At 37.9% G+C, this 54,534-nt stretch carries 53 protein-coding genes, 1 tRNA gene, 1 pseudogene and 1 riboswitch (1 of these 56 cut by a window edge); of the genes and pseudogenes, 30 read left to right on the top strand and 25 right to left on the bottom strand.

Annotated elements, in window-relative coordinates:
- Nucleotides 1-127: 127 nt before the first annotated feature.
- Nucleotides 128-2,218: a phosphate acetyltransferase gene (gene pta / locus CFPU101_RS14055; protein ID WP_206815971.1), complete on the bottom strand. Its 2,091-nt coding sequence runs from the start codon at nt 2,216-2,218 to the stop codon at nt 128-130.
- A gap of 313 nt (nt 2,219-2,531) precedes the next feature.
- Between pta and pyk the strand changes: the two genes are divergently transcribed.
- Nucleotides 2,532-3,953: a pyruvate kinase gene (gene pyk, locus CFPU101_RS14050; RefSeq protein WP_206815970.1), complete on the top strand. Its 1,422-nt coding sequence runs from the start codon at nt 2,532-2,534 to the stop codon at nt 3,951-3,953.
- A 20-nt stretch (nt 3,954-3,973) separates the two neighbouring features.
- The gene (locus tag CFPU101_RS14045) at nt 3,974-4,675 is read left to right on the top strand and encodes a 2,3-bisphosphoglycerate-dependent phosphoglycerate mutase (protein ID WP_206815969.1); all 702 of its coding nucleotides are present in this window, start codon (nt 3,974-3,976) and stop codon (nt 4,673-4,675) included.
- 59 nt (nt 4,676-4,734) lie between these two features.
- Here CFPU101_RS14045 and CFPU101_RS14040 read toward each other — a convergent pair whose 3' ends face one another.
- Complete coding sequence (locus CFPU101_RS14040) at nt 4,735-5,064, bottom strand: hypothetical protein (RefSeq protein ID WP_206815968.1); 330 nt, start codon at nt 5,062-5,064, stop codon at nt 4,735-4,737.
- Nucleotides 5,065-5,527: 463 nt separating this feature from the next.
- On the opposite strand from CFPU101_RS14040, the gene CFPU101_RS14035 reads away from it, so the two are divergent.
- From CFPU101_RS14035 to CFPU101_RS14025, 3 genes are read left to right on the top strand one after another with little or no spacing between them, the layout of a single operon-like run.
- Nucleotides 5,528-5,872, top strand: a complete 345-nt coding sequence (locus CFPU101_RS14035) for an NfeD family protein (protein ID WP_206815967.1) — start codon at nt 5,528-5,530, stop codon at nt 5,870-5,872.
- 18 nt (nt 5,873-5,890) lie between these two features.
- Complete coding sequence (locus tag CFPU101_RS14030; protein ID WP_242577972.1) at nt 5,891-7,279, top strand: flotillin family protein; 1,389 nt, start codon at nt 5,891-5,893, stop codon at nt 7,277-7,279.
- A gap of 14 nt (nt 7,280-7,293) precedes the next feature.
- Nucleotides 7,294-8,580, top strand: coding sequence for a flotillin family protein (locus CFPU101_RS14025; protein ID WP_206815966.1), 1,287 nt, complete (start codon nt 7,294-7,296; stop codon nt 8,578-8,580).
- A gap of 96 nt (nt 8,581-8,676) precedes the next feature.
- On the opposite strand, the gene CFPU101_RS14020 is transcribed toward CFPU101_RS14025, so the two are convergent.
- Nucleotides 8,677-9,222, bottom strand: coding sequence for a hypothetical protein (locus CFPU101_RS14020; protein ID WP_206815965.1), 546 nt, complete (start codon nt 9,220-9,222; stop codon nt 8,677-8,679).
- Between the two features lie 195 nt (nt 9,223-9,417).
- Between CFPU101_RS14020 and CFPU101_RS14015 the strand changes: the two genes are divergently transcribed.
- The gene (locus CFPU101_RS14015) at nt 9,418-11,004 is read left to right on the top strand and encodes a glucose-6-phosphate isomerase (RefSeq protein WP_206815964.1); all 1,587 of its coding nucleotides are present in this window, start codon (nt 9,418-9,420) and stop codon (nt 11,002-11,004) included.
- A gap of 82 nt (nt 11,005-11,086) precedes the next feature.
- Nucleotides 11,087-11,344, top strand: coding sequence for a DUF4926 domain-containing protein (locus tag CFPU101_RS14010; protein ID WP_206815963.1), 258 nt, complete (start codon nt 11,087-11,089; stop codon nt 11,342-11,344).
- 36 nt (nt 11,345-11,380) lie between these two features.
- Here the strand turns inward: CFPU101_RS14010 and CFPU101_RS14005 are convergent, their stop codons facing one another.
- The 3 genes from CFPU101_RS14005 to CFPU101_RS13995 are packed head-to-tail and all read right to left on the bottom strand — an operon-like array spanning nt 11,381 to nt 12,763.
- The gene (locus CFPU101_RS14005) at nt 11,381-11,605 is read right to left on the bottom strand and encodes a type II toxin-antitoxin system HicB family antitoxin (protein ID WP_206815962.1); all 225 of its coding nucleotides are present in this window, start codon (nt 11,603-11,605) and stop codon (nt 11,381-11,383) included.
- Nucleotides 11,592-11,810, bottom strand: coding sequence for a type II toxin-antitoxin system HicA family toxin (locus tag CFPU101_RS14000; RefSeq protein ID WP_206815961.1), 219 nt, complete (start codon nt 11,808-11,810; stop codon nt 11,592-11,594). Before CFPU101_RS14000 ends, CFPU101_RS14005 begins: the two co-directional genes overlap by 14 nt.
- Before the next feature lie 41 nt (nt 11,811-11,851).
- Nucleotides 11,852-12,763 (bottom strand): hypothetical protein, encoded by a 912-nt coding sequence (locus CFPU101_RS13995; protein WP_206815960.1) that lies wholly within the window; start codon nt 12,761-12,763, stop codon nt 11,852-11,854.
- A gap of 318 nt (nt 12,764-13,081) precedes the next feature.
- Here CFPU101_RS13995 and CFPU101_RS13990 point away from each other — a divergent pair, with 318 nt between their 5' ends.
- Nucleotides 13,082-13,960, top strand: coding sequence for a hypothetical protein (locus CFPU101_RS13990; RefSeq protein ID WP_206815959.1), 879 nt, complete (start codon nt 13,082-13,084; stop codon nt 13,958-13,960).
- A 104-nt stretch (nt 13,961-14,064) separates the two neighbouring features.
- Nucleotides 14,065-14,283 carry a hypothetical protein gene (locus CFPU101_RS13985; protein ID WP_206815958.1) on the top strand — a complete coding sequence of 73 codons (219 nt, stop codon included), beginning with the start codon at nt 14,065-14,067 and terminating at the stop codon, nt 14,281-14,283.
- On the opposite strand, the gene CFPU101_RS13980 is transcribed toward CFPU101_RS13985, so the two are convergent.
- A complete protein-coding gene (locus CFPU101_RS13980; RefSeq protein ID WP_206815957.1) occupies nt 14,270-14,620 on the bottom strand; it encodes a translation initiation factor in 351 nt (116 codons plus the stop codon). The two genes, CFPU101_RS13985 and CFPU101_RS13980, sit on opposite strands and share 14 nt — an antisense overlap.
- A gap of 74 nt (nt 14,621-14,694) precedes the next feature.
- Here CFPU101_RS13980 and trpB point away from each other — a divergent pair, with 74 nt between their 5' ends.
- Nucleotides 14,695-15,939 (top strand): tryptophan synthase subunit beta, encoded by a 1,245-nt coding sequence (trpB, locus tag CFPU101_RS13975; protein ID WP_206815956.1) that lies wholly within the window; start codon nt 14,695-14,697, stop codon nt 15,937-15,939.
- Between the two features lie 188 nt (nt 15,940-16,127).
- On the opposite strand, the gene aroF is transcribed toward trpB, so the two are convergent.
- Together aroF and CFPU101_RS13965 are read right to left on the bottom strand one after the other, a co-directional pair.
- A complete protein-coding gene (aroF, locus tag CFPU101_RS13970) occupies nt 16,128-16,970 on the bottom strand; it encodes a 3-deoxy-7-phosphoheptulonate synthase (protein WP_206815955.1) in 843 nt (280 codons plus the stop codon).
- 382 nt (nt 16,971-17,352) lie between these two features.
- Nucleotides 17,353-18,240: a sugar phosphate nucleotidyltransferase gene (locus CFPU101_RS13965; protein ID WP_206815954.1), complete on the bottom strand. Its 888-nt coding sequence runs from the start codon at nt 18,238-18,240 to the stop codon at nt 17,353-17,355.
- A gap of 346 nt (nt 18,241-18,586) precedes the next feature.
- On the opposite strand from CFPU101_RS13965, the gene CFPU101_RS13960 reads away from it, so the two are divergent.
- The 5 genes from CFPU101_RS13960 to CFPU101_RS13940 all read left to right on the top strand — a co-directional run bounded on the left by CFPU101_RS13960 (nt 18,587) and on the right by CFPU101_RS13940 (nt 22,169).
- Nucleotides 18,587-19,786: an RNA-guided endonuclease TnpB family protein gene (locus CFPU101_RS13960; RefSeq protein WP_206815953.1), complete on the top strand. Its 1,200-nt coding sequence runs from the start codon at nt 18,587-18,589 to the stop codon at nt 19,784-19,786.
- A 159-nt stretch (nt 19,787-19,945) separates the two neighbouring features.
- On the top strand, nt 19,946-20,179 hold the full coding sequence (locus CFPU101_RS13955) for an antibiotic biosynthesis monooxygenase (RefSeq protein WP_206815952.1): 234 nt from the start codon (nt 19,946-19,948) through the stop codon (nt 20,177-20,179).
- A gap of 147 nt (nt 20,180-20,326) precedes the next feature.
- A complete protein-coding gene (locus tag CFPU101_RS13950; RefSeq protein ID WP_206815951.1) occupies nt 20,327-21,145 on the top strand; it encodes an SDR family oxidoreductase in 819 nt (272 codons plus the stop codon).
- A gap of 52 nt (nt 21,146-21,197) precedes the next feature.
- Nucleotides 21,198-21,515 carry a thioredoxin gene (gene trxA, locus CFPU101_RS13945; protein WP_206815950.1) on the top strand — a complete coding sequence of 106 codons (318 nt, stop codon included), beginning with the start codon at nt 21,198-21,200 and terminating at the stop codon, nt 21,513-21,515.
- Nucleotides 21,516-21,527: 12 nt separating this feature from the next.
- On the top strand, nt 21,528-22,169 hold the full coding sequence (locus CFPU101_RS13940; RefSeq protein ID WP_374191953.1) for a Uma2 family endonuclease: 642 nt from the start codon (nt 21,528-21,530) through the stop codon (nt 22,167-22,169).
- 31 nt (nt 22,170-22,200) lie between these two features.
- On the opposite strand, the gene CFPU101_RS13935 is transcribed toward CFPU101_RS13940, so the two are convergent.
- The 4 genes from CFPU101_RS13935 to CFPU101_RS13920 all read right to left on the bottom strand — a co-directional run bounded on the left by CFPU101_RS13935 (nt 22,201) and on the right by CFPU101_RS13920 (nt 28,121).
- Nucleotides 22,201-23,712: an ATP-binding protein gene (locus CFPU101_RS13935; protein WP_206815949.1), complete on the bottom strand. Its 1,512-nt coding sequence runs from the start codon at nt 23,710-23,712 to the stop codon at nt 22,201-22,203.
- 104 nt (nt 23,713-23,816) lie between these two features.
- Nucleotides 23,817-24,266 (bottom strand): response regulator, encoded by a 450-nt coding sequence (locus CFPU101_RS13930; RefSeq protein ID WP_206815948.1) that lies wholly within the window; start codon nt 24,264-24,266, stop codon nt 23,817-23,819.
- Nucleotides 24,263-25,762: an ATP-binding protein gene (locus tag CFPU101_RS13925; RefSeq protein WP_206815947.1), complete on the bottom strand. Its 1,500-nt coding sequence runs from the start codon at nt 25,760-25,762 to the stop codon at nt 24,263-24,265. Before CFPU101_RS13925 ends, CFPU101_RS13930 begins: the two co-directional genes overlap by 4 nt.
- A gap of 16 nt (nt 25,763-25,778) precedes the next feature.
- Nucleotides 25,779-28,121 (bottom strand): CHASE3 domain-containing protein, encoded by a 2,343-nt coding sequence (locus tag CFPU101_RS13920; RefSeq protein WP_242577970.1) that lies wholly within the window; start codon nt 28,119-28,121, stop codon nt 25,779-25,781.
- Nucleotides 28,122-28,637: 516 nt separating this feature from the next.
- On the opposite strand from CFPU101_RS13920, the gene CFPU101_RS13915 reads away from it, so the two are divergent.
- Nucleotides 28,638-30,467, top strand: a complete 1,830-nt coding sequence (locus CFPU101_RS13915; RefSeq protein ID WP_206815945.1) for a CARDB domain-containing protein — start codon at nt 28,638-28,640, stop codon at nt 30,465-30,467.
- 2 nt (nt 30,468-30,469) lie between these two features.
- Here the strand turns inward: CFPU101_RS13915 and hisA are convergent, their stop codons facing one another.
- The 4 genes from hisA to CFPU101_RS13895 form a co-directional block, all read right to left on the bottom strand.
- A complete protein-coding gene (gene hisA / locus CFPU101_RS13910; RefSeq protein ID WP_206815944.1) occupies nt 30,470-31,243 on the bottom strand; it encodes a 1-(5-phosphoribosyl)-5-[(5-phosphoribosylamino)methylideneamino]imidazole-4-carboxamide isomerase in 774 nt (257 codons plus the stop codon).
- A gap of 3 nt (nt 31,244-31,246) precedes the next feature.
- Nucleotides 31,247-31,855, bottom strand: a complete 609-nt coding sequence (locus CFPU101_RS13905) for an exopolysaccharide biosynthesis protein (protein ID WP_206815943.1) — start codon at nt 31,853-31,855, stop codon at nt 31,247-31,249.
- Between the two features lie 15 nt (nt 31,856-31,870).
- Nucleotides 31,871-33,214, bottom strand: a complete 1,344-nt coding sequence (locus CFPU101_RS13900; protein ID WP_206815942.1) for an ArsB/NhaD family transporter — start codon at nt 33,212-33,214, stop codon at nt 31,871-31,873.
- A 200-nt stretch (nt 33,215-33,414) separates the two neighbouring features.
- Nucleotides 33,415-33,562, bottom strand: a riboswitch (cyclic di-AMP (ydaO/yuaA leader).
- Between the two features lie 102 nt (nt 33,563-33,664).
- The gene (locus tag CFPU101_RS13895; protein ID WP_206815941.1) at nt 33,665-35,470 is read right to left on the bottom strand and encodes an SLC13 family permease; all 1,806 of its coding nucleotides are present in this window, start codon (nt 35,468-35,470) and stop codon (nt 33,665-33,667) included.
- 170 nt (nt 35,471-35,640) lie between these two features.
- Here CFPU101_RS13895 and CFPU101_RS13890 point away from each other — a divergent pair, with 170 nt between their 5' ends.
- The 4 genes from CFPU101_RS13890 (at nt 35,641) to CFPU101_RS13875 (ending at nt 39,727) form a co-directional block, all read left to right on the top strand.
- Complete coding sequence (locus CFPU101_RS13890) at nt 35,641-36,174, top strand: DUF3172 domain-containing protein (RefSeq protein ID WP_206815940.1); 534 nt, start codon at nt 35,641-35,643, stop codon at nt 36,172-36,174.
- A 41-nt stretch (nt 36,175-36,215) separates the two neighbouring features.
- On the top strand, nt 36,216-38,096 hold the full coding sequence (glmS, locus tag CFPU101_RS13885) for a glutamine--fructose-6-phosphate transaminase (isomerizing) (RefSeq protein WP_206815939.1): 1,881 nt from the start codon (nt 36,216-36,218) through the stop codon (nt 38,094-38,096).
- 98 nt (nt 38,097-38,194) lie between these two features.
- On the top strand, nt 38,195-39,205 hold the full coding sequence (locus CFPU101_RS13880) for a DnaJ C-terminal domain-containing protein (protein ID WP_206815938.1): 1,011 nt from the start codon (nt 38,195-38,197) through the stop codon (nt 39,203-39,205).
- Between the two features lie 45 nt (nt 39,206-39,250).
- Nucleotides 39,251-39,727, top strand: coding sequence for a DUF29 domain-containing protein (locus CFPU101_RS13875; RefSeq protein WP_206815937.1), 477 nt, complete (start codon nt 39,251-39,253; stop codon nt 39,725-39,727).
- Nucleotides 39,728-39,764: 37 nt separating this feature from the next.
- On the opposite strand, the gene gatC is transcribed toward CFPU101_RS13875, so the two are convergent.
- The 3 genes from gatC to CFPU101_RS13860 all read right to left on the bottom strand — a co-directional run bounded on the left by gatC (nt 39,765) and on the right by CFPU101_RS13860 (nt 42,192).
- Nucleotides 39,765-40,061 carry an Asp-tRNA(Asn)/Glu-tRNA(Gln) amidotransferase subunit GatC gene (gene gatC, locus CFPU101_RS13870; protein ID WP_206815936.1) on the bottom strand — a complete coding sequence of 99 codons (297 nt, stop codon included), beginning with the start codon at nt 40,059-40,061 and terminating at the stop codon, nt 39,765-39,767.
- A gap of 122 nt (nt 40,062-40,183) precedes the next feature.
- A complete protein-coding gene (locus tag CFPU101_RS13865) occupies nt 40,184-40,705 on the bottom strand; it encodes a photosystem I assembly protein Ycf3 (RefSeq protein WP_206815935.1) in 522 nt (173 codons plus the stop codon).
- 56 nt (nt 40,706-40,761) lie between these two features.
- Nucleotides 40,762-42,192 (bottom strand): glycosyltransferase family 2 protein, encoded by a 1,431-nt coding sequence (locus CFPU101_RS13860; protein WP_206815934.1) that lies wholly within the window; start codon nt 42,190-42,192, stop codon nt 40,762-40,764.
- Nucleotides 42,193-42,382: 190 nt separating this feature from the next.
- Between CFPU101_RS13860 and CFPU101_RS13855 the strand changes: the two genes are divergently transcribed.
- Together CFPU101_RS13855 and CFPU101_RS13850 are read left to right on the top strand one after the other, a co-directional pair.
- Nucleotides 42,383-43,606, top strand: a complete 1,224-nt coding sequence (locus tag CFPU101_RS13855) for a bifunctional sterol desaturase/short chain dehydrogenase (protein ID WP_206815933.1) — start codon at nt 42,383-42,385, stop codon at nt 43,604-43,606.
- A 134-nt stretch (nt 43,607-43,740) separates the two neighbouring features.
- Nucleotides 43,741-44,289, top strand: a complete 549-nt coding sequence (locus CFPU101_RS13850; protein WP_206815932.1) for a type II CAAX prenyl endopeptidase Rce1 family protein — start codon at nt 43,741-43,743, stop codon at nt 44,287-44,289.
- A 95-nt stretch (nt 44,290-44,384) separates the two neighbouring features.
- Here the strand turns inward: CFPU101_RS13850 and CFPU101_RS13845 are convergent, their stop codons facing one another.
- Nucleotides 44,385-44,582: a hypothetical protein gene (locus CFPU101_RS13845; RefSeq protein WP_206815931.1), complete on the bottom strand. Its 198-nt coding sequence runs from the start codon at nt 44,580-44,582 to the stop codon at nt 44,385-44,387.
- A 532-nt stretch (nt 44,583-45,114) separates the two neighbouring features.
- On the opposite strand from CFPU101_RS13845, the pseudogene CFPU101_RS13840 reads away from it, so the two are divergent.
- Nucleotides 45,115-47,771 (top strand): annotated as a pseudogene (locus CFPU101_RS13840) (DNA polymerase III subunit alpha).
- A 76-nt stretch (nt 47,772-47,847) separates the two neighbouring features.
- On the opposite strand, the gene CFPU101_RS13835 reads toward CFPU101_RS13840, so the two are convergent.
- Nucleotides 47,848-47,934, bottom strand: a tRNA-Ser gene (locus CFPU101_RS13835).
- Nucleotides 47,935-48,090: 156 nt separating this feature from the next.
- Between CFPU101_RS13835 and psaK (CFPU101_RS13830) the strand changes: the two genes are divergently transcribed.
- Nucleotides 48,091-48,357 carry a photosystem I reaction center subunit PsaK gene (psaK, locus tag CFPU101_RS13830; protein ID WP_206815930.1) on the top strand — a complete coding sequence of 89 codons (267 nt, stop codon included), beginning with the start codon at nt 48,091-48,093 and terminating at the stop codon, nt 48,355-48,357.
- Nucleotides 48,358-48,386: 29 nt separating this feature from the next.
- Here the strand turns inward: psaK (CFPU101_RS13830) and CFPU101_RS13825 are convergent, their stop codons facing one another.
- On the bottom strand, nt 48,387-49,013 hold the full coding sequence (locus CFPU101_RS13825; RefSeq protein WP_206815929.1) for a phosphoribosylanthranilate isomerase: 627 nt from the start codon (nt 49,011-49,013) through the stop codon (nt 48,387-48,389).
- Nucleotides 49,014-49,151: 138 nt separating this feature from the next.
- Between CFPU101_RS13825 and psaK (CFPU101_RS13820) the strand changes: the two genes are divergently transcribed.
- The 5 genes from psaK (CFPU101_RS13820) (at nt 49,152) to obgE (ending at nt 52,604) form a co-directional block, all read left to right on the top strand.
- Nucleotides 49,152-49,430, top strand: coding sequence for a photosystem I reaction center subunit PsaK (gene psaK, locus CFPU101_RS13820; protein WP_206815928.1), 279 nt, complete (start codon nt 49,152-49,154; stop codon nt 49,428-49,430).
- A 70-nt stretch (nt 49,431-49,500) separates the two neighbouring features.
- Nucleotides 49,501-50,142 (top strand): ComF family protein, encoded by a 642-nt coding sequence (locus tag CFPU101_RS13815; protein WP_206815927.1) that lies wholly within the window; start codon nt 49,501-49,503, stop codon nt 50,140-50,142.
- A 53-nt stretch (nt 50,143-50,195) separates the two neighbouring features.
- A complete protein-coding gene (locus CFPU101_RS13810; protein WP_206815926.1) occupies nt 50,196-50,780 on the top strand; it encodes a L,D-transpeptidase in 585 nt (194 codons plus the stop codon).
- Nucleotides 50,781-50,861: 81 nt separating this feature from the next.
- A complete protein-coding gene (locus CFPU101_RS13805) occupies nt 50,862-51,551 on the top strand; it encodes a Mo-dependent nitrogenase C-terminal domain-containing protein (RefSeq protein WP_206815925.1) in 690 nt (229 codons plus the stop codon).
- Between the two features lie 9 nt (nt 51,552-51,560).
- A complete protein-coding gene (gene obgE / locus CFPU101_RS13800; RefSeq protein WP_206815924.1) occupies nt 51,561-52,604 on the top strand; it encodes a GTPase ObgE in 1,044 nt (347 codons plus the stop codon).
- Nucleotides 52,605-52,653: 49 nt separating this feature from the next.
- Here the strand turns inward: obgE and CFPU101_RS13795 are convergent, their stop codons facing one another.
- Nucleotides 52,654-53,037: a hypothetical protein gene (locus tag CFPU101_RS13795; protein WP_206815923.1), complete on the bottom strand. Its 384-nt coding sequence runs from the start codon at nt 53,035-53,037 to the stop codon at nt 52,654-52,656.
- A gap of 68 nt (nt 53,038-53,105) precedes the next feature.
- Nucleotides 53,106-53,762, bottom strand: coding sequence for a WGxxGxxG-CTERM domain-containing protein (locus tag CFPU101_RS25615; RefSeq protein ID WP_242577967.1), 657 nt, complete (start codon nt 53,760-53,762; stop codon nt 53,106-53,108).
- Between the two features lie 401 nt (nt 53,763-54,163).
- Between CFPU101_RS25615 and CFPU101_RS13785 the strand changes: the two genes are divergently transcribed.
- Nucleotides 54,164-54,534: the beginning of a CHAD domain-containing protein gene (locus CFPU101_RS13785; protein ID WP_206815922.1), read on the top strand. 634 nt of this gene lie beyond the right edge of the window; the window shows 371 of its 1,005 coding nt (coding positions 1-371); its start codon is at nt 54,164-54,166; its stop codon lies beyond the right edge, outside the window.

Below are 54,534 nucleotides of genomic sequence, written 5' to 3'. Positions count from 1 at the left end.
TTTTTCAATAATTGGTATTATTGCTACTTGTTAACGTGTAGTGTTTAGTCCGAGTGGAGAGGGATTGTATTATATTTACCTCTGTGAAAGATGAATCTTTCCTAGCAGTAGCTTAATCGAAAATTTTTTAATCTTGTGCTTGAATGGCTGTAATTACAACAGTATTCACAATATCAGGCACCGTACAGCCACGACTTAAATCATTGACGGGTTTTTTTAGACCCTGTAAAATGGGGCCGATCGCAATTGCTCCTGTTTCTCTTTGAACGGCTTTATAAGTATTATTTCCTGTGTTTAAATCGGGGAAAATAAAAACAGTTGCTTGTCCTGCGACTTGAGATCCTGGCATTTTTTGAGCGGCTACTTCTGGATCAACGGCTGCGTCATATTGAATGGGGCCTTCTATTTTTAAATCTGGTCTTCTTTCTTTGGCAATTTGCGTCGCTTTTCGGACTTTTTCGACTTCTTCACCTTTTCCTGAAGCACCCGAAGAATAGGATAATAAAGCAATTTTTGGTTCAATTCCAAAACGAATCGCTGTTTCGGCTGAAGTAATCGCAATTTCGGCTAATTGTTCGGCTGTCGGATTAGGATTAACCGCACAATCTCCATACACTAAAACCCGATCTTCTAAACACATTAAGAATACCGAAGAAACGATAGAAAATCCAGGTAATGTTTTGACAATTTGTAACGCAGGTCTAATCGTATGTTGTGTAGTATGAACGGCACCTGAAACCATCCCATCAGCATCACCATGATAGACCATTAATGTACCAAAATAGGAAACATCTTGCGCGTAATCTCTGGCTAGTTCTAGAGTTAATCCTTTGCCTTTCCGAAGTTCATAAAGGGTATTAACATACTGCTCAAATTTTTCTGATTCAACGGGATTGATAATATTTAATGTATCGATATCTAACGGAATCCCTTCTCGATTAATAACTTGTGCAATCTCTTCTTTTTTCCCGATTAAAGTAACGTGAACAATATCTTGTGCTAATAGAATAGCTGTTGCTTGTAAAATTCGAGGTTCAGTACCTTCGGGAAGTACAATATGCTTTTTCTGTAATTTGGCTTGTTGAACTAAATTATAAGTAAACCGCTTCGGGGTCATTCCTGTAAATTGAATATCCCGAATTTGTGTTTCTAATTTTTCTAAATCAACAGCTTGAGAAAACATTTGGATACACAAGGCTATTTTTTCATCATTTTCTGTTGTAATTGTTGAGTAAACATCGTGAATTAAAGACGCAGTCGTATAAGTATCTTCAGCTACTGATATAATCGGAAACACGTCACGTAAACCATCGATTAAAGATGCAATTGCGGCTTCTGGTTTATAACCTGTTGATAGGACAATTCCCGCTAAATTTGGGTAATTGGTCGATTGATGTGCTTGTAACATACCAATAATCATATCACCGCGATCGCCTGGCGTAATGACTAATGTATTTTCTTGAATTCTAGTAATAGCGTGTTGCATTTGCATCGCTGCAACTAAATAGTGAGTTGCTAAATTATTCAAGCGTTGATGACCATATAAAACTTCGGCTCCGAGTTGTTCTACAATATCTTTAACACTAGGACTACTTAAAGTATTATTCTGAGGAATGACGGCTAAAATCGGTGCGTTTTTTTGTAATTCTTGAATCAGTTTTTCTTTTAAAACGTCTACCACTTCGAGTGAGGCTTTATTTAGAATAATACCCATCACTTGACAATCTTCATTTTGATAGGCATCATATGAAATCCTGACTAAATGTATTGCTTCTTCGATACTTTTTCCTTCAGCACTTCCTAAAATCAAAATCGGACAACCTAAATTTTTAGCAATTTTTGTATTAAGTTCAAATTCAAAAGCAGAACTGCCACCTAAATAATCAGCATCCTCACACAGAATAAAATCACATTTCGTTTCTAATTGTTTATACTTACTAATAATTTTTTCTAAAATAGCATCGAGACTTTGATAGGCTAGGAGTTCATTGACTTGTTTAGAGGTTAAACCAAAAGATTCATCGTAGTTTTGTTTTAACCCAAAATAATTAATAATCAAATCGATATCATCATCTCTTTTTCCATTGCCAGAAGGAATGATGGGACGAAAAAAACCTACTTTAGTCGTTTTTCTTAAAATTAATTCTAAAATTCCTAAAGCGACTAGGGATTTACCGCAATTATCTTCGGTTGTACTAATAAAAAGAGATTGAGCCATTTGTAGTACTAAATAGAATCCGTTTAATTTAAAAATAAGCTGAAGAAATCTAAAATTTAATTGAATTTGAGTTTTTCTCGTGTTAAAGTTCAAAAAAATAGAGATAGCAACGATTTAACTTAAATTTTAATCTTCTCAAAACCTGCCATAACATAAAGAAATGCTTAAATTTTGAATCTAAGAAATCTTAAATAATTACTGAACTGGTTTAAAAAATTGTAACAATCTATTCACTTTATCCTGATTTAACCTGAAATCATTATGATGACACTAACAATAAAAACCTGATTAGGAATTCTTTTCTACTTGTCTTATGAAACCCTTAACTAAACGGACAAAAATCGTTGCGACCATTGGCCCTGCTAGTCGTTCTCCAGAAGTGATAAAAAAAATGGTCGAAGCGGGAATGAATGTAGCGCGGCTCAATTTCTCGCATGGTAGCTATGATGATCATGCTCAGACGATCGCCATATTACGTCAAGTATCTCATGAACTTGATATACCTATTACACTACTTCAAGATCTCCAAGGGCCTAAAATTCGAGTCGGTCAACTCAACGACGGACAAATTACCCTCACAGAAGGGGATTATCTAACTCTCGTTCCCATTGAAGACGATCACAATCAACCGAATACCGTATCCATTGATTATCCTTTTTTAGCCGAAGAGGCAACGGTAGGTACACAAATCTTATTAGATGATGGTTTATTAGAATTATGTGTTGAAGATATCCAAGGAACCGCAGTTAAATGCAAAATCATTGATGGTGGCATTCTCAAAAGTCGTAAAGGGGTTAACCTACCGAGTCTAAATCTACGTTTACCCTCAATGACCGAAAAAGATATCCAAGACCTTGAATTTGGCTTATCTCAAGGTATTGACTGGGTTTCTTTAAGTTTTGTTCGTAAAGCAGAAGATATTCGGATACTGAAAGCCATGCTCACCGAAAAAGGACATACAGATATCGGTGTCATTGCCAAAATTGAAAAACCGCAAGCGATAGAACATCTCGAAGAAATTGTTTCAGAATGCGATGGGTTAATGGTCGCACGAGGAGACTTAGGGGTTGAAATTAGTCCCGAAAGAGTTCCTTTATTGCAAAAGCGAATTATCAAACTTTGCAATATGAAATGTATTCCCGTCATTACTGCGACACAAATGCTCGAAAGCATGATTAAAAATCCTCGCCCAACTCGTGCAGAAGCGAGTGATGTCGCTAATGCCATTATTGATGGTACCGATGCAGTCATGTTATCGGGTGAATCTGCGGTTGGGGATTATCCCATCAAAGCAGTAGAGATGCTGGCGAAAATTGCGATGGATATTGAGAAAGAAGTTGTCTTTGAAAATAATCCCCCCGAAGAATCTGACGAAACTCATGCTATCTCAGAAGCACTTAACGCCATTGATGAAACGCTAGATTTACGCTGTATTGCGACTTTTACCACAAGCGGTTACAGTGCTGTTCTCGTTTCCAAAGAGCGTCCCAGTGCGCCAGTTTTTGCCATTACACCATCTCAAAGAGTCTATCATCGACTTAATTTGGTTTGGGGAGTGATTCCAGTTTTGTTAGATGTTGAGATTCAGTCATTTGAAGAAATTGTCAAGCTAGTTGATAATTCATTAAAAGAGCGTAATTTAGTTAAATTTGGCGATAAAGTTTTGATTACAGGCGGAATTCCTTTCGGAAAAGTTAAAAGTACGAATTTTCTCAAAATACACACGATTAATTAACGATTTGAGGAACCAACTTTATGTCAAAACTAATCCTGACACGTCATGGCTATAGTCTGTGGAATGCAGCAAATAAGTTTACAGGATGGGTGGATGTACCACTGAGTGAACGGGGACGCGCCGAAGCAATGATCGCAGCTTGTAAAATTGATGATGAGCAAATTAAGATCGATGTTTGTTTTACAAGTCTTTTAATTCGTGCGCTCGAAACCGCCATTATCTGTTTAACTGAATGTGAGGGTGTTCGTAATGGTAAGATCCCCATTATTCAACATGATATTAATGATCCAGACTGGCACGGTTGGAATAAATATCAAGGAAATCCTGACGAAGAACTCCCAATTTTTCCGAGTGCAGCCCTAGATGAACGCTATTACGGCGATTTACAAGGGTTAAACAAAGCAGAAACCATTGAAAAATTTGGTGCAGCACAAGTCCAAGAGTGGCGACGTTCTTACTATACTCGTCCCCCTGGTGGCGAAAGTCTAGAAGATACCGTAAAAAGAGTTTCTGTCTTTTATGAAAGTAAAATTCTACCTTATATTGAACAGGGCAATCATATCCTAATCGCCGCACATGGTAACTCTTTGCGCTCATTAATGATGCAATTAGAAAATTTAACCCCTGAACAGGTTCCAAGTTTAGAACTGGTTACGGGTGTTCCAATTGTCTATAACTTAGATGAAAAAGGAACGGTAACAAGTAAAAAAATTCTGATTTAATAAAAGTAAGAGGTGTCAGATCCTAAGTCATCGAACCCTGACACCTGCTACTGAGGGATTTAAGCTGTATAGAGATTTGATAAAAGTTCCCGTTGTGCAATTCGTTCGGCGTATTCCCAAAGATTAAATTTACGGACTTTTTCTCCTTGTTTTAAAAGACCCGCGTTATTAAAGGCATTTGAGAGCAATTTCCACAATTCATAACCCACATACTGTGCCAGATAACTTACGGCATAGCCACGCGCTGACACTTCTTGTTCTTTAATCTGTTGATATGTCCATCCTTGTAAGGCTCCCCGTAGAATCGCTTTTTGCAGATTATTGAGAGATGCACCAGTTTGTTGACAGACGACACGGTCAAACAAATATAAGGCTGTTTCTATATCCATATGTAATCCAACTTTCTCTCTGATTTGAAGTCTCCTGTATATCTATCACCTCTTTGTCGAAAGATTATGAAAGTTTTTCCATTTTTTGTCTAATCCTAGATTCGCCATGAAGTACAAATGTGTTGTGGCAGAGACGCGCCATGGCAGGTCTTTACAAATGTGACCTGAGTTTTCGATAAGGCTTTGTCCTATTATCTACTGAAATCTGAGGCTACGATTCAAAGTAAGAGGTCTTTGTACTTAGAACAGTCATCCATTAAAGTATGTAGACAATAACCTAAAACTCATATTACTCATTTTTAAAGATGAAAAATGTTTAAAGAATTAAAATATTTTTAAAAAGCCGTTAATTTTTGTTAAATGTCTCCACAATTTATAATTAAATTAATATAATAATAAATAAATTATTAGATTTTTAAATAAATGATTAACGGATTTTCTACTATTTTTAAATTAATCCTCAATGACACAACAAGAATTATTGAAAATTGCGGCTATTTGTATCGGTTTGGGCATACTTTTAGGAACGTTGATCGTTTTACTGATTCAAATGAATCGCAGTAATAGCCTAATCAGTCCAGAACAACTGATCGGTTTAAGTGGAGTCGTTGAAATTCCCTTTGATCATAATACTAAAGGAAAAATTAGAGTTAAGGTTAAAGGTGCATTAGTTGATATTGTCGCTTTATCCAGCCTAGAGCATCATTTTAAAGTATGTGAAGAAGTAATTATTATTGAAGCCAATGAAAATAAAGTGCAAGTCGTTCCACTAAGTTATTTAACTGATGAATTGATGAATAATCATTAATTGAAGGTAGACTAATCAATGACCACTAAACTAACTGTCTTAAATCAAAAAAATTATACAGAGCAATCTAATATTACACAAATAACGCCGCCTGACTATCATTTGCTTTTAATCCCACAAGCAATGAAAAGCGGTTCCTTTACGATAGCATTAATCATATTTTTTTCTATATTAGTGGCTTGGTTTTTTAAATCATTTTTATGTATTTGTAAACCAAATGAAGTTGTGATTCTAGCAGGACGAAAACACAAAACTAAAAAAGGTCAAGAAGTAGGATATCGAGTTGTTACTGGTGGGAGAGCGATCAGAATTCCTATCTTAGAAACAATTAAAAGAATGAATGTCACAACAATGCCTATTCGCATTGAAATTAGGAACGCATATGCTAGAGGAGGAACACCTTTAAATATTCATGCGATCGCTAATGTAAAAATATCAAGTAATCCCGAAATAGTGGGTAATGCAATTGAAAGATTTTTAGACCGCGATCGTTCTGAGATTAGTCGAGTTGCTAGAGAAACATTAGAAGGAAATCTTAGAGGTGTTGTCGCTACACTAACTCCTGAACAAGTGAATGAAGATCGGCTACAATTTGCTGAACGAATTACCTCAGATGTTCGACGTGACTTAATGAAATTAGGCTTAGAAATTGACACTTTAAAAATACAAAATGTCTCCGATGATGTGGGTTATTTAAACTCCTTAAGTCGAGAACAAATCGCTTTAGTCATTAAAGATGCAGAAATTGCCGAATCTGATGCAAGAAATAAAGCCGAACAAATTGAAGCCGAATGCGAGGAACTTTCAGAAGTCGCAAAAACACAAGATAAAATTATTGTTTTAGAGCAAGAAAACGACCTAAGAAAAATTAAAGCACAACTCGAACAACAAGCAAAATCTGAAGAAGAAATCACCATAGCAGCAGCCAAAGAAAAACGAGCAAAATTAGAACAACAATTGCAAGCCATTCGCGCCGAATTAGAACGGTTAAGATTAGAAGCCGAACAAGTTTTACCCGCCAATGCTCAACGGCAAGCTCAAACTTTAAAAGCACAAGGAGAAGCTGCAATTTTAGCCGAAAATGCCAAAGCCGAAGCTTTAGTAAATGAAATTCTCTCACAAGTTTGGCAAGAAACGGGTAATAGTGCCTCTGAAATATTCTTGATTCAACAATTAGAAACAATACTTAAAGAAGCCGTTCAAGTTCCTAAAAATTTGTATCTTAATGAAATACAAGTTATTGATAATGGCGATGGCAAATCGATTTCAAGTCTTGTCAAAGTTTATCCTGAAATCGTTAATCAATTTTTGAATAGTGTTAAAAATACATTGGGTGTTGATGTTGTAGGAATTCTCACACAACAAAACAATAATGCGAATAATAACGGTCATAAAACTAATATTTAATTAAGGTAAAAAATATGGATGTTATAGCAATTTTATTAGGGATTTTTGGCTTAGGAACAGGTGCAGCCGCCCTAATTATTAAGAATTACTATCATATTTGTCAACCGAGTGAAGTATTGATTTTTGCAGGAAGTAGACAAAAAACATCAGATAAACGTACCGTCGGCTATCGATTAGTCAAAGGTGGTAGTAGTATTAAAGTTCCTTTAATCGAAGAAGTTTTTAAGATGGATTTGACGAATATAATCATTGAATTAAAAGTCGTCAATGCTTATACAAAAGGGGGAGTACCGCTAACGGTTGAAGGAGTTGCTAATATCAAGATTGCTGGCGAAGAACCCACAATACACAACGCGATTGAGAGATTATTAGGGAAAAAAAGAAAAGAAATTGAAGACTTAGCAAAAGAAACATTAGAAGGCAATTTAAGAGGAGTTTTAGCGAGTTTAACTCCAGAACAAGCAAACGAAGATAAAATCGCTTTCGCTCAACATTTATTAGAAGAAGCCGAAGATGATTTAGAAAAATTAGGATTAGTGTTAGACGGATTACAAATTCAAAAAATTTATGATGATGTCAAGTATTTAGATTCAATTGGACGAAAGCAGCAATCAGAATTATTTAGAGATGCGAGAATAGCTGAAGCTAAAGCTAAATCTACATCAGTGATTAAAGACTCAGCCAATAAAAGAATAACCTCTTTGAGAAGAATACAAAAAGATTTAGAAATCACAAAAGCTGATGCTACAAAACGAGTTCGAGACGCTCAAACCAAACGAGTTGCAATGGTCGCAGAAGTCGAATCTTTAGTCATGGTAGAACTAACAAAAGTGCAGGCAGATGTAGGAGTACAACGCGAACGAATTAAACAAGTTGAACAACAATTACAAGCTGATGTGATTGCTCCTGCTGAAGCAAATTGTAAACAAGCAATTGCTCAAGCACAAGGGGATGCGGCTAAAATTATTGAAGAAGGAAAAGCACGAGCAGAAGGCGCGAAAAAATTAGCCGAATCTTGGAAAGCTGCGGGAAATAATGCTAAAGAGATCTTTCTTTTCCAAAAATTAGAAATTCTCTTAAAACTAATGGCTGAAAGTGTTCCCGAAGTAGAAATACAAAATGTTACTGTAGTTGATGGCAGTAATGGTAATAATATTGCTAAAATAGCTTCTTTTATGGAACAACTCAAACAAACCACAGGAGTTGATTTAGAAAAAATTGCCAATCAATTAGCAGCAAGTGAAAATTCAAACAGCATTGATGTCAAAAAACTTAATTCTAATCAATCTAAGCAAGCATAGAATCAAAAATTATAACTCAATTATCTTCTAAAAAAATTGTTCGTAGAGGTCGAATTTTTCTCGAAATTCAATGGACACCAGAGCAAAAGGCTTGACTTATGAACAACCCTCAACCCATGCTACTTCAGGCAGTTTACCCGAACGATATCGCGTAACCCGTTTGCCATCAGTTTCAAAAATAACACGATAATTTTTGTCGGCTGCATCTTTTGGGATAAAGGTTAGATAATGACCATTTGGCACATATTTATGTGGTGTTACTTCAATTTGTCCTGGATAAAGAGACTTAATTCTCGCTTCAGTATCTCCAATTTTGGCACCACTTCGTGTCGTAATTTGAGAATTTCTAATATCTATTCTTGAAATCGTTCCATTATTTACCATAAACCCAATATCTTTCGGTTGTTCCTTGGGTTGATAGTAAACACATTGAGGATCTTTCCCCAAAGGAACGATCGCAATACCACTCGCTTGAGATGCTTTTTGCGGTGTCATTCCGACTTGAATTGAACCAATACCATTAATGGTAACTTTAAATTGTTCAGTTAATTTGTCTTGAGCGACAGCCATCATTATAGCGAAAGAAAAATTAAAAGATGTCAGAAAAAGAAATAATCGTTTTCTTGAACGATTTTTTAACATTTTTTAAGATTTTTTTAGATGATTTTCTAATTAAATTTTAACTCAAACTCAATAAAATGAACTAAATCAGTCTTCTGTCTATATCATTAATAAGTAGTGAGGGTGGCTTAGAACGATAGCTATTCTGACGCTGTAAAGTCCCTCTTGGCTCAGAAATCCTTTCATCGTTAACACATTAAAAAGTAAATTATTGTTATGGACAATTTACAACTTTGGCAAAGATATCAAGATTGGCTTTATTACCATGAAGGACTCGGAATGTACCTTGATATCAGTCGGATGCGGTTTGATAATAGCCTAAGCGAAACCCTAAAACCCAAATTTGAGAAAGCATTTGACAGTATTCAAGCACTAGAAGATGGTGCGATCGCAAACCCTGACGAGGAGCGCATGGTAGGGCATTACTGGCTACGAAACCCAGACATTGCACCCACAGAAGAGATTAAAAACGAAATCATCGACACTCTAAAAGATATCGATACTTTTGTTCAAAAAGTTCATACTGGAGCGATCAAACCCCCACAAGCCTTTAAATTTACCGATATCCTCTCAGTTGGGATCGGGGGGTCTGCTTTGGGGCCGCAGTTTGTTGTCGAGGCTCTATCGCCCGATACTGCCCCAATGAACATCCATTTTATCGACAATACCGACCCTGCAGGAATTGATCGTGTTTTGTCTCGTTTGAAAGATCGTCTTAAAAGTACCCTTGTCATCGTCATTAGTAAATCAGGTGGTACTCCCGAAGCGCGTAACGGAATGCTAGAAGTCAAAGCAGCCTATGAAAATAAAGGTTTAGACTTTGCTCAACACGCCGTAGCTATTACCATGCCAGGTAGTAAAATGTACGATGTTGCTAAGTCTGGGGGTTGGTTAGCCATTTTCCCGATGTTTGACTGGGTGGGAGGTAGAACATCTGTACTCTCTGCAGTCGGCTTATTACCCGCCGCTTTACAGGGTGTAGACATTCACGGGATGTTAGAAGGTGCGAAAATCATGGATGAAGCCACCCGTATTCGTGATCTCAAGACTAACCCTGCTGTCTTACTGGCGATGAGTTGGTACTATTCTGGGAATGGCAAAGGCGAAAAAGACATGGTGATGCTGCCTTATAAAGATAGCCTGTTGCTGTTTAGTCGCTATCTACAACAGTTAATCATGGAATCTTTAGGGAAAGAAAAAGATTTAAATGGTAATACTGTGTATCAGGGAATTGCCGTTTATGGGAACAAAGGTTCTACTGATCAACACGCTTATGTGCAACAACTTCGAGAAGGTGTACCCAATTTCTTTGTTACATTTGTCGAAGTATTAGAAGATCGTCAGGGAACCTCTTTAGAAGTTGAACCGGGTGTGACATCTGGCGACTATTTATCAGGGTTAATACAGGGAACTCGTCAAGCTTTGTATGAAAATCATCGGGACTCGGTGACGATAACTATTCCCCAAGTTAACGCGGTTACGATTGGTGCTTTAATTGCCTTGTATGAGCGTACTGTCAGTTTATATGCTTGTTTAGTCAATATTAACGCTTATCATCAACCTGGTGTAGAAGCTGGGAAAAAAGCAGCAGCATCGATCCTAGAATTACAAAATAAAGTAGTAGAAACAATCAAGAGTGCAGGACAACCTTTAGATATTACTACTTTAGCCGATCGTTCTGGTGCGTCCGATCAAGTTGAAGCCGTGTATAAAATTGTCCGTCATTTATCGGCTAACAAACGAAGCGTTAAATTAGAAGGTGATTTCAGCCAACCTGCTAGTTTAAAAGTCTCAGCAGTTTAAATATTGATTAAAAGGTGGGTATAAAGCTCACCTTTTTTATAATGAAATTGTCAAGATTTAGACAGAATTTATCAATATAAATATGACTCAAGCAAAACTACATGATACTGTTGCTTTAGTAGAAGATACAAAAACTTATCAGTTTATGACCGATAAAGAAGTAATCTTACGTCGAGGACAAGTCGGTACAGTAGTTGAAGTCTACAATAATGGAGAAGCATTTGAAGTAGAATTCTCCGACACTCAAGGACAAGCTTATGCTCTTTTAACAGTAAAATCCGAGAAATTAATGCTTTTATTATATAACTTAACCGAGCTTGATTTAGTTAGCAATTGTTAATATATTCCGCAGATTCTAGAGTAAAGTTACAAAAGTCTAAGCCACTTTTGAGGATAAAACAGTAGGAATAGGAAGAGTTTCGCCCGCTAATTGATAATCTTTGATCAACAACTCCAAAACTTCTACCCCATTCGCTACAGCTTCAGCATAGGTATCACCGTGAGTTCTCCATTGCTGTCCAGGAAAGTCGGGTAGTTCCACCAAATAGCAATTATCTTCTTCCGACCATTGAATATTCATTGGATATTTAAGCTTGTCCATTGCTACCTTTCCTCTCTACTTCTTCAATTGCTTTTAAAATTTGTTTTTCCAAATATTCTTTAGCGTCTGAGCTATCCTTACCAGAAATTGTAATCCTTCCAGAATACAAGGGATGAAACCAGTTTGTATGACTTCCTTTTCCTGTACGGGACGTAAAACCGACTTTTAGAAGCATCTGTTTGAGTTCTCGAATTTTTTTAGGCATTATCAAGTAAGTAAGGTGGGACTTACCCACCTTTTTAAAAATCAACTAGCTAAAAGATTAGCTTCAAGTAAAGGAATAATTTCTGTCAAAAATTCGTCTAAAACTTCACGTTTCTTAAATTTAAGTGCTGTTAAGTTTTTAAAATTGATATCCTCTTCTACCTCAATTATGGCAGAATTAACTAGAGAAATTTTAGCTTTTAATTCTTCCTCGTCCACTGTCTCTTTCTCTTCTAATGCCCAGCTTTCTAAAGCGGCTACTATTGCAGACTTAAGATCAAAGTTTTTAGGTGGTACTGTTTGAGGAATATCGATTAAATTTTGATCTTCTTTAAAGTAAGAAGAAGGATAATAGCTTAAGAGTGCTGTGCCGAACCGCCATCCTTTTTGGCTCTCGAAGAAGTCAAAAAGCTGAGCAATATTAATATCTTTTTGGCAATAACGAACTATTTGAACGAATTCTTCTCGCAGCGAAGGAACACAATAAATTTTAGAAATAATGATTTCTTCCGTCTCGCGATCTTCAGGCTCACAATTACTATTACTCAAAACAATATCAAAATCAATAGTACTGAGTCTTAATAATAACGGTTTGATCACCGCTTCTGGCAAAGCAATAACTAAACCGTCACTTCTTGGTCGTACAAGTACTAATGTTCTACCTACATTTGTTCCTTTTTCAGCCCGTAGAGCGAGATAGTTAGCTGTTTCCTTTAGTAAAGTATATTTGCGAATTACTTCGGAATTTAGAAGTTTCTGTAAAGCGTATTCATCGAGATTTCCTTGAAGAAGAGAGTTTTTAAGATTTAAAGAGTTCTTTAAACTGTCTAAGCTGAGTTCGATTTCAAGTTCTCGATTAGAAAGTTTTTGCTCAAGGAAGGCTACTTGATCAGGATTGCCCTTGATTTCTAATTGAAACTGGGCATGAATGTCTAAGTCAAATTTTAATAACATAATTATTTAATTTTTAACTACAAAATAATTATTACATAGAATATAAAAAAATGACAACCATCACTTACCCATTATTCTAAAAATTTGATTCCTTCAAGAATAGTATATTTGTATTAAAAAATTTTAAGAATCAATTAGAAGCTACACGACTGGTTATTAAATAGATTTCGTCTCTGTCAAACTTTTGTAACAATCTTTCTGGGTGAGGATGTAAACATCTCTTAATACATACCTTATGATGGAGGGCAGAGGGTAAAGATTTTATACATTATTGAGTTAGTAAGCAACACCTGTGATAGAGAGGCGAGTGTAGAGTGTATGTTAAGCAGACAGTATTCGGTAGATCAGTTTAAAAATGGTATTTGGTGGATAGGAGTTCCTTCCTGCTTATTCGGTACTGTTGAAAGAAGTGTTGCTTTATTTTCAGAGAATTACATATCGGTCATCAATATTTTTCATTTTCTGGCAACCGCTTTTCTATTTACCTGTTGGATCTATCTAAAACCCGAAATAGAATTTAACTCAAGCATTGAAGAATCGGATATGCTTGAACAAGATGATGTACTTCCTTTGGGGGACATTCATTTACAAAAAGCTAAAACTAGAATGGCGGAACTCCAAAAATATCATGTCATCAGACAACTGTATATTTTGCCATTTTCTTTTATTTGTCAAATCTATCATCTACTCAATCTCAAGCATTTAGAAACCGTACATAGCTTGAGTCTTGGTAATCTTAGAGTGATTGATGTTAATGGTTATTCTTCTACATCGACAGGCGGTTCCCTCTCTTTTAATACTGCATTAAGTTCACCCCTTAGCATTTTGAAAATATGGCGACCCCCGACAGTAGAAGTTGAATTAACCCTTCACACTCCCTACACCGTTGAGTTAAGTATTCCAGTCTATCAAGATAAAAGAATGATTGTATTGTTTAATGCTTTTCCCATCAGTAGCAATAAGCATATCTTTCTCGTCAATATTTATAGTACCTTGCAATGGCCGAAGTTTTTATTATCCAGTCTGTTGCATCTTGCATCTTTTCTCACAGTTTATGAGGATCTACCCTATTTGAAAAAATTATCTCAAAGAAATCTACTCAAATCAATTCAAAACCCTAATCATCAAACCATGTGGTTATATAAACGGTTTGTTGAGTTATATGCAGCAAAACTTGAAAGTAAAGAGGAAATATAGGTAAATCTAATGTATAAAGATCGATTATTGAATTTTGGTGGTTTGTCTTTTAGTTTTAAAGGTGTAATTGGTCACTCGGTGCTTTAGCTTGGACAGTTGGACTTTTGGATCGGTTAATTTCTATTTTCATCGATGGTCATCTGATAGCTCCAGAAATCTTGCAGTTACTCGTTATTACTGCTGTTCTCATCAGTTGGTTTTATTTAAAACCATCCTCACGCATTAACGGTAATTTTGCTACAGGAATTGATGAGATTATTAATTTAGAGCCTTCATTGGTTCCAATTAAACATGATGATATTGACTCAATTAACCCCCACTAATTTTAACTTTATACCCTAACTCGCTGAGAACTTGTACAGCTTTCTGACGATGGTCGCCTTGTATTTCTAAAGTATCATCTTTGACTGTACCACCACTACCGCATTGATTTTTAAGTTGTTTCAACAACTGTGCTAGGGTTTCGGGTTTAGTCTGAAAACCTGTAATCACTGTTACCGTTTTCCCCTTGCGTCCTGAGCGAGAAGCCTGTACTCTAATATTCTGCTGTTGTGGGGGTAATTCTGGGGTAGCCCGTTCCAAGGCTTCACTATTACTAGCATTACCAAATTCTTGATAAATAATTTTATTTTTTTGAGATGACTTTTGTTTGGAATCCATATTAAAGTTTAAGAAAAGGCGTAATCTTATAATAAAACGTTGCGCTATTCGAGAATTCTTAAATCCATTATCACATGACTATCACACCGATCGCCCCACAAACATCATCTGTTCCCCAATTTCCCGACGAATTGGGACGCTTTGGCCCCTATGGTGGGAAGTATGTTCCAGAAACCCTAATGCCTGCTCTAGCTGAGTTAGAAGCCGCTTACAATCAATATAAAAATGATCCCGAATTTCAAGAAGAATTAAACCAACTACTCAAAGATTATGTGGGTAGACCTAGCCCTTTATATTTTGCTGAACGCCTCACTCAACATTATGCTAGACCCGATGGTACTGGAGCGCAAATTTATCTCAAACGCGAAGACTTAAACCATACGGGAGCGCATAAAATTAATAATGCCCTCGCTCAAGTTTTATTAGCGAAACGCATGGGCAAAAAACGCATCATCGCTGAAACAGGTGCGGGACAACATGGGGTAGCCACTGCCACTGTTTGCGCTCGTTTTGGTTTAGAGTGCATCATTTATATGGGTGTTCAAGATATGGAACGCCAAAAATTAAATGTGTTTCGGATGAATTTATTAGGGGCAACCGTTCAACCTGTGGCCGCAGGAACTGGAACCCTTAAAGATGCGACATCTGAAGCGATACGGGACTGGGTAACTAATGTAGAAACTACTCATTATATATTAGGATCGGTTGCTGGCCCCCATCCCTATCCGATGATGGTGAGAGACTTTCATCAAGTTATCGGAAAAGAAACCCGTGTTCAATGTATGGAAAAATGGGGCGGTTTACCTGATATTTTACTGGCTTGTGTGGGCGGTGGTTCTAATGCGATGGGATTATTTTATGAGTTTATCAAAGATCCCTCAGTACGGATTATCGGTATTGAAGCCGCAGGGGAAAGCGTCGCATCTGGAAAACACGCGGCAACTTTAACACATGGTCGTCCTGGTGTTTTACACGGTGCGATGAGTTATTTGTTACAGGATACTGAAGGCCAAGTGGTCGAAGCTCATTCTATTAGTGCGGGGTTAGACTACCCTGGTGTCGGGCCAGAACACAGTTACCTCAAAGATAGTGAACGTGCTGAATATTATAGTATTACGGATGCCGAAGCGATCGCAGCTTTTCAACGCGTCTGTCAAAAAGAAGGTATTATCCCCGCGCTTGAAACCTCACACGCTTTCGCCTATCTTGATACTCTTTGTCCTCAGTTATCGGGTAGTCCTCGTATTATCATCAACTGTTCAGGACGCGGTGATAAAGATGTTCACACTGTCGCTAAATATCTGAATTTGTCTTTGTAATTTTCTTTAGAGGGTTTGGGGTTATGTTTCAAACTCTCTGATTTAAAAAAATAATTATTACATCAATATTTATTTTAATTTTATTATATTTATAAATATTTGTATCATTCGATACAGACACAATATAAAGTCAATCTAAAATTCTTTATGTGAGATGAAGGGTTTGGCGACCAAACCCCTACATTTGGTTAAACCATCGATAAAGTTTTTGCCATTTTACGACCGACGGCATTTACTACGGGTGCTAAGTTTTCTGCTAAATTCACCATTGCATCTAAAGATAATGCTTGTCGCGCATCAGAAACCGACTTTTCGGGTTCGGGGTGACATTCGATAATCAGTCCATCAGCCCCACACGCGATCGCAGCTTTTGCTAAATTAGGAATAAGTTCCCATTTTCCCGCAGCATGAGAAGGATCGACAATAACGGGTAGATGGGTAATTTGTTTAAGAGCAACAACCGCACCTAAATCAAGTACATTACGAGTATAAGAATCAAAGCTTCTAATTCCTCTTTCACAGAGAACAACATTTGGGTTTCCATGACTGAGAATATATTCTGCGGCAAAAACAAACTCCTCAAGGGTTGCTGCTAAACCACGCTTGAGGAGTATCGGTTTATTCACTTGTCCTAATGCTTTTAGTAAGTTGAAGTTCTGCATATTCCGACTTCCTACTTGTAGCATATCAGCATGATTCGCCACTATCTCAATGTCTTCGGTTCCCATTACTTCTGTAACCACTGGCATTTTATAACGTTGTCTAATGCTATCGAGTATTTCTAGTCCCTCTACTCCTAAACCCTGAAACGCATAGGGAGAAGTTCTAGGTTTATAGGCACCTCCGCGTATTGCTTGGATGGGACTGGGTTTAAGTTTTTTAGCCACAGTCTCCATCTGTTCTTCATTTTCGATGGTACAGGGGCCTGCAATAATAATAATTTCCTCGTCTCCAATAGCAACATCCGATGATAGTTTAACGATGCTGGTTTGTTCGGGATGGGTAGAACTGGCTAGTTTAGCATTGAACATGATTAAAACTTCCTTTGATGAATAAGTAGTAAGTGGAACATTAAAAAACCCGCAACCTATGTCGGGTTCCGGGTTTGGTGATGATTGAAAAATGGCAGCATCATAAACTTACCCAGAACTTTGCTCTAGGCCAATAAAAATAAAATCCGTAAAACAATGAGGTAAGCATGATTTCTAATAAACAAAGGGTATATAAAGCAAAAACCGCAGTTACTTAATTTACTGCGGCTTACCTAGATTTTTCCATACTCAATTAGGATCGTCTTCGGTAAGCCGATTTAAACCAAAAAAAGTAATAGGAGTTGCGTTGCATTAGATATAGACTTTGTAGGCGTACACCTTTTCCATTATTTGTCAACTTTATCAGAAATAGTCAAGTTCGTCAAGACCACATTTTAAAATCAATTACAGTCTGACGATAAAACTCTGGCATTCCAATATCAAAATATTGACCTTGAACCATGTAACCGAGCATTCCTTGAGCTTGACACAGTTGATCGAGTGCCGTGGTTAATTGAAATTCTCCTTTAAGCCGTTGATTGTTTTTAATTTCGTCTTCTAAATAATCGAAAATCTGTGATTCTAGAACGTACATTCCAAAAACCGCTAAGTATTCATTTTTGTTCATGTCAGGGAGATGTAAATGCGATCGCGCATAATCAATCGTTGGTTTTTCAACCAGTTGAGAGATTGACAGTAAGGAATTTTTCTTTAACCATTTCCCAGTAATCACTCCTGCTTTCTGTAGAATATCTTCTGTCACAATTGTTAGTCCGATCACATTGGTTTGATGCTGCTGATAATTTTGTACTAATTGTTCGGCACAGGATTGATTGATCTTGGAGCGATACACATGATCGCCTAATAATAATAAAAATGGCTCATGATTAACCCACTCTTTAGCACAATACACCGCATGACCATAACCTTCTTGTTGTTTTTGCGGAATTAAAGTAATTTTCTCGCCAATTTCTTGTAGATAATCGCTGTATTGTTTACTAGCGGCTGATAGCTTGTGATATAACTCTAAACTAGGCGGTTTTTTGAAAAAATCTTCAAATAATGAATGATCTTGACTTTGAATAATAATCCCAATTTCTTGAATTCCAGATCTAAGAACTTCTTCGACAATAACGAGAATAGCAGGTTTAGCCAAGCCATCTTGATCGATGATCGGAAAAAATTCTTTTTTAATTGCTTTAGTCGCTGGAAATAAACGAGTACCAAAACCAGCAGCAGGAATGATCGCTTTATGTAAAGGTTGTATCATGATTTAAAGTTAAAAAATTAGTATTTAGTAAATTAATCAATTATTTAAGTAATTGTTAGAATATTATAACGCCAGAGAATTTATTCTCTGTCTTATAGCAGATGTCGGTTGAAACCGACTCATTGTAAATGTTTTAATCCGTTAAATACAGATTTTCGCGTTAGAGCCGTGAAATGAATTTTACGGTGGAATATGGGACTAACATTTTAACCCAATTAATTTTTCATCTTTTATTACCAAAGAAATGGGTTTAAAGCCCCGTCGAATGGAGACGGCTTTAAAATAATATATTGCTCTACACAATTCAATATGCTATAGTTAATTTATTCTAAGAGTGTCGGCGTAAATGTTTGTTTTAGAATTTAAAGTCAAAGCTAAACAACAGCAGTACCAAGCCATAGATGATGCGATTCGTACATCTCAGTTTATCCGTAATAAATGCTTAAGGCATTGGATGGACACCCAAGGTGTAAATAAATATGATTTATCGGCATATTGTAAAGTTTTGGCGCATGAGTTTAAATTTGCAAACGAGTTGAATTCTCAAGCTAGACAGGCAAGCGCAGAAAAGGCGTGGTCTTCTATCTCCCGTTTCTTTGATAATTGCAAAAAGAAAATATTAGGTAAAAAGGGATACCCGCAATTTAAAAAGTTTTCTCGTTCAGTCGAATACAAAACAACTGGATGGAAACTTTTAGATCCTAAAACAATTAATTTTAGTGATCAAAAGAATATAGGAACCCTTTCTCTAAAAGGGACTTGGGATTTAGGATATTTTAATGAGTCTGATATTAAAAGGGTTAGGCTTGTTAAAAGGGCTGACGGATATTATTGTCAATTCGTTCTTTCTTGTGAGATTAAAAAAGATATTAATCCATCAGGTAAATGTATTGGTTTAGATGTTGGATTAACCTCGTTCTATACAGATCACGAAGGCAATAAGGTAGATAATCCTAAATTCTTGAGAAAGTCAGAGAAGCGTTTAAAGCGACTACAACGAAAACTTTCAAAAAAGAAAAAAGGTTCATCTAATCGTAAAAAAGCAAGACAGAGATTAGCCAAAGCTCATCTTAAAGTAAGTCGGCAACGTAAAGACTTTGCTGTAAAGTTAGCAAGGTGCGTGGTTCACTCTAACGATGTGATTGCCTATGAGGATTTAAGAATCAAGAGCTTAGTTAAAAATCATTGTCTAGCTAAGAGTATTAATGACGCAGCATGGTATCAGTTTCGGGAATGGGTAGAGTATTTTGGAGTTAAATTTGGCAAAATAACAATTGCTGTACCTCCTCAATATACTTCTCAAAACTGCTCTAATTGTGGAGATCTTGTCAAGAAAACACTATCTACTCGCACTCATGTATGTAAATGTGGTTGTGTTTTGGATAGAGACGAAAATGCAGCAATTAATATTTTAAAGAAAGGAATAAGTACCGTAGGGCATACGGGATCTAAAGCTTGGGGAGAGAATACCTCTACTTTGATAGAAGAAATTTTGTTAAAGCAAGTAGTCTCTGTGAACCAAGAATCTCCGCCGTCTAGAGCGTGAGAGTGTCAATTCACTGTGATCGTTCTCTCACCCAAATGGATGATTTTGAATATTATTGCAGAAAGCCGTACACTAAAATACAGTTGATCCCACTACTGAATCATTAAAAAATCGTCACAATAATAAGTAATTCCTCTTTCCTGTGACGGAGATCACTAAATGATTACCTTAAGCAAAACCTTTAATTTAGAATCAGGTAAAAAAGATACGCGCTTTGAAGAAATTAGAAAACTTTATACTGAAGTTCTACCCTTACAACCAGGGTATATTAGTTCTAATTTAATCTTAAACGAACAGGAAACCGAAGTAACAGCAGTAGCGAACTGGGAAAATCAAGACAAGCTAGTCGCACTACAAGATCTTGATTTATTTAAAGATCTTCAAATCGGTTAATTAAAAAGTTGATTTTGCAAAGGCGTAAATTGGTTACGTCTTTTCTTTTTATTTTAAGGAATTACAGGAATAGAGCCAAACTCTAACCAAAGTTAGACGGTTTTTCTAGGTTTTTTTCCCAAAATTAAAGAAAAAATTCGTTTAACTATGACAGAAACAATACTAATTACAGGTGGCTCTCAAGGAATTGGTAAAGCCACAGCCTACCGATTTGCTCAAGAAGGCTATAATATTGTTCTAGCAGCACGACAAAGTGATAGATTACAAGCCACAGCAGATGAGATAAAATCGCGTTATTCGGTCAAAACTCTAGCAATTTCAACCGATGTCAGAGACTCGATACAAGTCAATACTCTAATTCAAAAAGCACTTGACGAATTTAGTACAATTGATGTGTTAATGAATAACGCAGGAATCTACGTTTCAGGCCCAGCAGAACAGTTTACCCTAGAAGAATGGCACCGCACACTAGACACAAACCTATGGGGTTATATTCATACCATTCATGCCGCATTACCCCATATGCTAGAAAAAAGAAAAGGAACGATCGTTAATCTTTGTTCTATTGGTGGTACAGTTCCTTTAGCCTATTTAGCACCCTATACGACGAGTAAATACGCGATTGATGGATTAACGCAAGCCTTACATACAGAACTTGCTCCGAAAGGGATTCATGTCTGTGGAATTTATCCAAATTTAATTAAAAGTGACTTTTTAGAACGTGCTATCTTTGAAGGAAGAGATGAAGCAGACAAAGAAAAAAGACGAGAACAAATTGAACAATTAATGAAAAATCCCTTTGTGGAAACACCCGAAGATGTAGCGTCATCGGTTTGGGATGCGGTACAACATAAAAAAGAAAAAGTATTAGTTGGTTCTGCTCAAGCATCTGAAGGAGTTTATAAGCTTGCACCTTCACTCATTCGATGGGTAATTTGTCAGACCTTTCAACACAAAGATGTCTAAAAAAGAGATTCGTTATAATTAAACTACGCGATACAGTACAGATTTAGATTTTATGGCACTCAAAAAGCAATTCAACAGCTTTCAAGATATGTTATCGGGTTCCCAAACTCCCGTCTTAGTTGACTTTTATGCGACTTGGTGTGGCCCCTGTCAGATGATGAGTCCAATTTTAGAACAAGTCGGCTCATATTTAAGAAATCAGATACAAGTTGTAAAAATTGATACAGACAAATATCCAAATTTAGCCACTCAATATCAAATTCATGCCCTACCGACCCTCGTTTTGTTTAAAAATGGGCAACCTGTAGAACGATTTGAAGGTGTAGTACAAGCACAACAGTTAATTCAGCATTTACAGACCCTTTTGTAATCATTTGAAATTATGCTTGTAACGGTTAGTCAAGATACCCTGACATTATCTCCTGGAAGTGAAGTTATTTTACGTCATCAGACTTGGGATGACTATGAGCAACTGCTAAAAATTCGGAACAATCGAACCTATCCTAAAATTTATTTTAATGCTCGTACTCATGAGATTTTGCTAATGACACTACTTCCCAGTCACGGAAAAAGAATTGATACACTCAGAGATTTAGTTAAAATTCTTTTACGCCATCAAGATAAAGACTGGGAATGCTTTGACCCAATTACTCTTAAACGATTTTCTGAAGCTGGAGTAGAACCTGATACCTGTTTTTATATTGATAACCGTCAAGCCATTTTAGGGAAAGAGAAAATCGATCTCAGTGTCGATCCTCCGCCAGATTTAGCCATAGAAGTCGATTTAACCTCCACAACTAAGGTAAATGATTATCAATCGATCACAATTCCAGAATTATGGATTTATCGTCGCGGAATTTTATTGATATATCTTTTTGATGGGGAACAATATCAAGCGAGTGATACAAGTTCAATTTTCAGTGAAATAGCTATTAGAAATATTCTACCCAAATATACAGAACTGGCGTGGAACGAGGGTTCTAGTGTAGCACTACGGCAGTTTGAACAAGATTTAGCATTGTAGGGTTTGGAGACCAAACCCTTACGATTTATTATTACACATCTTTTACTAATGATTTTTCAAGCCAAGTAAAGCGAAATGTAGCACCTTCACATAAATTTGACTCTAAAACAATTGAACCGCCTTCTGCTTCAATAATCTTTTTAACAATAGATAAACCGATTCCTGTACTTTCTTGTACATCTTGCCCTTTAAGCGTTTGGAAGATTTCAAAAACTCGATGATGGTGTTCTGGAGCAATACCAGGGCCATTATCAATCACAGAAAACTTGTAAAATTCTCCTTCTTGAATAGCTTTAATTTCAACACGTCCATCATCGGGGCAATTATGATGTTTGATCGCATTACTGATAAGATTAGACAAGACTTGGGAGAGTAGTAATTTTTTGGTTAAAAGGGTTGGCATCTCTGACTCTACAGCAATTGTAAAAGTCGGTGGCAGCATCAAAGATTCTAGAATTTCCGAGATTAATTCACCAACGTTAACCCATTCGGTAGCGACTTCACTACGACCGACGCGAGAATAGGCCAACAATCCATTAATCATCGCTTCCATTCGCAGTACTCGATTCTGTAAAAGCTGCATTTGATGTTGATTTTCTTCTTCTAATTGTCCTTCAAGATCATCAGCAATCCATTGTGAAAGATTGTAAATTGCTCGTAAGGGTGCTTTGAGATCGTGGGAAACCGTATAGACAAAACGATCTAACTCTTGATTTCGTTCGAGTAACTGTTCAGTGGTTTGTTCGAGAACAGTATTTAATTGTCTTAGTTCAGAGGCTTGTTTTTGTCGTTGAAGTTCGGCTTGTTTACGATCGTTGATATCTTCCATTAATCCTTCAATAATAATCATGCCATCGACTCTTGTAAAGGTTTTGCTGATTTTGACCCAACAACTCGTATCATCGGCACAACGGATTAAAATTTCTCGCTCACGTACCTCGCCATTTTCTTTAAGTTGATTCAAAAGTTCTGTATAAGTCTGTGGTTGAAAATAGGGTTCTAGGGTTTGGTTAGACGGAATTGCAGTGAGTGTATCTAAACCCAGTAATCGTAAAAAAGCCGCGTTTGCTTCTAATAAAACCCCATCAGAGGTTAACCGATAAACACCGACATTTAACTGATTCAGTAATGTCTGAAGTCGTGCTTGCAAATTAGCAGCTTGCTGTTGGGTAGCGACTTTCTCTAAAGAGGTTTGAACTGCCGCAGGTAAACGAACGTAATGGCTTGGCGATTTGATTACATAATCATCTAACCCAGATTTCATGGCTTCTACCGCAGTTTCTTGGGTTGCGGTATTAGTAAACATAATTACTGGGCAATGGGGATGTTGAGCCTTAATCGTCTTAAGTACAGTTAGTCCATCACTCCAGCGCAGTTGGTAGTCGGTGATGACAACATCATATAAAGTGTTTGCCAATACTTGCTCAAATTGGGCAGCAGTGCCAACTTCCATGACCTGCACCTCTGAAAAAAACCGCTTTAACTCATGAATCACTAAAGCGCGATCGTCCCGATTGTCATCAACAAGAAGAATTCGTAGCATAGATCGTTCTCTTCTTGATTAAGAGGGCAGCAAATTAGATCTTAGAAGGTTCGAGACCCCTCGTATATCCAACTTAGGACTGATTATCCTGAATTAATCTTATGCTAAGTCGTGCCTAACTGGGGTTTTTCGTTATAAATAATCCAGTGAAGATTTAGTGTTTTAATAATATCAACCAATTGATCAAAGTCTGGTGGCTTGGTAATGTAAGCATTAGCCCCTAGATCATAAATATGATTAATGTCGGCGTACTCTATCGAAGAAGTCAATACTACCACAGGCAACCGTCTGAGTAAAACCTGTTGACGAATCCAAATTAGTACTTCTGAACCAGAGCGTCGCGGCAGTTTGAGATCGAGCAGTATCAGCACAGGCAACGGATAAACCATGCGATCGCTGTAGGGAGATTCACCCGAAAGGTAGTGAACCGCCGCATCTCCATCGTTGACGACGTGCATTGGTGTTACAATTCCTGATTTGCGAAAGGCTCGTTGAATCAAAAAAACATCTTTGGGATTATCCTCGACGAGCAAAATGACGTAATCTGTACTCATGATTGCTCCATCACGGTGGGCAATTCTAACCAAAATCGGCTCCCCTGACCTAGTTGGGAGACAACACCTATTTCACCATTCATCCGTTCAACTCCTTTTCTTACGATCGCCAAGCCAATGCCAGTACCCGGGTATTCTTCCTCACCATGTAGGCGAGTAAAGGGGCTAAAAATCTGTTGCTGTCGCTCTGATGGAATACCAATCCCATTATCTTCAATCCAAAATCTAGTTTGTTGCCCGCGCTGTTCTGCCCAGACTCGGACTTGAGGTAGTACATCGGATGCCACAAATTTAACAGCATTAGATAGTAAATTTGTCAATACTTGAACGAGAACCAGACGATTACCTCGTACTAGGGGCAACGGTTCATCAACTTGAATTTGTGCCTGTTGTTCTAAGATGTCTAATTCCAGCAAAGTCAAAGCCTCTGTCAGAACAAGCGATAAATTAACCGATTCGAGTTGAATATCAGCCTGCCTCAAGCGACTGTAAGCAGAAAGATCCGTGATTAGAGTATCTAGTTTTTCAGCATTAACCGCAATTCGTTGTAGATATTCTAGTGAGGTTGAATCAAACGACCCATCCAAGTCCTCCAACAAAATTTGAGAAAACCCCTGTATTGCTCTTAGAGGAGCGCGTAAATCATGAGAAATCGAGTAAGCAAATTCTTCGAGATCTTGGTTAGCACTGCTCAATTCTTGATTGACTGCGTTGAGTTGAGCCGTTCGTTTTTGGACTCGTGCTTCTAAAATAATTTCTGTTTGTTTGCGCTCCGTAATATCTTCTAGCAGTCCATCAATCACGCTGATTCCTTCAATAATGTTTAAAGTAGTGGTTAAAAGTCCCCAGAATTGAGTTCCATCGCTTCGAGTAAGTTGAACTTCTCGCTCTTGATGTTGTGGGGGCGGTAAATGGACTAATCGCGCATAGCAGTTTTGAGTATCGAGTAAATTCATCTCATTTGCTTGTCCTAGAGATTTGATGCCGAATAGTTCCAAGAAAGCGGGATTTGTTTCAATGAGTGTACCATCGGGTCGAGAACGGAAAATCCCTACCTTGACTTGATTAAGTAAAGTTTGTAATCGTATTTCTAATAAAGAGGCGCGTTGTTGGGTTTCGAGCCGATTTAGAGCAATCCGAATCGCTGGAGGAATTCGGATATAACGGTTAGATTGTTTTAAGACATAATCATCCAAACCCGATTGTAATGCTTCTACTGCTATTTCTTCGTTGCCTGTCCCTGTAAACATAATTACTGGACAGCGCGGGTAATAGGCTTTGATCGTTCGCAAGATCTCTAGCCCATTAGTCCAGCGTAACTGATAATCTGTAACCACTGCATCAAACCCCCCCGAAGAGATCGCTAGTTCAAAATCGCCAGCATTAATAATTTCTGTAAACTCTACTTGCGGAAATTCCCGTTGTAGTTCACGAATAATCAGAGCGCGATCGCTACGGTTATCATCAATGATCAGAACTTGGAGGGTTTGTATCATGGCTTAGACCGTTGAGTTAAGAAGTAGATTTTGGCAGTGACAGCCAGAAGCGACTGCCCTGACCTAATTGCGATACTATGCCCACCTGTCCACCCATCCGTTCTAATCCCTTACGGACAATGGCTAAACCAATACCCGTACCTGGATAGCTTTCGGCACCGTGTAGACGTTCAAAGACACGGAAAACACGCTCTTGATGTTCGGGAGCAATTCCAATTGCGTTATCGACAATCGATAATTGAATCCAATACTGATCATTGTGCCGTTCGGTTGTGGCAAAAATATCGATCTGGGGTTGGATATTTGGTTCAACAAACTTAATCCCATTGCTGATCAAATTGACGATAGCTTGAATCAGAGTCGGACGATGAGCTATGACTACAGGTAATGGAGTCGCCACCCGAATCTGCGCTTGATGTTCTTGAATCTGTCCCGCTAGTTGCTTGAGGGCTTCTGAAATCACTTCATCTAAAGCCGTTGGTCGTAGATTAATTTGAGTGCGGGTTAAACGGCTATAGGCGAGCAAATCACTAATCAGCATGTTCATCTGAAACGCATCATCAATAATGGAATCAATGTAGCCTCGACAAAAATCTTCTAACTGACTGCCACAATCTTCTAATAACGCTTGAGCAAAACCTTGCATGGTTCGTAAGGGTGCGCGTAGATCATGAGAAACCGAATAGGTAAAAGCTTCTAGCTCCTGATTCTTTTCCTCGATTTGGGCTGTCCGTTCAGTCACTCGTTGCTCTAAGGTTATGTTTAGTTGTCGTAAGGCTTCCTCTACTTGCTTACGATCGCTGATATACTCGATCACAGAGATAAAATACTTAGGCTGTCCGTTGTTGTCTCGTAGCAGTGCCACCGTTAAATTAATCCAAATCAACGAGTGATCTTTGCGTATATAGCGTTTTTCCATCGCATAGGTTGGAATTTCATTAGCCAGCATTTGCTGAACATAAGTCAGATCAAGATCTAAATCATCAGGGTAGGTAATGTCTTGAAACGTAAGTTGCAACAACTCCTCACGGGTATAACCGACAATTTCACACAGTTTTTGATTCACCCGTAGCCATTGTCCGTCAGGACTGACATGAGCAATACCGACAGCCGCTTGATTAAAAGTAGAGCGAAAGAGTTGCTCTTGTTCTCGTAGTTCAATTTCGGCTAGCTGACGTTCTTTAAGTTCGTTTTGAAGTTGCTGCCGTAGTCGCGACTGTTGTAAAGCGATCGCCAACTGTGCCGATACTTCACGGGCTATGTTTTGGGCTTCAAGATTAAAAGCATCGGTTTGAGTAGCAGCAAGATTAAGTTCACCAATTAGCCTGTTTTCGACCAATAACGGCACACAGAGACAGCTACAAAAGCCATGCGAGCGCAACTGCATCAGGAGCGATGGTAAAGATTCTTGACTGGCTAGATCCGCGCTGTAGCGAATTTCCCGCAAGAGTATTTGTTCTAGAGCAAAATCAGCGATCATCAGTTGGGTACCTTGGAGCGGGATCAGTTCTCCCGTTTGGCTATTTCCTGCTAAGATTTGTGCCGTTTGTGCTTCTAAGTCAAACACTGCGACAAATGCCTGCTGATAGATTACAATTGGCTGTAGTTGGGTAAGGGCGTTACTAACTAAAGTTTCATCGGTTTCACTCGCTAAAATGGCTTGATCAATCTGATGGAGAACTGATAAGCGTTGGCTACTCCGTCGGACTGTCTGTAAAGCATCTTCATAGGTATGGGAGATTCGTATAATTTGGCGGCGCGTGAAATAGGCAAGAATAATTCCTACGGTGAACATCAACAACAAACTACTCAGAATCACAGTTTGGGTGGTTGCCCTAGCCGTTCGACTTCGTTGGTTCCGCAGTTGTTCTTCTACTGAGATAAGCGTCTCTATTTGCCGCCGCAGTTGATCCATGTTCTGTTTACGGCTTTCTAGCTCACTCAAAGGTTCTGGCTCACCGCGTTGTTTTCGAGTAATTGCGGGTGAAATAAATTGTTTCCACTGTTCTTTTTGATTAATGATCTCTCTAACGCGCTGAACTTGATTAGGATTGTCTGAAACAAGAATTTTAAGTTTATCCAAATTGTCATGAATCATTGCGTTCGCTTGCTCATATGGCTCTAGAAATTCTTGGTTTCCCGCCAGTAGATAGCCTCTAAGTCCTGTTTCCATATCTAAGAGCAGCTTTTGTGTATAGTTAGCTTGAGAAATCACTTGATCGGTATGATCCACCCAGCGTAGCGCAGATAACAGCCAGCCGATCTGCCATATGGAAACGCCAGAAAGCAGAGACAATAGACCGAGAGGGAGAGCGATCGCACGAGTTAATCTACGGCGAAAGGGTTCTTCGGAGAGCATCAGAAGCATATCTTCATGTAGCTGGCCATTTTGATAGAATTAGTTAAACAACTTTAAGCTACGGCTCTCTTGTCGTCATCTATCAATCAATAGAATTTTTACAGGAGGCTTTAAGTATGGCTTTGTTTCAGTATACTGAAGTTTAGTGAGCGCCGACAGTAATGGCTCTAGTTATAATTACTAATCAAAATAAGTTTGTTTAGATTTTAGCTAACTATAGGAGTTTTTATAGACTGCTCTTGCTCACGGTAGACAGTAATGATGAGCGAAGATTGTTTTAACACTAAACTTAGGCTAAGTAGATAATTTTTTAGCCTTTCATAATTTCGAGGAAACAGACTGAAAGTAGATTAGGGAATAAAAAATAGACCATAACAATGATTTTATCTTTAATACCTTGTCCTTGAAAAAATCATCTTATGTTGGTCAATGTCATCTTAGCTTCGCTTAAGTATCAGATGAAAATTGATAACCTTTTTAATTCCCGATGTTTTTAGTTTAAGGATTATCACTTTTATGAACTCTATCAATCCTGTGTTTGGAGATCACTTAACCAGTCTGTTTCTTGACGATAATCTAACTGCTGCTAGAATCCGATTACCAGAAATCACAGAACAAATCGTTACCACCGCAGATGTATCAGTCAGCGTACTAACCAATGCCACAGCAGTCTCGTCGGAAGTTAGATCCTTTGTCATTTCTACAACTTCCGAGGTACAGCCATTAGCGACGGATGCACCGACTGGGGCTGATTTGATTGGGCGGATCATTCCCATTGAATTACCTGATACGGTTGATTATGGCGATCGCGGTCGTGTTGCAGTCCAAATTATTAATCGTAGCAATACACTGACTCAAGGCCCAGTCACTATTAAACTTTGGCTTTCTACCGATCACAATATCGATCAAAATGATGTTTTACTAAAAACTCATGTTAGCCGTATCCGTTTAGGTGCTGGTGAATCAACCAATGTTTTATTAAATTATAAAAATATAACTTCTGCGATCGCGCCTGGAGCCTATCACTTAGTTGCCCAAATCGATACAAATAATAGAATCGTAGAAACCAATGAAAACAATAATGTCATCAGTAAACTGGTTTCTGCACCAGATACAGATATTGTCATTGATTGGAATGCGGCGGCTTTAAATGCGATTCAAGCTGAAGGAGAGGCAGGGCGAGGCATCCCACCAACCGCAGGCTCTCGGTTACTGGCGATCATGTCTACAGCAATTTATGATACGGTTAACGCCTTTTTACAAACTCATAACCCCTATGCGGTTGATCTCATTGCGCCAGCGAATGCGTCTTTAGAAGCGGCTATAGCAGGTGCGGCTCATCAAGTTTTAACCACTTTAATTCCTCAACAAACTTCTCTGTTAAATCAACAATTGTCTTATTCTCGTCTTCAAGAAATTAAAGATTTACCCGCTAACGAAATAGCTGGAGATCAATTTGGGCGAACCGTCGCTAATCAAATTCTGGCGTTGCGCTCTGATGATGGTTCAGATAATAACACACCTTATGAGCCGCCAACGGGTGAATTTATCTGGCAACCCAAGGCACCGAATTATACAGCCGTTGGTCAAAATTGGGGCCAAGTGACTCCTTTTGCAATGGTCGATGTGGATGATTTTTCGCCAGATGGGCTGGACTGCGCTCCAACGGTTGATCCACTCCTTTATGCCCAAGAAATTGAAGAAGTTCGTCATTTGGGCGGCAGAAATAACACTGAGCTAACCACACTCACTCGGACGGCTGATCAAACACAAATTGCGGTGTTTTGGGCGTATGATCGCGCTGATACGTTCCGTCCCTATGGGCAACTGAATCAAATTGCTGAAGAAATAGCCATCAGAGAAGGACATTCAATTTTAGATAATGCTCGTTTATTTGCGGCGTTGAATGTGGCGATGGCTGATGCGGCGATCGTTGCATGGGAAGCGAAGTACAAATATATGCAGCCTAGACCAGATGATGTCATTGCGGGAGGAATTGCGGCCAATGATGGCATCGCTGCTACTGTTGGTGATCCGAATTGGCAACCCTTACTCAATACACCACCTTTTCCCGATTATATTTCGGGTCATTCGATTTTCGGCGGAGCATGGGCTGGCGTAATGAGTCATTTCTTTGGCGAAGACTATAACTTTACTGCTGTTTCCCAAGAATTACCCGGTGTACGACGTAGCTTTGATAGTTTTTATGATGCTGCTTATGAAGATGCGATTAGTCGGATTTATGGTGGCGTTCACACCAGAGAAGCGACGATTATTGATTCTTTACCCCTTGGTTTAAATCTTGGTCAATATGTCGCCGAAAACTTATTTCAAAGCGTCGGCTAATCTTACGCAAAAGAAGAAAAACCCAAATCAGGGGGGACATCTTGCCAACGACCTTGACCAACGGCTTGTATTGCTTCTGATAAACTGAGATCACCTGTATACAACGCCTTACCGACAATTGCCCCTGTCACGCCCAAAGGTTCGAGAGACAATAAACTGAGTAAATCGGTGAGTGAACTCACTCCCCCCGAAGCGATAATCGGAATATTGACGGCATTGGCTAACTCGCGTAGAGAATTGAGATTTGGGCCTTTGAGAGTACCATCTCGCTGAATATCAGTAAAAATAATTGCAGCAACGCCAAGGGTTTCCATTTGTTGAGCTAAGTCGGTGGCATTCACTTCAGAAGTTTCTAGCCAGCCTTTTGTTGCGACTTTACCCTGACGCGCATCAATGCCGACTACAATTTGATGAGGAAATTCTTGACAAAGTTGCTCTACTATGATTTTGTTATCAACGGCAATCGTTCCTAAAATGGCTCGTTCAACCCCTAATGATAGTAAATCAGCGACGCTTTGAACATCTCGTAAGCCACCGCCGACTTGCACTGGAATTGAGATTTCTTCAACAATCTTTTTAATCGTGGATAGATTAACGAGTTTGCCCTGTTTTGCGCCATCTAAATCGACTAAATGTAGACGAGTTGCGCCTTGTTCTACCCATTGACGGGCGACTTCTAGGGGGTTTTCATTAAAGACTTGCGATTTTTCATAATCTCCCTGGTACAAACGAACACAACGCCCATCTAGTAAATCGATCGCGGGAATAACATCCATGTTTTAGCCAAAAAATTGTTGTATTAATTGTTCTGCCATCCTAACTAAAACGGAGGGCATCAAAATAAAGAGAAGACTAACTATTATACTCCAAAGATAAGCAACACACATTAATAAGCCGTCTGATTCGATGGTGGCGATTACCAGTAGTACAATGCCAATGGTGGGTAAAGGGTTGGTTAGGGGAATGGGTAGCATCAATAAAATTGCCAGCCATGCGATACAAAGTCCGTTAATACGCCAAATATAGGGGTTTTTAGCAATAACTTTTAAACGGGGTGCGGTAATTTTTTCAAACCAATTACTTAATTTTTTGATAAATCTCAGGAGAGGATAAATAATTTTATCGGGAAAACGGAAATTAGCGAGTTTTTTTGGTAGCCATAGCTCTTTTCTGCCTAAAGCTAACTGTAATGAAAGCAGAAAGCAACTTCCACCTAAAATACTAGACACTCCTGGGGGCATTGGCAAGAGGAAAGGAAAGGCAAATAAACCCGCAAGTAACATTAATCCTTTCTCTGAGGTTCCGTCTAAAATTTCTCTAATTGTTATGGGTTGATCGACTAATTTCTTTAACAGGGTTTCTAATTCGTGAGAGAATTTTAAATCCATAAGATTAAGTAATATCTATAATAAGAAAAATACAGTTACATAGATCGCTGCTGTTAATAATTGCATTAGCATAACAGGAATTCCATATTTTAAAAAGGTTCTAAAGGTCATTTTTCCGCCATGTTGTTCTGCGATCCCTGCTGCAACAATATTTGAGGAAGCACCGACTAATGTACCATTTCCGCCGAGTGTGGCACCATACATCATTGCGTAGAATAGAGGTAATACTTCGGATGGAAATTGCCCCGCATAGCTAGGATCTAAAACATTTTGTCCAACAAATCCGACATTAACTAAATACTGTTTTAAAAGCGGAACCATTGCGACAACTAAAGGTATATTCGGTACAACACTAGACAATAAACCGACAACTACCAGTAAAACGAGTGAACCTAATGCAATATTTTTTCCGAGAATGGTAGCTAGTATTCCAGATAGACTATTGATGACACCAGTTTTTTCAAGTCCTCCGATTAGTACAAAAATACACATAAAAAAGATTAAGGTACTCCAGTCCACATCTTTGAGGATATTTTGAACGGTATCAATTTTGCTTTGATGGGCTAAGAGTAAAGCAAATGTCGCACCAAATAAAGCCACTGCAGCAGGAGAAATAGGAATAGGAAATGATTCACCAATGACGAAAAAGATCAGAACAAATAAGACTAAAATACCACCTAATGCTAAGACTCTGGGATGATTAATTTTAGGATGGGGTAAATCTTCTAAATGCTCAAATTTAGTACGCCAAATTTTGGGGAATAACCAAGGTAACATCAGGGTAACGGTTAACACTGCAAGCGCACCCCCTAAACTCAATTTTTGTAGATATTCGACAAAAGTTATATTAATCGCATCTCCGACAATAAAAGTAGCAGGATCACCGACTAAGGTTAATAAACCAGCACTATTGGCTACAAAAACCATCAAAATCAGCAAAGGAATAAAATCTATGCCAATATCTTGAGCAATAGGAGGAATTAAGGGGGCCAATAACATAACTGTCGTTGCATTTGGTAATACTGCACAAATTGGTGTCGTAATAGCCACAATTCCCAGTAATAAAAGTTTTCCTTGTCCTTTGGCAATGGTCACAATTTGGGTGGCTAGATAATCAAAAATTTTGGTTGGTTCAAAAGAGCGAACTAATACCATAACCCCAAAAAATAAAGCAAGTGTCGCATGACTTCGACTGATGTATCCGACTGCTTCATTGAGTGTCATGACGTGAGTGAAAACAAGGATTAATGCACCCAGTAAAGCAATAACAGTAATGTGTAATTGTTCTAACATAATTAGAACGATCGCACCAATAAAAGTAGTAGCAGAAATAATCGCTTGTAGGGTTTCTGTAGGCATTTTCTTAAAACGTGCAAATCCTAAACAATATTTTTATGATGATGTGTGGAATCGTTAGTAAAACTAAAATATCACACCTAATTAATATCGAAACAGTACCGCACCAATTAATCAGTTAAAAAAAGAAGCCGATAACTAAGCAGTACCAGCAATATGATATTCGACTGAAATCATCAAAACATTAAAAATGAAGTGATTCTTCAGTCTTCCCCTGATGCCGACGAAGTTAGCTGACGGGCTAGGATTAGGAGATATCCTTTTCAACCGAAATACGCCCCAGATTTGGTTCCTCCGCTTCTAAATAATTCCTTGAGTCATGGAATATCCAGAATTAGGCTGACTTACTCTAGTTTTATTCTAAGATAGCATAAAATTTTTTAAATGAATTAAAGTAGCTAACTTAGAAGAACTAAATCACTGAGTTTAAGAAAAGAATAATAGTGTTTTAGATTACGGTTTTAAGCCAAACCACCAAGTAATGAGAATCGGTGCGACGATGGCTAATAAAATATTCATTGGTGCGCCAACTTTAACAAAATCCATAAATTTATAACCCCCTGCACCGTAGACCATTGTATTTGTTTGATAGCCAATGGGTGTCATAAAACTATTAGATGCAGCAAAAGTAATTGCAAACATAAAAGCATAAGGGTTTAGTTGAAGAGTTTCTGCTACTTTAACAGAAATGGGAATCATTAAAACAACGGCTGCATTATTGGAGAGAATTTCAGTTAATAAAGACGTAATAACATAAAAGAAAAATAAGATCCAAAAACCCGATAAACTTCCGCCCAAGGAAACTAAACCTTTAGCTAACCATTCAGTTGCCCCAGAGTTATCCATTGCTGTTCCTAATGGAATTAATCCAGCAAGGAGAAAAATCACATCCCAACGCACACTTCCATAGAGTTCACCAGGTTTTAAACAACCTGTTAAAACCATTAATATTACACCAATTAAAGAGGATACTAGAATCGGTAAAATATCAAAAGCGGCTAATAGAACAACACCTGAAATAATCGCTACTGAGATCCAAGCTTTGCTAGATTTTAAGGTTTCTACGTCTCTTTGCTCAAGTACTAACAATTCTCTAGTTGTTTGTAAACCAATAAAACTATCTTTTGGGCCTTGAACTAATAATAAATCACCAAATTTTAGAGAAACTTTTCCTAATCTATCTCGGATTAATTCTTCACCGCGTCGAATTGCTAAAACCGTAGCATTATATCGTTGTCTGAAACGTAAATCCTTTAAATTAGAACCAATTAAACGAGAGTTAGAAAGGATTAAGATTTCTGCCAATTTTTCTTGTCCCTCCGTCAGTTCCTTCTCTAACTTATTATTAAACTTAACATCGGCTACAATTTCTAGACCTTTTTCATCACGAATTTTAAGTAAATCTTCTCGTTTACTGCGAATAATTAAAATATCGCCAGCACTTAAAGTTTTATCAGTTAATGGTTGAGGAAAATGATTCCCATTGTGGATAATTTCTAGAACATCGAGATCAAATTTACGTTGAATCCCACTTTCTCTAAGAGTTTGTCCAATTAAACTTGAACTAGGAGAAATAATAACTTCACTAACATAATCTTGTAACTGATAATCATCCCCAACGTTGTCTAAATCCGAAATTTTAGGATTAGGCAAGAGTTTAGGGGCAAAAAACGCTAAATAAATTAAACCTGTTAAAAACGTTAAAAGTCCAACAACTGTAAAATCAAATAAACCGAATTGTCCATAACCTAATTTTTCGGAAATCCCGCTTGCCAGTACATTAGTTGATGTACCAATGACAGTAATCATACCTCCTAAAATGGTGACATAGGAAAGTGGTATTAACATTTGAGAGGGAGAAATTTTTTGTTTTTTGCACCAATCTTCAACAATCGGCAGAAAAACAGCAACAACAGCCGTATTATTAATAAAAGCACTAATCGTTCCGACTAATCCCCCCATCACTAACATTTGTTGAGTTGTGTTTCTGCCACCCCATTTAAGTAACAAATCTCTAACAATTTGAATCGCACCTGTTCGACTGATTCCAGCACTTAAAATAAACATCGCCATTACTGTAATAGTGGCATTATTACTAAAACCTGCGATTCCCTCTTCTGGCGTAACTAATTTCAGTAAAATCAGTACAACTGCAACACAAATTGCTACAAAATCTACAGGAAACCATTCACCAATAAAAAAGAATAAAGCGACAACTACAACGCCAAGGGTTAGAAAAATATTTGCAGAATCAGCCATAAATTGACTTATGTTTAAAATTTTATTAAGTTAGTCGAGATCATATCATAGTCTTTCAATGATTTATGAGCAAGATAGCTCGATTTAATTGGGTATCTGATCTAAAATGATCCAACAAAGAATAACGAAGAGATTGTTAGCATAGATACAGTGTTTACTTAACTTAACTTATGAACCGCAGACCTCGCTATAATCCCCCGTCGCGCACTCCTGCTGAATCATCGGGCATGAAGTTTAATTATGGTACGATCGCTCTTTTAGGTGGTATTTTTGTCTTAGGGATTGGTGCAGGGCTTGTCTTTAACTCAACCGCGAATTTTAGTCCAGAAAACGTAGCATCCAGAGAAGTCATTGATCGTAGCGCACCAAATGCCGAAATATGTGTACAATTTGGCTCAAGTGCGATCGTGACGGATGTCAGAGTATTTATTACATTAAACCCCTTTAATGTCTTTGTCACTCAACCCGTCATGCAGCCTGGATGTGTGCTAAGACGCAATAACTGGTCACTCCTAGAACAGCAAAAACTGGTAGACTCACGCCAAGTACAAGACTGTAAAAATAGAATGAATACCTTTGGGTTTACTGGGCCATTAGAAGGAAAACCTAAAATCGACTGCATCTACCAAAACGAAGCAGCAGGAAACTTATTTGTTACGCCATCAGGAGCAGTCGGCCCGCGTCCAGAAACCGATAAGTTCTAAAATTAGTCTAATCTCATTATCCATTTTTTTGAGTAAAGTCCATGTGTGGAATTGTTGGCTATATCGGAACCCAAACCGCCGTTACTATCCTAGTCAGTGGTTTAGAACGCTTAGAATATCGTGGGTATGACTCGGCAGGGATTGCAACTGTACTTGAAGGTGAAATACACTGTGTACGGGCTAAAGGAAAATTGTACAATCTTCGGGAAAAATTAGAACAAGATGTTAATCCCGCTAAAATTGGTATTGGTCACACACGTTGGGCAACTCATGGCAAACCCGAAGAACATAACGCCCACCCTCACAAAGATATGTCTGGACGTATTGCGGTTGTCCAAAATGGCATTATTGAAAATCATCAAGTATTACGTGAAGAACTTCTGGCCAAAGGATACAAATTTCAATCCGAAACCGATACAGAAGTTATTCCCCATCTCATCGCAGACTTAATGGAACAAGATACGGATGATGATGGACTGTTAACCGCAGTTCGTGAAGCAGTACATCGCTTAGAAGGTGCATTTGCGATCGCTGTAATTAGTGCAGACTATCCCGATGAAATTATTATCGCACGTCAACAAGCCCCTTTAGTGATTGGTTTGGGTCAAGGTGAATTTTTCTGTGCCTCCGATGTAACGGCTTTAGTGACCCACACACACACCGTTTTATCAATGGAAAACGGCGAAATTGCCCGTTTAACACCCTTAGGGGTCGAAGTGTACAACTTTGCGGGAAAACGCCTCAAAAAAACGCCTCGTACTTTGGACTGGAACCCGACAACAGTAGAAAAACAGGGTTTCCGTCATTTTATGATTAAAGAAATTCATGAACAACCCAATGTGATTCGGACTTGTTTAGAAGCTTATATTAATCCGACTTGGGGTGAGAAAAATCCTGAGTTAAACCCCATAAATTTAGGCTTATCCACTTTGTTAGATAATGTCGAACATATTCAAATTCTAGCTTGTGGCACCAGTTGGCACGCGAGTTTAATCGGTAAATATTTAATCGAACAATTGGCTAATATTCCCACTGTTGTCCAATATTCCTCAGAATTTCGCTATGCCCCTTCTCCTATTACGGCAAATACTCTAACCATTGGTGTCACTCAGTCTGGGGAAACAGCCGATACAATAGCTGCCCTCGAAACCGAAAAACAACGACGTTTAGCCCTACCATCGGAATACAAAGCCCGTTTATTAGGGATTACGAATCGTCCTGAAAGTACCCTAGCTCACATGGTAGAGCAAATTATCAATACACAGGCAGGGATTGAAATTGGGGTTGCTGCCACTAAAAGTTTTATTGCCCAATTAATCGGATTTTATTTATTAGCCCTCGATTTATCCTATCGTCGTCAAACATTACCCTTAGAAAAAATTGCTTTACTCATTGAAGGGTTGCATCAATTACCGCGACAAATTGAAACCATTTTAGAAAAACAAGAAAAATATATCGAAGATTTAGCCCATGAATTTAACGATACTCAAGATTTTATCTTTCTCGGACGGGGGATTAATTTTCCCATTGCCTTAGAAGGTGCTTTAAAACTCAAAGAAATTAGTTATATTCATGCTGAAGGTTATCCCGCAGGCGAAATGAAACATGGCCCCATCGCCTTACTTGATTCTAAAGTACCCGTTGTTGCGATCGCACTTCCAGGTCTAGTTTATGATAAAGTTCTCTCCAATGCCCAAGAAGCAAAAGCTAGAGATGCTAGACTCATTGGAGTTGTGGCGATTAACGATCTCGAAGCCTCTCATATTTTTGATAACTTATTATCGGTTCCTGAAGTCGATGAGATCTTATCTCCCGTCATTTCTGTCATTCCCCTACAGTTATTGGCCTATCATATCGCAGCCCGCAAAGGTCTAGATGTCGATCAACCTCGTAACCTTGCCAAAAGCGTTACTGTTGAATAGATACAACTAGCACGGGAAACCGTACCATTTGTTTCTTGAAAAGTTTTGTTAATCTAGATTAAGGAGTAGTGTAATCTTATCTAGGGGACAACGATCATATGGCTTCGACTACTGACTTTAAAGATTATTATGCTGTTTTAGGGGTCAACAAAAATTCTAGTAATGATGAAATCAAAAAAGCCTTCCGTAAATTGGCTGTAAAGTATCATCCCGATCGTAACCCGGGAGACAAAGCAGCAGAGGAACGCTTCAAAGAAATTAGTGAAGCCTACGAAGTTTTGTCGGATACTGAAAAACGCCAGAAATACGACCAATTTGGGCAATATTGGAAGCAAGCTAGTCAAACAGGTGGCGGCTATCCTGGTGTAGGCGTTGATGTCGGTGGTTTTGATTTTAGTCAGTATCGTAGTTTTGAAGATTTTATCAATGAACTGCTAGGCCGTTTTGCGACACCAGGGGCTACGGGAACAGGAAACTATCGAACTTCTACAGGTGGTAGAACTGGTTTTAGCGATTATAGTAATTTTAATGATTTTGCGGCAGGCTTTGGCACTAATCCCCAATCAACTACCCAATTAGATAGAGAAGCAGTACTTCGTTTAAACTTGTCAGAAGCTTATCGAGGTGTCCAAAAACGTATTAGTATCGGGACTGAAACTATTGATATTCGTATTCCAGCAGGGGTCAAAACGGGAAGTCGTCTAAAAGTGAAGGGCAAAGGGCAAAGCAATCCTCAAACGCAACAAAGAGGCGATTTGTACCTTAAAATCGAATTAGATGCTCATCCTTTCTATCAGTTTGACGGCGATAATTTAGTCTGTGAAGTGCCTATTACGCCAGATGAAGCAGTTTTAGGCGGATTAATCGAGGTTCCGACTCCTGATGGTATGGTTACGATGAAAATACCATCGGGGATTAGATCAGGTCAATCTCTTCGTCTGCGGGGCAAAGGTTGGCCAAATGCTCAAGGTAGCAAAAGTGATCAATTAGTCAAAATTATGATTGATACACCCAAAGATTTAAGCCAAGTTGAAAAAGAATTATACGAAAAAATTCGGGCTAATCGCTCTTATGATCCTCGTAAAAACTTGCAGCAAATGGCTTTGTAAGATTTTTTTGAGGTTTAATATTTTTAAAAGGAGGTGATTAATTTGATGAATTATCAAAATTTAATTAATTTAAAAAAAGGGGAAACCAAACAGCTTTATGAACAAGATTATATGTTGTGGATAGAAGCAACAACTAATCAACTAAAATCTAAAGATTTTGACCATCTAGATTTAGAACATTTAATTGAGGAGGTCGAATCTTTGGGAATAGAACAGCGTCATAAAGTGGATAGTTATCTTAGACAACTTTTGCTACATTTGCTAATTTATCAATATTGGACACAAGAAAAAGCTTATTGTGCAAGGGAATGGCGAGGAGAAATTACTAATTTCAGAAATGAATTAGAAACTTTATTCGAGTCGAGAACTTTATATAATTACTTTTTAGAAAAAATAGATTTAATTTATCTTAAAGCCAGAAGACAGGCGATGATTAAAACAGATTTACCTACTACAACCTTTCCTGAAAAATGCCCTTATACTCCTGAAGATATCATGAATTTCAATTTTTTCCCCGAATAAAAATTAATTGAGGTGAGACATAGCCCACCTGTATTAATTACGCTTCGTCAGTGCTTAAAATTTGAGGGACTTTAAAAAAATCGCCTTCTGGTTCTGGAGATTCATTCAGTAACGCTTCTCTATTACCATAGGGAAAAGTCGTATCAGGACGAGTAATATTACTTAATTCAATTGCTCGTGTTGTCGGTGGTACGTCTGTTGTATCTAATTCGCTTAACTGTTCAGCATATTCGAGAATGCTACTTAGTTGAGATGCAAATTGTTCTTCTTCTTCGCTGGTAATATCTAAACGGGCAAGATGGGCGATTTTTCTAACTTGTTCTCGATCAATCATGTTGAAATATATCTTATGTGAAATAGCGAATGGAGAAGGGTTTTTACAGTTATCAGTCATCAGTTATCAGTAAATTTTTTCTTACTGTTTGCTGATTACTGATAACCATGTCCCTACATTTTTTAGAAATAGACATCCATTTCAGAACGTCCAGTTATTTTGAGCCAGTTTTGGGCTTCTAGATAGTTATTCGGTGCAAGACGTACTGCTTGTTTCCAATACTCTGCGGCTTTGTCAAAGAGGGCTTCTGCTTCTTCAACTTGTCCAGTTTCTTTGGCTCTTTCCCCTTGATAATGGTAGATCACCGCAATATTATTAAAAGCAGAACTATAGGTCGGATTGAGTTCCGCCGCTTGCTCATAATATTCTAGAGCTTTTTCGTGTTCACCGTTACTCGCGTGAATTAGCCCAATATTGAATAAAATGTAACTGCGATCGTTGGCATCATCTTCTAGTTTGAGAGCTTCATAATAGTTATCTAACGCTTCTGCATATTCCCCGTCAGCTTGAGCAGACATTCCATCACGATAGTAAACAAATGCTTCTTTTGCTCTTTTATTGACTGGCAGAGCTTTTAGGATAATGTCTGCCATTACTGTAAAAGATTTGTCGATAAAATTATCGTTGCGTTGAGTTCGTGGCATAGTACGGCATCAAAGAGGATTACTAACTTTTAAAATCGTAACGTGTTTTCGAGTCCTTAGAATTCAAAATTTTCTTGGCTAGTACCTTGATGTACTGTTTTAACCCATTTTAATCGCTTGGGTCGAACCGACATCCGCGCCGTAATACTAGGAATAATCACAAACCAGTGCATCATATAAACAGTACCTTTTAAGGTCGCCCAAGCAATATTAATAAAATTAGCAAAACTTAACTTTTCTTCAGAGTTGATACGTCTTAGTCCAGTGGACATTCCCCAAAATGACAAGAAAAAGATTAACCCTGTAATGGGAGTTAGCAACGGTGCATGATGACGTGTTACAACCATTAATAGATCTGGAACCGCAGCCGTCGGTAGGATATATTGTAGGAAGAAGAAAAAGAGTAAATCGACTTTTTTCTTGAGTCCCATGGGTGCATTAATCATCCATCGCCAATAGTCCATATATCTCTGATAGCCGCCTTCTGCCCAACGGTTACGCTGATGCCATAGTGCGATCGCATTTGTCACCCCTTCTTCCCCGACAGCAGGAGTCATTAAAATCCCAATTTTCCAATCATCTAAATGTAACCTAATTGTTAAATCTAAATCATCAGTAATGGTTTGCTCATTCCAACCACCACAACTTTCTAAAGCCTTGCGACGCACAAACTGACCATTGCCCCGTAGTTCACCCATACCACCAATTGCGATCCGTTGTTGTTGGTAGTAGCTATCTACAGCCATTTCTGCCTTTTGTCCTTTTGTCCAAAAATTGACCTCATCGTTGGTGATGGCTTTACGAACTTGAATAGCACCCATTTCTGACGCTTCAAACATAGCAACGACACTTTTGAGCATATCAGCCGAAACATGAGCATCTGCATCAAAAACACCGATAATATCGCCTTTGGTCAGTTTTAATACTTGATTTAATGCGCCCGACTTTCCGCCACCTGCATTTGCTGGGCGATGAATGACATTTAACTGCGGATATTGTTCCGCCAATTGATCTAAAATTACTGGTGTTTGATCTGTGCTGTAATCATCGATGATCCACACATCATATTTATTTAGGGGATAATCTAGATTACACAATGTAGTCACTAAACGACTAATGACCGCTTCTTCATTTTTAGCAGCTACAATCAGAGACACATGAGGGGCTGTTGTTAAAGCTTCATCTGATAGAGGAATGAGAGTTGCTTCGGGTTGCGCGAACATGATCCTAAGTGCATGAATGGCTAACACTGTGGTTAACGTTAAGATTACCCAACTTCCCCAATTTACTAAATGTAGTCCGATGATCACAGTCCAAATCGCTATTAGCACAAAAGCGGCTTTTTGTCTACGTCCTGCTAAACCCTGAAAAAAATCACTTCTAAACTCCTCTTCATCTTCTTCTGGATCTGTCCATTCTGATAGTAGAGAGCTAATGGGATCGAGTTCGGAGGCAGATTCGTCGTCTGACCAATAGTTTTTTGTCATAATGATTTAGAGTTCGTTTTCACTGTGATTTTGGCTCAAGTTTTTATTTTCCTATTTTAGCTAATGCCGTTACAGTACCTAGAAGAGACTTTGGGCGTGATTTAGGTAAAAATAAGATAGATATCCATAATATGAGAAGTTAATCTCAAAACTAAAGTAATTTTTATACAAAAAACGATAGGAATAAATAATGTTAACGATCGCAATCATATCAGGGTTGATTCTCGCTTCGATTCTTTGGGTAGAAATCATTAGAGATAGTTATCACGCTCTTTCACATTATTGGACACCCTTATATCGTCTTCATGTTTGGCATCATAAGGTGTTTCGTCCCGACTTAACCGCCGCAAGTGAAGAAATTTATCGCCAAGCCCATTGGTATAATGATGTCCCTGAAGCACTGGTGATGTTACTCTTAAGCTTTGTTCCTTTGTGGGTGGGTTATTTATTTAACTGGCCGTTTTTTTGGGTGACGAGTGTCGGATCACTTTATACAGCCTTTTTTCTGGTTTGTGCGGTTTTTCGAGGTTTAGGGGTTTCTGGTATTGATGAATTAACAGATATTACTCATCGTCCTGGTCAATTTGAAAGTCTTCCCGCAGAATGGTTTATTAATCGTACCTATCATTGGCGACATCATTTTGATGACCAAAAAGCATATTATAGTGGTACATTCGCACTGGTTGATAAAATTTTGGGAACCGCATTATCACTCAAAGGAAAAACGATCGCTATTACAGGTGCATCGGGAACACTAGGACTAGCATTACTCAAACATTTAGATTGCTCAGGTGCTAAAGTAATTGCTTTATCTTCTAAAAATGAACCTATTACCCTAGATATTAATGGACAACAACAACCCATTAAAACCATTACTTGGCAAGTTGGACAAGAAAACGAACTGAGTCAACTTTTAGAAACGGTTGATATTCTGATTATTAATCATGGTACCAACGTTCATGGCGCAAGAACCCCAGAAGCCATTCTTCAATCCTATGAAATTAACGCCTTTTCTTGTTGGAGATTAATGGAACTCTTTTTTGCAACGGTTCGCACTAACAAAGATATTGCCTGTAAAGAAGTGTGGGTGAATACATCCGAAGCAGAAGTGAACCCCGCATTGAGTCCCTTATATGAACTCAGTAAAAGAACAATAGGAGATCTGATTACCCTACGTCGTCTAGATGCGCCCTGTGTCGTTCGTAAACTAATTCTTGGCCCCTTTAAAAGTAATCTTAATCCCATTGGTGTCATGTCGGCTGATTGGGTTGCTCAACAAATTATTAAACAAGCTAAAGCCGATTTCCGCAATATAATCGTTACAATCAATCCTATTACCTTTATTGCGTTTCCAATAAAAGAGTTTTTTGTTTCTTGGTATTTCAAATTATTTAGCCAAAAGCCTAACTCTTAGGAAATGAATTTTGGATTTTCAACAAAAAAGTAGATTAAAATATACTGAGGATTAAATCATCTAAATCGCCAAAAAATTACTTTAAACCTTTAGACAGTTTGAAATTATAGGCTACTATCACGTTTAATAAACTAATGCTAATACAAACCATAATTAATCGGATTACAGCAGCTATTACTACTGGAGTAGATATCAAAGGCTGGCTTATTATTGCAGGCATATTATTGATTTATGCAGCTATTTCGATTCCCATTGGTTTAAAAACAAGATGTTTAACAATTACACCTCTACCTAAAGGATGGGCTAAAAAAATACTTAGTATGATTCGTGTTTTGATTATTCCTGTTATCCCAGAAGAATTACTATTTAGAGTGATTTTACTTCCTCATCCTTTCACCGAAAAAATACCCGAAATGCAATGGATGATGATAGCAATTATTTTTTTAGCGATATTTATTTTTTATCATCCTATTCTAGCCCTAACAGTATTCCCTCCTGGATATCCAACATTTTTAGATCCCATTTTCTTAGCTTATGCAGGACTTTTAGGTTTAGCTTGTACCGTTGCCTATCGAGTAACAGGATCATTTTGGGGAATTGCGTTTATTCACTGGCTCATTGATTGGTTATGGATTTATTGTTTAGGTGGCAGAACTAAACTCGCAAAATACGATTTATTGTAAGTCTTCGATGTAAATAAAATAGTTGAAGCTTAAAGACGACGGATAAAACCCATCTATGAAAAATGATGGTCAAAAATAAATGCTTTATTAATTTCTTATTGTTGCATCATAACATGGGAAATATAATCTGTAAAAGACCATTGCTTGTCGATATTATATTGTTCAAAGATTCGCCAAGCTTGTTCGGCTAATTCTTCAGAGATCCAAACAACTTCAAGTATTCCTTGCTGTATTAAAAAATCTAGTTTTCTTTTAAAGCTAACTGTTTGACGATAACCAATATTCAATAACAATCAAGTATATGATTCATCCAAAATGTAGTTAATGGTTAGTAATCGATACTGTTTTGCTATCTTTTCTTGGTATAATATTGCAGAAGCATGATACATATCATCTTTATCAGTAAGAGCAGCTCAAGTACTGGTATTTACAAAAAGTCGATTCATTCAGGTTTACTGTAAAGGTAATAATCATGATTAATTGATGTGTTCTTCAATTGTCCGACATCAGCATCTTCTTCTAAAGAACGAAAAACATTAATTGCTTCTTCTGTCCATAGATCTGTATCTGATGCTGCCTGTATCCGAAGATTACCTTGCTGAACGAAAATTTGTAACTTTTCTTTTCCTAATCCTGCTTGCTCTAGCCAGCTTTTATCAATCCAAATTCCTTCTTGAATACCTAATACTGATTATTTCATTGTTTTCTCAACTTTAAGAATAGCTTAATCTAATATAACTTAATAAAAACTTTCTAGTATAATCCTTCCGAACTATTCTGTATAAGCCATAATAAAAAAGCGAGACTCATCTAAATTATACTCTTATGTCATTTGTTGGATTACACATACACAGTGATTACAGTTTACTTGATGGTGCTTCACAGTTACCGCAATTAATTGATCGTGCTGTCGAATTAGGAATGAGTGCGATCGCAGTTACAGATCATGGAGTGATGTATGGTGCGATCGAATTGATGAAAACTTGCCGTAATAAAAATATTAAACCGATTATTGGCAATGAAATGTATGTGATCAACGGTGATATTGAAGTTAAACAAAAAATTCGTAAATATCATCAAGTTGTTTTAGCTAAAAATACACAAGGTTACAAAAATCTAGTTAAATTAACCTCTATTTCTCATCTTCAAGGAATGCAGGGTAAAGGTATTTTTGCACGTCCTTGTATTAATAAAGATTTACTTGAAAAATATCACGAAGGATTAATTGTCACTAGCGCTTGTTTAGGAGGAGAAGTACCACAAGCAATATTAGCAGGAGACAAAGCAAGAGCGAAAGAAGTTGCTAAATGGTATAAAAAAGTTTTTGGTGATGATTATTACTTAGAAATACAAGATCATGGTTATTCCGAAGATCGAATCGTCAATGTAGAAATTGCCAAAATTGCCAAAGAATTAAATATAAAAATTGTCGCAACCAATGATTCTCATTTTACATCTTGTTACGATGTAGAAGCACATGATGCTTTATTATGTATTCAAACAGGGAAACTAATTACCGAAGAAAAACGCCTTAGATATAGTGGAAATGAATATCTAAAATCGGCTGACGAAATGCGGTTATTATTTCGGGATCATTTATCAGAAGAAATTATCGAATCAGCAATTAACAATACCGTAGAAGTTGCCGAAAAAGTTGAACCTTATCATATTATGGGGGAGCCTCGCTTACCTAAATATCCCGTCCCCCCTGGACATAATGCTGATAGTTATGTTGAAGAAATTGCTTGGCAAGGATTACAAGAACGATTAAAATGTCGCACCCGTTCTGAAATTGATCCCGTTTATAAACAGCGTTTAGAATATGAATTAAAAATGCTACAGAAAATGGGATTTTCTACCTATTTTTTAGTTGTTTGGGATTATATTAAATACGCTAGAGATCATAATATTCCTGTTGGGCCAGGTAGAGGATCAGCCGCGGGTTCTTTAGTAGCTTATTGTCTTAAAATTACAAATATTGATCCCGTTCATCATGGATTATTATTTGAACGTTTTTTAAATCCAGAACGTCAATCAATGCCAGATGTTGATACAGATTTTTGTATTGAAAGACGCGATGAAATGATTCAATATGTCACCGATAAATATGGTGAAGCGAATGTTGCTCAAATTATTACATTTAACAGACTCACTTCAAAAGCAGTTCTTAAAGATGTTGCAAGAGTATTAAATATTCCCTACGCTGAATCAGACAAAATGGCAAAACTCATTCCAGTTTCTCGGGGTAAACCAACCCCTTTAGCTGTCATGATTTCTGATCAAACACCTGAACCCGAATTTAAACAAAGATATGATTCAGATCCTCAAGTAAAACACTGGTTAGATATGGCCATAAGAATTGAAGGAACTAACAAAACCTTTGGAGTTCATGCGGCGGGTGTCGTCATTTCTTCTCAACCTTTAGATGAAATTGTACCGCTACAAAAGAATAATGATGGTGCAGTGATTACTCAATATTATATGGAGGATTTAGAGCCCTAGGTTTATTAAAAATGGACTTTTTGGGGCTTAAAAACCTGACAACTCTGCAAAAAGCCGTCGAATTTATTAAACAAAATAAAGGAGATAACCTTGATTTAGATCAAGTTCCTTTAGAAGAAAGAAAAGCGATGAAAATATTAGCTAAAGGAGATGTTAAAAAACTTCCACCCGATATCAAAAAAACCTATGAATTGTTAGAAAAAGGAGATTTAGAAGGAATCTTCCAACTAGAATCTCAAGGAATGCGGCAAATTGTCCAAGAGTTAAAACCCTCTGGAATTGAAGATATTTCCTCTATTTTAGCTCTCTATCGACCAGGGCCATTAGATGCAGGTCTTATTCCTTTATTTATTAATCGAAAACATGGGCGAGAACCAATTGAATATCAACATACTCTCCTAGAACCGATCTTACAAGAAACTTACGCCGTCCTTGTGTATCAAGAACAAATCATGAAAATGGCGCAAGATTTAGCAGGTTATTCTCTAGGAGAAGCTGACTTATTGCGTCGTGCGATGGGTAAGAAAAAAATGTCAGAGATGCAGAAACATCGAGAGGCATTTATTGATGGTTCGATGAAAAATGGTGTAGATCGAAAAACGGCCGAAAATTTATTCGATCAAATGGTCAATTTTGCTGAATATTGTCTCAGTTATGATACTCAAATATTAACTGTTGAATATGGATTAATGCCGATCGGAAAAATTGTCGAAGAAGAGATCGAGTGTACTGTTTATACCGTTGATCATAATGGCTATGTTTATACTCAAGCGATCGCACAATGGCACAACCGAGGAACACAAGAAGTTTTTAAATATACTCTCGAAGATGGTTCAATCATTAAAGCCACCAAAGACCACAAGTTCATGACAGAAGATGGCGAAATGCTGCCCATTGATGAAATATTTGAGAAAGACTTAAATTTAAAACAGATTAGTATTTTAAAGCCCACTCAAACTCTATTTCTAAATTATATCTGATTGGTCACAGGGTGCAGTAGCCGTGTTCTACCAAGCAGATTTTCAGAAACTACCTTAATTTAATGCTTGTTTGGAACGGAGAGGGAGGGATTCGAACCCTCGAGGGGATTGCTCCCCTAACAACTTAGCAGGCTGCCGCTTTCGACCACTCAGCCACCTCTCCAAAATTACAGAATTTCATTATAGCAGATGTTGAGAATTTGTCGCTAGGGGTAAAAAATCTTTCTTACGTTAAATATTGCAACACATTCTCTAATCAGGTTGACGCTTTTGATTTAAGATTTAGACTTAAATACAGCCTTTTTTTAAGGAGAACTCAATGTACACATTATTAGTAGCTGCGGCATCTTCTGTTCCCCGCACGATTGAATGGAGTCCCAAGGTAGCTATTGTCATGATTATCTGCAATATTATAGCGATCGCTTTTGGTAAAGCTACCATCCAAAGACAAAAAGACGGGCCTCAGTTACCCTCCCCTGAATTATTTGGTGGTTTGAGCTTAGGTGCTTTACTCGGTACTACTAGCTTTGGTCATATCTTAGGAGTAGGTGCGATTCTAGGTCTATCCAGACTCGGCGTACTCTAAGATTAATCAATCGAGGCGTAGTCTAAATGCTACGTCTCTAACTGTTGAAACAGTTTTTTCACTTTGGCTAAATCTTTATCCCCCGGCGATCGCTCTACTCCACTTGATAGATCAATGCCATTGGGAGAAGTTAAACTTAGTGCATCATTAATGTTATCGGGTGTTAGTCCGCCAGCCAGTAACCAGGGAAGAGGCGGCGTAAAACTGGCTAATTTGTCCCAATCTAAGGTTTTGCCCGTCCCACCGAGTAAATTTGGATGATAAGCATCTAACAGCAACGTATCAACACTATTAAAATATGCTTCGGACTCAACTAAAGCGTCTGTCGTTTTAATTCTGAGTGCTTTAATAATTTCAATTTGGGGTAAAGTCTGTTTAAGATGAAAGCAAAATTCGGGAGATTCATCACCATGTAATTGTATTCCTGTTAAACTTGTCTCTGAAACCATTTGAATAATTAAATCCGTTTCTGTATTAGCAAACACTCCAATGCAATCGATCTTTGTTGAAAGGCTTTCTGTTAGGCTTTTAAGCACAGAAGGTGAGACATAACGGGGTGAGGTTGGCACACACATAAATCCTAAAGCCGTTGCGCCATATTGAGCGATCGCTTTTCCCTGTTCAAGCTCAGTGATTCCACAAATTTTAATTCTCATTTATCCTTAATTGATGTAGCAAAACGTAATAAAAACCATTAAGTATTCAAACAAAATCTATTTTAGGGCTGAGAGCTTCCTATAATGCCTTTTGTTATTATTATTACCTAAAAATTTATTAACTAAGGAGTTAATCAAATGTTTACTTCTAGCTTAATCTTAGCGGCACAACCTACAACACCCCATACTGTCGCTTGGAGTCCTTCAACTGCATTAGTCATGATTTTTTGTAATCTCTTAGCGATCATCATTGGCTATTATGCAATTCAAAACCCTAGTAAAGGCCCTCGTTTACCCATTCCTCAGTTAGCTTCACGTAAACCTTTTGGTGTTCCCGAACTTTTAGCTACTGCTAGTTTCGGGCATATTTTGGGAGCGGGAGTGATATTAGGTTTGTCTAATGCGGGTATTCTCTAAATTAGATCTTAGGTTGTTGGATGCTTAATCTAAGTTCCAATAACCTTAATTTTAGAATTATCCTGCCGTAATGTTAAAATCTTTTCTCTCCCTTTTCTTACAACAAAATTGTCCTCTTTGCGAAAGAATCACAGAACAAAAAATTTGTCAAGACTGTTTAAAACAAATCCACAGTCAGCAATTTAAAAATACTGCTCAGTTTTGGTCGGATGAACTCCCCTTATTTGTGTGGGGAAACTATGAAGGGAAATTAAAACAAGCGATCGCCGCATTAAAATACGAGCGTCATGCTGAATTAGGTGAAATGATGGGACAATGGATCGCTCAAGCTTGGCTTAAATCCTTGGCGCGAAAACAATTAATTTTGATTCCAATTCCGATTCATGCCCAAAAATTAAAAGAAAGAGGTTTCAATCAAGCAGAATTAATTGCTAAAGGATTTAGTCAAGTCACAGGTTATCCGATACAGCCACAGGCTTTAATCCGAAGTAAAGAAACGAAGGCAATGTATAGCTTAAAACCCAAAGAACGGGAAGAAAATCTTAAAAATGCCTTTAAAATTGGAAAATTAAATCAATCTAAAACTAATGTACTATTAATCGATGATATTTATACTACTGGAACAACAGCAAAAGAGGCGGTCAAATGTTTGCGATCGCATCATATACCAGTTATCGGAATTGCAACACTGGCCACGACTAAACAAATTTAATCTTTATATAATTTGGGAAAAGTGCTATTAATAAAAATAAAAAATCATTGGATATGCAAAAACTTAGCTTTTTATTATCCCTACTCGCTGTATTATCCTTTAACAATACTTTTTTAAACGCCCAAGAAACCCCAGTCACTCCTACCATTCCCTTAGAGCCAAATCAGACCCCAGTTACCCCCATTACTCCGCCCCCTGGTAGCTTACCGACGAATTCGACTCCGACGACTAAACCCCCTGAACTGATTGAAACCCGCTTAGTTTTGAAATTAAAACAGCGTCGTGTCTTTGTTTTCAAAGGAGATAAACAGGTTGCAAGTTTTCCTGTAGCAGTTGGGAAAAAAGGATGGGAAACCCCAACAGGTAATTTTAAAATCATCCAAATGGTGAGAAACCCCACTTGGCAAAATCCTTGGACGGGTAAAGTGATTCCTGCAGGGCCAAAAAATCCCATTGGCGAACGTTGGATCGGTTTTTGGACAGATGGTAAAAACCACATTGGCTTTCATGGCACCCCAACGATTAACAGTATTGGCCAAGCTGCATCGCATGGATGTGTCAGAATGCTCAATAAAGATGTGATTGCTATGTTTGAACTGGTTAAAGTCGGAACCCCTGTCATTGTGCAGCATCAGTGAAGAGTAGAGGAATCTCTCACTAAAGAGGGGGTGAAAAAGAGCTAAGATCAAACTAAAAGTTAATCTTAATCATCAATTGTTATGGTGACTGCTACTCAATATCGTTACAGCGATGAACAAATTTCGGCTTGGTTACGGGGTTTATTAACCATTGCTTGGGCGGATGGGCATTTTGATCCAGAAGAACAGGATATGATTGCTCAAGTCACAAAAGATTTAGAAGTCAGTCAAGAAAATGTATTTTTTCAATCCATCACCCCACAAGATTTAGCCGAAAAATTGGGACAAGACGAACACACAGCCGAAAACTTTTTACGAACGGCGGTTCTAGTTTCCCTTGCTGATGGCGTATATTCTAGTCAAGAAGCAGAGATTATCTTGAAGTTTCGAGATGCGTTGGGAGTAAAAGTAGAAGCATTGGAAGCCCTACAACATACCCTGTGTGAAGTTCCACAAGACACACAGGAAACCGAATACAAACGTGAAAATTTAGTTAGCCCTCCTCATGCACACCCTGATGTATTACATCCGATGAAAGACTGGTTAGACGAGATGGATGTACAAGATCCTCGCGTCGCCCGTTTCATCTGTAAAATGGTTCCCCCTCAATGTCCTTTTGAACGGGATGTCAAGTTGTTTGGACACAAAATTGTTCATATTCCCCCGCTATGTAAACTTAATCCCTTGTATGAACAATTAGTTGGCTTACGTTTTCGGGCGTTATCCTACTTAGCTGATGATTGCAAGGAAGACATTTCCGAATATATATAGGTACTATTCATGCAGTTTATTGATCTTTCAGAAATAGAAGTTATTGGTGGTAAAGGGGGAGATGGTTTAGTTGCCTTCCTTAGAGAAAAATATGTACCCGCAGGCGGCCCGTCTGGAGGTAATGGCGGTTATGGCGGTTCGGTTATTTTCGTTGCACAGGAAAATTTACAAACTCTGCTTGATTTTAAATATAGTCGTCTGTTTAAAGCGGATGATGGAAAGCGAGGTGGGCCAAATAATCGTACTGGTGCTAATGGAAAAGATTTAATTGTAGAAGTTCCTTGCGGGACAGTTATTTATGATATTGAAAGTGAGGAACTGATAGGGGATTTAGTGACACATGGTCAAAGGTTTTGTGTTGCCAAAGGTGGTAAAGGTGGACTGGGAAATAAGCATTTTTTAAGCAACAGTAACCGCGCCCCTGAATACGCTTTACCTGGTTTAGAAGGAGAACATAAGTACTTACGGCTGGAATTAAAATTACTCGCTGAGGTGGGTATTATTGGTTTACCGAATGCGGGCAAATCCACTTTAATTTCTGCTTTATCGGCAGCCCGTCCCAAAATTGCTGATTATCCTTTTACGACTTTGGTTCCTAATTTGGGTGTTGTTCGTAAACCGACAGGGGATGGAACCGTGTTTGCAGATATCCCTGGTTTAATTGAGGGGGCGCATACTGGAGTTGGTCTAGGCTATGAGTTTTTGCGTCATATCGAACGAACTCGCGTACTATTACATTTAGTTGATCTGACGGCTGAAGATCCTTTGCAAGATTATCAGATTATTCAACAAGAATTAGAAGCTTACGGGAAAGGTTTAATCGATCGTCCACAAGTTCTAGCCTTGAATAAAGTCGATGCAGTGTTACCAGAGGATATAGAACTTTTAAGAACCGAATTTAGTCAAATAACCCGTGATCCGATCGTTATGATTTCTGCTGTATCGCGGACTGGATTAGAGGAACTCTTACAATTAGTTTGGGACAAGCTAGATGATTTACCTCAAGAAGAAGTTCAACTTAAAAGCAGTATCTTTAAGATAGAAGCTCCTTAATTGCTCAATTCATGAGTGATATCACTTTAGCTTGCCCCGATCCTATCTATTATGATTGATTATTTTCTAGAACAGACTCAGTTGCTTCTTTAAACGTTCTGCTTGCATTTCCTACAGTATCGCTAAATTTTTCGCCGATACTAGCATCTTCATCATACGCTCTTAGGTCACGTCCTCTGGGTGATGGCTCATTAAAACTAGCACGATTATCGTTCTCAGTTTTTTTGAGTTGGTTTTGAGCGCGTTCTAAACCTCTATGATCAGCACTTTTAGAAGCATTTTCAAATGCTGCGGTTTCGGGTTCAATGGAGTGATCAACTTTATTTGGATTTATTGTCGCTGCTTGAGCATTGCTTATCATAAATAAAGTGACTAAGCTAAGGCTAAGGACAAATAAACTTAAACCTTTAAAAATATTTTTGACAAAACTCATTTGTTTACTCCTGATTTTTTCAATATTAAGAATGGATGGTTTTGGGGGTTTTGTAGGTCTTCAAAACTTTATTTGTAATAATCAGATCCAGAACGGGTTGTTGTTGGATCGGTATTAACGTCGCTGCGATATACTGTCTCATGTTTGCGACGTTTTAATCCAAATAAACCTAACAAACCAAGTAAACCAAGCCAACCCCAGTTATTATTATCTTCATAACGATTTACAACCGTAGGATCTGTTGTGTTTGTCGTTCCAGTGGTTCCTGTTCCAGTGGAGTCAGTCGTACCTGTAGTTCCAGTGGAATCAGTCGTACCTGTAGTTCCAGTCGTATCGGTAGAAGAAGTACCTGTTAAACCAGTGCTGCCAGATGTTCCAGTGCTTCTTGTCGCTCCAGATGGATCGGTAGTACCTGTACCTGTGGTTCCCATCGTATCAGTGGTACCTGTAGTACCTGTAGTTCCAGTGGTTCCAGTCGTATCGGTAGAAGAAGTACCTGTTAAACCAGTGCTGCCCGTGGTTCCAGTGCTTCTTGTTGCTCCTGCTGGATCGGTAGTGCTTGTACCAGTAGTTCCTGTAGTACCAGTTGTGCCTGATGTACTAGAACCAGAAGTTGTACCACTCGGAGAAACTTGTGCAGAAACTGGGATTGTTATTGCTAAAGTTGAAACAGCAGTCGCAACCAAGCCGACACGCCAAGCTTTAGATGATTTTAAAGTTTTCATGGTTAGTTTACCCGATCTGTGAATTTGCTTTTACAAGTCTGTTTTTAGTACCCACAAATCAGTGTCTGCTATTCTTTTCTTTTTTTACTCCTACTTGAGTTTGATTGTTCTCTAATTCTTTTTGATGAAAATTTATTGATTTTGAAGTCTAACTTTTAATATAAGTAAATGGTTAAATGTCAAGTGGATGATTTTTATTTTGTATTTAAGCCTATTTATATATTTATAAAAAATTAAAAATGTTTTATAATTCAGTTAAAAAATTAAAAATTGAGTTGATTGCAAAGCATTCACTTTAAATACTTCTTAATGTTGAGTTAACTTAAATCTAAGATTCGCTACAATATAAAAATCAGATTCAAAAAATCGTTACAGTCGATGCGATCCGAGGAATAGAGGGAATGACAAAAATCGTTAAGCAAAAAGCTAAAACACTTGCGGATTGGGCTTATATAGCGATTGATAAGCATTTTAACAAGATTTTAAAGCACGAAGCAGAAGTAATACAAGACAAAGAGCCAGAAGAATTACATCAAATGCGTGTAGGAATGAGACGTTTAAGAAGTGCGATCGCTGGATTCTCCTATGCTTTAGCTTTACCTAAATCAGCTAATCAAAAAAATGTTGGTAAAGTCGCCAGAATTTTAGGAGAATTGAGAGATATTGATGTTTTAGAAGAAGCGTTTGAAAAACATTACCAACCCTTGTTACCTTCTCAAGAACAAAAGGCTTTAAATCAAGCTATTAAAGCTTTATCAAATGAAAGAAAAAA

Source organism: Chroococcus sp. FPU101 (genome assembly GCF_017312365.1).
Taxonomy (GTDB): Bacteria; Cyanobacteriota; Cyanobacteriia; order Cyanobacteriales; family Microcystaceae; genus Chroococcus.
The sequence above is the reverse complement of the archived record's forward strand: the minus strand, read 5'-3'. Positions and strand labels throughout refer to the sequence as shown.

What these genes read in the sequence shown, in the direction of transcription:
- pta (WP_206815971.1), bottom strand. Translation starts at nt 2,218, where the DNA reads ATGGCTCAATCTCTTTTTATTAGTACAACCGAAGATAATTGCGGTAAA.
- pyk (WP_206815970.1), top strand. Translation starts at nt 2,532, where the DNA reads ATGAAACCCTTAACTAAACGGACAAAAATCGTTGCGACCATTGGCCCT.
- CFPU101_RS14045 (WP_206815969.1), top strand. Translation starts at nt 3,974, where the DNA reads ATGTCAAAACTAATCCTGACACGTCATGGCTATAGTCTGTGGAATGCA.
- CFPU101_RS14040 (WP_206815968.1), bottom strand. Translation starts at nt 5,064, where the DNA reads ATGGATATAGAAACAGCCTTATATTTGTTTGACCGTGTCGTCTGTCAA.
- CFPU101_RS14035 (WP_206815967.1), top strand. Translation starts at nt 5,528, where the DNA reads ATGACACAACAAGAATTATTGAAAATTGCGGCTATTTGTATCGGTTTG.
- CFPU101_RS14030 (WP_242577972.1), top strand. Translation starts at nt 5,891, where the DNA reads ATGACCACTAAACTAACTGTCTTAAATCAAAAAAATTATACAGAGCAA.
- CFPU101_RS14025 (WP_206815966.1), top strand. Translation starts at nt 7,294, where the DNA reads ATGGATGTTATAGCAATTTTATTAGGGATTTTTGGCTTAGGAACAGGT.
- CFPU101_RS14020 (WP_206815965.1), bottom strand. Translation starts at nt 9,222, where the DNA reads ATGTTAAAAAATCGTTCAAGAAAACGATTATTTCTTTTTCTGACATCT.
- CFPU101_RS14015 (WP_206815964.1), top strand. Translation starts at nt 9,418, where the DNA reads ATGGACAATTTACAACTTTGGCAAAGATATCAAGATTGGCTTTATTAC.
- CFPU101_RS14010 (WP_206815963.1), top strand. Translation starts at nt 11,087, where the DNA reads ATGACTCAAGCAAAACTACATGATACTGTTGCTTTAGTAGAAGATACA.
- CFPU101_RS14005 (WP_206815962.1), bottom strand. Translation starts at nt 11,605, where the DNA reads ATGGACAAGCTTAAATATCCAATGAATATTCAATGGTCGGAAGAAGAT.
- CFPU101_RS14000 (WP_206815961.1), bottom strand. Translation starts at nt 11,810, where the DNA reads ATGCCTAAAAAAATTCGAGAACTCAAACAGATGCTTCTAAAAGTCGGT.
- CFPU101_RS13995 (WP_206815960.1), bottom strand. Translation starts at nt 12,763, where the DNA reads ATGTTATTAAAATTTGACTTAGACATTCATGCCCAGTTTCAATTAGAA.
- CFPU101_RS13990 (WP_206815959.1), top strand. Translation starts at nt 13,082, where the DNA reads ATGTTAAGCAGACAGTATTCGGTAGATCAGTTTAAAAATGGTATTTGG.
- CFPU101_RS13980 (WP_206815957.1), bottom strand. Translation starts at nt 14,620, where the DNA reads ATGGATTCCAAACAAAAGTCATCTCAAAAAAATAAAATTATTTATCAA.
- trpB (WP_206815956.1), top strand. Translation starts at nt 14,695, where the DNA reads ATGACTATCACACCGATCGCCCCACAAACATCATCTGTTCCCCAATTT.
- aroF (WP_206815955.1), bottom strand. Translation starts at nt 16,970, where the DNA reads ATGTTCAATGCTAAACTAGCCAGTTCTACCCATCCCGAACAAACCAGC.
- CFPU101_RS13965 (WP_206815954.1), bottom strand. Translation starts at nt 18,240, where the DNA reads ATGATACAACCTTTACATAAAGCGATCATTCCTGCTGCTGGTTTTGGT.
- CFPU101_RS13960 (WP_206815953.1), top strand. Translation starts at nt 18,587, where the DNA reads ATGTTTGTTTTAGAATTTAAAGTCAAAGCTAAACAACAGCAGTACCAA.
- CFPU101_RS13955 (WP_206815952.1), top strand. Translation starts at nt 19,946, where the DNA reads ATGATTACCTTAAGCAAAACCTTTAATTTAGAATCAGGTAAAAAAGAT.
- CFPU101_RS13950 (WP_206815951.1), top strand. Translation starts at nt 20,327, where the DNA reads ATGACAGAAACAATACTAATTACAGGTGGCTCTCAAGGAATTGGTAAA.
- trxA (WP_206815950.1), top strand. Translation starts at nt 21,198, where the DNA reads ATGGCACTCAAAAAGCAATTCAACAGCTTTCAAGATATGTTATCGGGT.
- CFPU101_RS13940 (WP_374191953.1), top strand. Translation starts at nt 21,528, where the DNA reads ATGCTTGTAACGGTTAGTCAAGATACCCTGACATTATCTCCTGGAAGT.
- CFPU101_RS13935 (WP_206815949.1), bottom strand. Translation starts at nt 23,712, where the DNA reads ATGCTACGAATTCTTCTTGTTGATGACAATCGGGACGATCGCGCTTTA.
- CFPU101_RS13930 (WP_206815948.1), bottom strand. Translation starts at nt 24,266, where the DNA reads ATGAGTACAGATTACGTCATTTTGCTCGTCGAGGATAATCCCAAAGAT.
- CFPU101_RS13925 (WP_206815947.1), bottom strand. Translation starts at nt 25,762, where the DNA reads ATGATACAAACCCTCCAAGTTCTGATCATTGATGATAACCGTAGCGAT.
- CFPU101_RS13920 (WP_242577970.1), bottom strand. Translation starts at nt 28,121, where the DNA reads ATGCTCTCCGAAGAACCCTTTCGCCGTAGATTAACTCGTGCGATCGCT.
- CFPU101_RS13915 (WP_206815945.1), top strand. Translation starts at nt 28,638, where the DNA reads ATGAACTCTATCAATCCTGTGTTTGGAGATCACTTAACCAGTCTGTTT.
- hisA (WP_206815944.1), bottom strand. Translation starts at nt 31,243, where the DNA reads ATGGATGTTATTCCCGCGATCGATTTACTAGATGGGCGTTGTGTTCGT.
- CFPU101_RS13905 (WP_206815943.1), bottom strand. Translation starts at nt 31,855, where the DNA reads ATGGATTTAAAATTCTCTCACGAATTAGAAACCCTGTTAAAGAAATTA.
- CFPU101_RS13900 (WP_206815942.1), bottom strand. Translation starts at nt 33,214, where the DNA reads ATGCCTACAGAAACCCTACAAGCGATTATTTCTGCTACTACTTTTATT.
- CFPU101_RS13895 (WP_206815941.1), bottom strand. Translation starts at nt 35,470, where the DNA reads ATGGCTGATTCTGCAAATATTTTTCTAACCCTTGGCGTTGTAGTTGTC.
- CFPU101_RS13890 (WP_206815940.1), top strand. Translation starts at nt 35,641, where the DNA reads ATGAACCGCAGACCTCGCTATAATCCCCCGTCGCGCACTCCTGCTGAA.
- glmS (WP_206815939.1), top strand. Translation starts at nt 36,216, where the DNA reads ATGTGTGGAATTGTTGGCTATATCGGAACCCAAACCGCCGTTACTATC.
- CFPU101_RS13880 (WP_206815938.1), top strand. Translation starts at nt 38,195, where the DNA reads ATGGCTTCGACTACTGACTTTAAAGATTATTATGCTGTTTTAGGGGTC.
- CFPU101_RS13875 (WP_206815937.1), top strand. Translation starts at nt 39,251, where the DNA reads ATGAATTATCAAAATTTAATTAATTTAAAAAAAGGGGAAACCAAACAG.
- gatC (WP_206815936.1), bottom strand. Translation starts at nt 40,061, where the DNA reads ATGATTGATCGAGAACAAGTTAGAAAAATCGCCCATCTTGCCCGTTTA.
- CFPU101_RS13865 (WP_206815935.1), bottom strand. Translation starts at nt 40,705, where the DNA reads ATGCCACGAACTCAACGCAACGATAATTTTATCGACAAATCTTTTACA.
- CFPU101_RS13860 (WP_206815934.1), bottom strand. Translation starts at nt 42,192, where the DNA reads ATGACAAAAAACTATTGGTCAGACGACGAATCTGCCTCCGAACTCGAT.
- CFPU101_RS13855 (WP_206815933.1), top strand. Translation starts at nt 42,383, where the DNA reads ATGTTAACGATCGCAATCATATCAGGGTTGATTCTCGCTTCGATTCTT.
- CFPU101_RS13850 (WP_206815932.1), top strand. Translation starts at nt 43,741, where the DNA reads ATGCTAATACAAACCATAATTAATCGGATTACAGCAGCTATTACTACT.
- psaK (WP_206815930.1), top strand. Translation starts at nt 48,091, where the DNA reads ATGTACACATTATTAGTAGCTGCGGCATCTTCTGTTCCCCGCACGATT.
- CFPU101_RS13825 (WP_206815929.1), bottom strand. Translation starts at nt 49,013, where the DNA reads ATGAGAATTAAAATTTGTGGAATCACTGAGCTTGAACAGGGAAAAGCG.
- psaK (WP_206815928.1), top strand. Translation starts at nt 49,152, where the DNA reads ATGTTTACTTCTAGCTTAATCTTAGCGGCACAACCTACAACACCCCAT.
- CFPU101_RS13815 (WP_206815927.1), top strand. Translation starts at nt 49,501, where the DNA reads ATGTTAAAATCTTTTCTCTCCCTTTTCTTACAACAAAATTGTCCTCTT.
- CFPU101_RS13810 (WP_206815926.1), top strand. Translation starts at nt 50,196, where the DNA reads ATGCAAAAACTTAGCTTTTTATTATCCCTACTCGCTGTATTATCCTTT.
- CFPU101_RS13805 (WP_206815925.1), top strand. Translation starts at nt 50,862, where the DNA reads ATGGTGACTGCTACTCAATATCGTTACAGCGATGAACAAATTTCGGCT.
- obgE (WP_206815924.1), top strand. Translation starts at nt 51,561, where the DNA reads ATGCAGTTTATTGATCTTTCAGAAATAGAAGTTATTGGTGGTAAAGGG.
- CFPU101_RS13795 (WP_206815923.1), bottom strand. Translation starts at nt 53,037, where the DNA reads ATGAGTTTTGTCAAAAATATTTTTAAAGGTTTAAGTTTATTTGTCCTT.
- CFPU101_RS25615 (WP_242577967.1), bottom strand. Translation starts at nt 53,762, where the DNA reads ATGAAAACTTTAAAATCATCTAAAGCTTGGCGTGTCGGCTTGGTTGCG.